Source organism: Alishewanella jeotgali KCTC 22429 (genome assembly GCF_000245735.1).
Classification (GTDB): Bacteria; Pseudomonadota; Gammaproteobacteria; order Enterobacterales; family Alteromonadaceae; genus Alishewanella; species Alishewanella jeotgali.
Map to the genome: position 1 here is coordinate 1 of NZ_AHTH01000004.1, position 57,671 is coordinate 57,671.

General features: G+C 51.0%; 46 protein-coding genes and 1 tRNA gene (1 of these 47 running past the window's edge). 11 read left to right on the top strand and 36 right to left on the bottom strand.

Going from position 1 to position 57,671, the window contains the following annotated elements:
* The 7 genes from AJE_RS01090 to AJE_RS01120 all read right to left on the bottom strand — a co-directional run.
* A partial coding sequence (locus tag AJE_RS01090) for a DUF349 domain-containing protein (protein WP_008949281.1) occupies nucleotides 1–2,714 on the bottom strand: 2,714 nt, incomplete at its 3' end.
* Complete coding sequence (locus AJE_RS01095) at nucleotides 2,704–2,985, bottom strand: YeaC family protein (protein WP_008608441.1); 282 nt, start codon at nucleotides 2,983–2,985, stop codon at nucleotides 2,704–2,706. The genes AJE_RS01095 and AJE_RS01090, both read right to left, overlap by 11 nt.
* Nucleotide 2,986: 1 nt before the next feature.
* Nucleotides 2,987–3,313 carry a hypothetical protein gene (locus AJE_RS01100; protein WP_008608440.1) on the bottom strand — a complete coding sequence of 109 codons (327 nt, stop codon included), beginning with the start codon at nucleotides 3,311–3,313 and terminating at the stop codon, nucleotides 2,987–2,989.
* 28 nt (nucleotides 3,314–3,341) lie between these two features.
* Nucleotides 3,342–4,472 carry a M14 family metallopeptidase gene (locus AJE_RS01105; protein WP_008949282.1) on the bottom strand — a complete coding sequence of 377 codons (1,131 nt, stop codon included), beginning with the start codon at nucleotides 4,470–4,472 and terminating at the stop codon, nucleotides 3,342–3,344.
* A 61-nt stretch (nucleotides 4,473–4,533) separates the two neighbouring features.
* On the bottom strand, nucleotides 4,534–4,791 hold the full coding sequence (locus tag AJE_RS01110) for a DUF2960 family protein (protein WP_008608438.1): 258 nt from the start codon (nucleotides 4,789–4,791) through the stop codon (nucleotides 4,534–4,536).
* Nucleotides 4,792–4,797: 6 nt separating this feature from the next.
* The gene (locus tag AJE_RS01115; RefSeq protein WP_008949283.1) at nucleotides 4,798–5,649 is read right to left on the bottom strand and encodes an EamA/DMT transporter family protein; all 852 of its coding nucleotides are present in this window, start codon (nucleotides 5,647–5,649) and stop codon (nucleotides 4,798–4,800) included.
* Nucleotides 5,649–6,788 (bottom strand): 1-acyl-sn-glycerol-3-phosphate acyltransferase, encoded by a 1,140-nt coding sequence (locus AJE_RS01120; protein WP_008949284.1) that lies wholly within the window; start codon nucleotides 6,786–6,788, stop codon nucleotides 5,649–5,651. The genes AJE_RS01115 and AJE_RS01120 overlap by 1 nt, the downstream gene beginning before the upstream one ends.
* Nucleotides 6,789–6,965: 177 nt before the next feature.
* Here AJE_RS01120 and AJE_RS01125 point away from each other — a divergent pair.
* Nucleotides 6,966–7,042, top strand: a tRNA-Pro gene (locus tag AJE_RS01125).
* A 379-nt stretch (nucleotides 7,043–7,421) separates the two neighbouring features.
* Nucleotides 7,422–8,114, top strand: coding sequence for a superoxide dismutase (locus AJE_RS01130; protein ID WP_008949285.1), 693 nt, complete (start codon nucleotides 7,422–7,424; stop codon nucleotides 8,112–8,114).
* Between the two features lie 275 nt (nucleotides 8,115–8,389).
* On the opposite strand, the gene AJE_RS01135 is transcribed toward AJE_RS01130, so the two are convergent.
* The 3 genes from AJE_RS01135 to AJE_RS01145 all read right to left on the bottom strand — a co-directional run bounded on the left by AJE_RS01135 (nucleotide 8,390) and on the right by AJE_RS01145 (nucleotide 10,273).
* Entirely contained in the window at nucleotides 8,390–9,289 is a 900-nt protein-coding gene (locus AJE_RS01135) for a hypothetical protein (protein ID WP_008949286.1), read from the bottom strand.
* Nucleotides 9,290–9,485: 196 nt separating this feature from the next.
* Complete coding sequence (locus AJE_RS01140) at nucleotides 9,486–9,980, bottom strand: hypothetical protein (RefSeq protein WP_008949287.1); 495 nt, start codon at nucleotides 9,978–9,980, stop codon at nucleotides 9,486–9,488.
* Nucleotides 9,977–10,273, bottom strand: coding sequence for a nucleotidyltransferase domain-containing protein (locus AJE_RS01145; RefSeq protein ID WP_008608429.1), 297 nt, complete (start codon nucleotides 10,271–10,273; stop codon nucleotides 9,977–9,979). Before AJE_RS01145 ends, AJE_RS01140 begins: the two co-directional genes overlap by 4 nt.
* A 186-nt stretch (nucleotides 10,274–10,459) precedes the next feature.
* Here AJE_RS01145 and AJE_RS01150 point away from each other — a divergent pair, with 186 nt between their 5' ends.
* The 3 genes from AJE_RS01150 to hepT all read left to right on the top strand — a co-directional run bounded on the left by AJE_RS01150 (nucleotide 10,460) and on the right by hepT (nucleotide 11,931).
* The gene (locus AJE_RS01150; RefSeq protein ID WP_008949288.1) at nucleotides 10,460–11,011 is read left to right on the top strand and encodes a YaeQ family protein; all 552 of its coding nucleotides are present in this window, start codon (nucleotides 10,460–10,462) and stop codon (nucleotides 11,009–11,011) included.
* Between the two features lie 100 nt (nucleotides 11,012–11,111).
* On the top strand, nucleotides 11,112–11,510 hold the full coding sequence (gene mntA, locus AJE_RS01155) for a type VII toxin-antitoxin system MntA family adenylyltransferase antitoxin (RefSeq protein ID WP_008949289.1): 399 nt from the start codon (nucleotides 11,112–11,114) through the stop codon (nucleotides 11,508–11,510).
* Nucleotides 11,500–11,931: a type VII toxin-antitoxin system HepT family RNase toxin gene (hepT, locus tag AJE_RS01160; RefSeq protein WP_008949290.1), complete on the top strand. Its 432-nt coding sequence runs from the start codon at nucleotides 11,500–11,502 to the stop codon at nucleotides 11,929–11,931. Before mntA ends, hepT begins: the two co-directional genes overlap by 11 nt.
* 42 nt (nucleotides 11,932–11,973) lie before the next feature.
* Here the strand turns inward: hepT and AJE_RS01165 are convergent, their stop codons facing one another.
* The 3 genes from AJE_RS01165 to apbC all read right to left on the bottom strand — a co-directional run bounded on the left by AJE_RS01165 (nucleotide 11,974) and on the right by apbC (nucleotide 14,249).
* Nucleotides 11,974–12,549, bottom strand: a complete 576-nt coding sequence (locus AJE_RS01165) for a glutathione S-transferase family protein (RefSeq protein WP_008949291.1) — start codon at nucleotides 12,547–12,549, stop codon at nucleotides 11,974–11,976.
* A 201-nt stretch (nucleotides 12,550–12,750) separates the two neighbouring features.
* Complete coding sequence (dcd, locus tag AJE_RS01170; RefSeq protein WP_008949292.1) at nucleotides 12,751–13,347, bottom strand: dCTP deaminase; 597 nt, start codon at nucleotides 13,345–13,347, stop codon at nucleotides 12,751–12,753.
* 2 nt (nucleotides 13,348–13,349) lie between these two features.
* Complete coding sequence (gene apbC / locus AJE_RS01175; RefSeq protein ID WP_008949293.1) at nucleotides 13,350–14,249, bottom strand: iron-sulfur cluster carrier protein ApbC; 900 nt, start codon at nucleotides 14,247–14,249, stop codon at nucleotides 13,350–13,352.
* A 149-nt stretch (nucleotides 14,250–14,398) separates the two neighbouring features.
* Between apbC and metG the strand changes: the two genes are divergently transcribed.
* Both metG and AJE_RS01185 read left to right on the top strand, forming a co-directional pair.
* Complete coding sequence (gene metG, locus AJE_RS01180) at nucleotides 14,399–16,459, top strand: methionine--tRNA ligase (RefSeq protein WP_008949294.1); 2,061 nt, start codon at nucleotides 14,399–14,401, stop codon at nucleotides 16,457–16,459.
* Nucleotides 16,460–16,480: 21 nt separating this feature from the next.
* Nucleotides 16,481–18,007, top strand: coding sequence for an MFS transporter (locus AJE_RS01185; protein ID WP_008949295.1), 1,527 nt, complete (start codon nucleotides 16,481–16,483; stop codon nucleotides 18,005–18,007).
* 8 nt (nucleotides 18,008–18,015) lie between these two features.
* On the opposite strand, the gene AJE_RS01190 is transcribed toward AJE_RS01185, so the two are convergent.
* Both AJE_RS01190 and AJE_RS01195 read right to left on the bottom strand, forming a co-directional pair.
* Nucleotides 18,016–19,485, bottom strand: coding sequence for a hypothetical protein (locus tag AJE_RS01190; RefSeq protein WP_008949296.1), 1,470 nt, complete (start codon nucleotides 19,483–19,485; stop codon nucleotides 18,016–18,018).
* A 32-nt stretch (nucleotides 19,486–19,517) separates the two neighbouring features.
* On the bottom strand, nucleotides 19,518–20,522 hold the full coding sequence (locus AJE_RS01195; RefSeq protein ID WP_008949297.1) for an NAD(P)H-quinone oxidoreductase: 1,005 nt from the start codon (nucleotides 20,520–20,522) through the stop codon (nucleotides 19,518–19,520).
* A 120-nt stretch (nucleotides 20,523–20,642) separates the two neighbouring features.
* Between AJE_RS01195 and AJE_RS01200 the strand changes: the two genes are divergently transcribed.
* Nucleotides 20,643–21,845 carry a class I SAM-dependent rRNA methyltransferase gene (locus AJE_RS01200; protein ID WP_008949298.1) on the top strand — a complete coding sequence of 401 codons (1,203 nt, stop codon included), beginning with the start codon at nucleotides 20,643–20,645 and terminating at the stop codon, nucleotides 21,843–21,845.
* 48 nt (nucleotides 21,846–21,893) lie between these two features.
* On the opposite strand, the gene AJE_RS01205 is transcribed toward AJE_RS01200, so the two are convergent.
* The 4 genes from AJE_RS01205 to AJE_RS01220 form a co-directional block, all read right to left on the bottom strand.
* Nucleotides 21,894–22,193 carry a PilZ domain-containing protein gene (locus tag AJE_RS01205; RefSeq protein ID WP_008949299.1) on the bottom strand — a complete coding sequence of 100 codons (300 nt, stop codon included), beginning with the start codon at nucleotides 22,191–22,193 and terminating at the stop codon, nucleotides 21,894–21,896.
* A 61-nt stretch (nucleotides 22,194–22,254) separates the two neighbouring features.
* Nucleotides 22,255–26,136, bottom strand: coding sequence for an ATP-dependent RNA helicase HrpA (hrpA, locus tag AJE_RS01210; protein ID WP_008949300.1), 3,882 nt, complete (start codon nucleotides 26,134–26,136; stop codon nucleotides 22,255–22,257).
* Between the two features lie 140 nt (nucleotides 26,137–26,276).
* Entirely contained in the window at nucleotides 26,277–26,696 is a 420-nt protein-coding gene (locus tag AJE_RS01215; RefSeq protein WP_008608405.1) for a CBS domain-containing protein, read from the bottom strand.
* Between the two features lie 119 nt (nucleotides 26,697–26,815).
* Entirely contained in the window at nucleotides 26,816–27,814 is a 999-nt protein-coding gene (locus AJE_RS01220; RefSeq protein ID WP_008608403.1) for an isoaspartyl peptidase/L-asparaginase family protein, read from the bottom strand.
* Nucleotides 27,815–28,075: 261 nt separating this feature from the next.
* Between AJE_RS01220 and ggt the strand changes: the two genes are divergently transcribed.
* From ggt to AJE_RS01235, 3 genes are all read left to right on the top strand, one after another.
* Nucleotides 28,076–29,764 carry a gamma-glutamyltransferase gene (gene ggt, locus AJE_RS01225; RefSeq protein WP_008949301.1) on the top strand — a complete coding sequence of 563 codons (1,689 nt, stop codon included), beginning with the start codon at nucleotides 28,076–28,078 and terminating at the stop codon, nucleotides 29,762–29,764.
* A 10-nt stretch (nucleotides 29,765–29,774) separates the two neighbouring features.
* Complete coding sequence (locus AJE_RS01230) at nucleotides 29,775–30,551, top strand: type 2 periplasmic-binding domain-containing protein (protein ID WP_008949302.1); 777 nt, start codon at nucleotides 29,775–29,777, stop codon at nucleotides 30,549–30,551.
* 73 nt (nucleotides 30,552–30,624) lie between these two features.
* Nucleotides 30,625–31,641 carry an extracellular catalytic domain type 2 short-chain-length polyhydroxyalkanoate depolymerase gene (locus AJE_RS01235; RefSeq protein ID WP_008949303.1) on the top strand — a complete coding sequence of 339 codons (1,017 nt, stop codon included), beginning with the start codon at nucleotides 30,625–30,627 and terminating at the stop codon, nucleotides 31,639–31,641.
* A gap of 26 nt (nucleotides 31,642–31,667) precedes the next feature.
* Here the strand turns inward: AJE_RS01235 and AJE_RS01240 are convergent, their stop codons facing one another.
* The 17 genes from AJE_RS01240 to AJE_RS01320 all read right to left on the bottom strand — a co-directional run.
* Nucleotides 31,668–32,882, bottom strand: a complete 1,215-nt coding sequence (locus AJE_RS01240) for a class I SAM-dependent methyltransferase (protein ID WP_008949304.1) — start codon at nucleotides 32,880–32,882, stop codon at nucleotides 31,668–31,670.
* Nucleotides 32,883–32,905: 23 nt separating this feature from the next.
* The gene (cls, locus tag AJE_RS01245; RefSeq protein WP_008608397.1) at nucleotides 32,906–34,411 is read right to left on the bottom strand and encodes a cardiolipin synthase; all 1,506 of its coding nucleotides are present in this window, start codon (nucleotides 34,409–34,411) and stop codon (nucleotides 32,906–32,908) included.
* Nucleotides 34,412–34,471: 60 nt separating this feature from the next.
* The gene (locus AJE_RS01250; RefSeq protein ID WP_008608396.1) at nucleotides 34,472–34,987 is read right to left on the bottom strand and encodes a cell division protein ZapC domain-containing protein; all 516 of its coding nucleotides are present in this window, start codon (nucleotides 34,985–34,987) and stop codon (nucleotides 34,472–34,474) included.
* Between the two features lie 109 nt (nucleotides 34,988–35,096).
* Complete coding sequence (gene pyrD, locus AJE_RS01255; RefSeq protein ID WP_008949305.1) at nucleotides 35,097–36,107, bottom strand: quinone-dependent dihydroorotate dehydrogenase; 1,011 nt, start codon at nucleotides 36,105–36,107, stop codon at nucleotides 35,097–35,099.
* A gap of 72 nt (nucleotides 36,108–36,179) precedes the next feature.
* Nucleotides 36,180–41,006, bottom strand: coding sequence for an NAD-glutamate dehydrogenase (locus tag AJE_RS01260; protein ID WP_008608394.1), 4,827 nt, complete (start codon nucleotides 41,004–41,006; stop codon nucleotides 36,180–36,182).
* 240 nt (nucleotides 41,007–41,246) lie between these two features.
* Nucleotides 41,247–43,565 (bottom strand): efflux RND transporter permease subunit, encoded by a 2,319-nt coding sequence (locus AJE_RS01265; RefSeq protein ID WP_008608391.1) that lies wholly within the window; start codon nucleotides 43,563–43,565, stop codon nucleotides 41,247–41,249.
* A gap of 1 nt (nucleotide 43,566) precedes the next feature.
* The gene (locus AJE_RS01270) at nucleotides 43,567–44,616 is read right to left on the bottom strand and encodes a WD40/YVTN/BNR-like repeat-containing protein (protein WP_008949306.1); all 1,050 of its coding nucleotides are present in this window, start codon (nucleotides 44,614–44,616) and stop codon (nucleotides 43,567–43,569) included.
* A 92-nt stretch (nucleotides 44,617–44,708) separates the two neighbouring features.
* The gene (locus tag AJE_RS01275; RefSeq protein WP_202799363.1) at nucleotides 44,709–46,073 is read right to left on the bottom strand and encodes a DUF1329 domain-containing protein; all 1,365 of its coding nucleotides are present in this window, start codon (nucleotides 46,071–46,073) and stop codon (nucleotides 44,709–44,711) included.
* A gap of 13 nt (nucleotides 46,074–46,086) precedes the next feature.
* The gene (locus AJE_RS01280) at nucleotides 46,087–48,162 is read right to left on the bottom strand and encodes a DUF1302 domain-containing protein (RefSeq protein ID WP_008608386.1); all 2,076 of its coding nucleotides are present in this window, start codon (nucleotides 48,160–48,162) and stop codon (nucleotides 46,087–46,089) included.
* A gap of 324 nt (nucleotides 48,163–48,486) precedes the next feature.
* Nucleotides 48,487–48,711: a DUF2835 family protein gene (locus tag AJE_RS01285; protein ID WP_008608384.1), complete on the bottom strand. Its 225-nt coding sequence runs from the start codon at nucleotides 48,709–48,711 to the stop codon at nucleotides 48,487–48,489.
* Entirely contained in the window at nucleotides 48,708–51,281 is a 2,574-nt protein-coding gene (gene pepN, locus AJE_RS01290; protein ID WP_008949308.1) for an aminopeptidase N, read from the bottom strand. The genes AJE_RS01285 and pepN overlap by 4 nt, the downstream gene beginning before the upstream one ends.
* Before the next feature lie 65 nt (nucleotides 51,282–51,346).
* Nucleotides 51,347–52,828 (bottom strand): Na+/H+ antiporter NhaC, encoded by a 1,482-nt coding sequence (gene nhaC, locus AJE_RS01295; protein ID WP_008949309.1) that lies wholly within the window; start codon nucleotides 52,826–52,828, stop codon nucleotides 51,347–51,349.
* Nucleotides 52,829–52,842: 14 nt separating this feature from the next.
* Nucleotides 52,843–54,249: a sodium-dependent transporter gene (locus AJE_RS01300; protein WP_039927859.1), complete on the bottom strand. Its 1,407-nt coding sequence runs from the start codon at nucleotides 54,247–54,249 to the stop codon at nucleotides 52,843–52,845.
* Nucleotides 54,250–54,332: 83 nt separating this feature from the next.
* Nucleotides 54,333–56,354, bottom strand: a complete 2,022-nt coding sequence (gene prc, locus AJE_RS01305; RefSeq protein ID WP_008949311.1) for a carboxy terminal-processing peptidase — start codon at nucleotides 56,352–56,354, stop codon at nucleotides 54,333–54,335.
* Between the two features lie 17 nt (nucleotides 56,355–56,371).
* Nucleotides 56,372–57,202, bottom strand: coding sequence for an RNA chaperone ProQ (gene proQ / locus AJE_RS01310; protein WP_237709275.1), 831 nt, complete (start codon nucleotides 57,200–57,202; stop codon nucleotides 56,372–56,374).
* A complete protein-coding gene (locus AJE_RS01315; RefSeq protein WP_008608374.1) occupies nucleotides 57,171–57,482 on the bottom strand; it encodes a hypothetical protein in 312 nt (103 codons plus the stop codon). The genes proQ and AJE_RS01315 overlap by 32 nt, the downstream gene beginning before the upstream one ends.
* Nucleotides 57,482–57,671, bottom strand: partial view of a GAF domain-containing protein gene (locus AJE_RS01320; protein WP_008949313.1) — the final stretch only. It continues 281 nt past the right edge of the window; the window shows 190 of its 471 coding nt (coding positions 282–471); the start codon falls outside the window, past its right edge; it ends in the stop codon at nucleotides 57,482–57,484. Before AJE_RS01320 ends, AJE_RS01315 begins: the two co-directional genes overlap by 1 nt.

A 57,671-nucleotide genomic window follows, 5' to 3' on the forward strand; every position in this document is an offset into this window, starting at 1 on the left:
GCGGCGACGCGTTGTAATAACGGCTGTTCGTTAGCGGCGACCGGGCCGTGTGCCAACCAGTGTTGCAGTAATTGCTCGGCATTAACCTGCTGACCGCTGTTGTGCTTCATTGATAACAGCGCTAACTGCACCTGCTGCTTTTCGCTGGGTTCAACCTGAGTTGCACCCTGCCCGGTTAACAGCTCGAGGGCTACTGTCAGTTCACGCCGGCTCAGTAGCGGCGTTGTGCCCTGTAAAGCATCACGATAACCGGCGGGTACCAACTCTGGACGCCACTGGCCTGCAGCCAGCGCTTCGAATAACTGATTTAACTCGGCTTTGTGTTTTTGCTGGCGCATACCGGCGGCTTTACTGGCTAATTCTGCCGCCAGTTGTTCACGCGCGGCCCGGGCTTCGGCAAGATCCGGTAAGCTCAGCTGCTGCAATTGCTGTTGCAGCTGTTGTACCGTGCTTAAGTCTGTGGCAGCAGTCAGCGCCTGAGCAATATCTTGCAGCTGCTGTTGCAGAGCCGACCACGCCTGTTGCTGCGCGGCTTGCTGCGCCTGATGCTCGGCCTGACGTTGATTAAAGAACCCATCGCACAGTGCGCGGAACTCTAACCATAAGCTCTGATCCTGTTGCTTGCCAGCAAAACCCAGTTGTTTCCAGCGTTGCTGCAATTCTTTTAACACCGACGCCGTTTGGCCAGCATCGGTTAGCAATAATGCGGCTTTGGCATCGTCAATCAATGCCTGTTTTGCTGCGGCCTGGGTTTGCTGTGCCTGGTTTAAGCGGGCTTTTAACTGCTGGGTAAGTTGCTGATACTGTTGCTGTAACGCCTGATAATCCTGCCGGTTTACCGCGCCGGCCTCACGCCAGCGTTGGGTTAACTGACGCAGCGATTGTTCCAGCGCTTTTTCCGGCAACTCTGTATGCAGCAATAACGCCAGTTCGGTCAGAATTTGCTGCCGCTGCGCCAAGTGTGCAGCACGTTCGGCATCCTGCTTGGCAAAAAACTCGCGACACGGGGCAAAGGCAGCTTCACAGGCCAGGTCAAACGCCTGATTCAGGCTATCGTCTTCCGCCGGATCGGCTTTACCCAGTGAGTTCCAGTTAGCGCGGCTGAGCTTCACCTGTTCAGCGCGCGCTTTGGCATCGGTTAGCGGCTCAGCAGAAAGTTGCTGCATCTGCTGCAACATCTCGCGTTTTCGTGGCGTGGCAATATATTGTTGCAGCTCGTTCAGCGCCTGATACAGTGCGCTAACTTCGCTAAAATCCCGCTCGGCTTGCTGCTGTAAGCTGGCATCCAGCTGCTGATAATCCTCGGTCAGACCTTTAAAGAGTCCAAACAACACCTTATAACGGCCGGCACTGTGCAAGCGTTTAAACTCTGCACATTTGCTGCGTAATTGCCGTAACTGGCGTTGTTGCTGTTGCTGCAAGCCGGTCAGTGCCTCTTTCCAGCGTTGCTGCAGTTGCTGGCGCTCGGCCAGTAATGGCTGTGGCACAGGTAAACCCAGCCCCTGCTCCAGCTGCCGCCAGCTGGCTTTAAACTGCGAATAATGGTGCTCCGCCACTGGCAAATCGGTTGCGGTTTGCGGCAGTGCTATAGCGCTAAACTCTGACACTAACAGCGTTAGTTGCTGCAACTTTGCCGCAGCTGCCGGCAAGGCGCTAAGCTGCTGCGCCAGATTTTGTAGTTGCGCCGCCAGCTGTTGTTGCTCTCTGGCGGCCAGCGGCGCGGCAGAGAGCTCCTGCACCAGTTCACGGTGCGCCGCTTCTAACAATGACAGCTGTTCTGGCGTCAGAGAGGATAGCGCAGTCAGTTGTACACTGATTTGCTGCTGTAACGCCGTTACCGCCTGATTTAACTGCTGAAAACTGGCTGCAGCCTGAGCCTGCTGCTCGGCCTCCCGCTGCTTTGCTGCAATTTCGGCTAATTTGGGTGCTAACCAGAGGGATAACTTGCTGTTTAACTGCTGAAACTTATCCTGATACTGTGCCGCTTCGGCCTCAGGTAACAACGGCAGATCGGCAGCCAGCTGCTGCCATTCGGTCGCCAGTTGCTGTTGCAGTGCCGGCACGTCGCTCAGGTTAGTGCGCTCGCGAAGCGCATTTAACTTGGCCAGTAACAAGGTAAGTTCTTTGCGCAGTTTTACCGGGCGCTGCTTATCTGCCTGTAGCTTGGCCAGTTGTTGTGCCGCCTGCTCGGCCAGTTCGCCCGGCAATTGCTTCGCCAGCTTATCGAGCTGCTTTTCATCCTGGATGTCGGTAAGTAAGCGCGCTTTTAACGCCACCGGGAAATCGGCATCCTGCAGGCTTTGCAGCACCAGATCCTGCCGCTCCAGCCGCTGTAGCAAACTAAAGCGCAAACTAACATCGCTATCCTGCAGTGCCAGTTGCTCCAGAATACTGCTACGCTGACATTGTTCGATAAATTTCTGTTTTAAACCTGCGGCCACCTTACCGGTTAGCAACTGCTGGATCAGCTGTTGCTCGGCATAAAGTTTTAAGCGCTCGGCGGCGTCCTGCTTACTGGCTTGCCACCACAGTGCAAAATCATTTAAGCGGTGCAACGCGGCCTTGCGCACCGCTTCGGCGCCATCATTAAAGGCCAGCTCATGCAGGGTGTTTTTATGTTCGGTATTTTGCGGATCCAGACTTTCCAGCGCCTGTAGGCGTACTGCGGCATCCTGATGTTGCCATTTGGGTTTAAACCAGCGTTTAAAGATCATCGTGTGAAAACCTTGCGATAGCGGCAGGATCAGAAAATTGCTTTTTCAATTCAGCTTTGGATTTATGGACAATTTGACCATCGGCGCCAACAGTAAAAATCTCGTCCGATTTCATTACCTTGGCCTGATAAGCCATCACCAGTTGCAGGGTGTGCGCTTTTTGCTCGTCAGACAGCGGTGTGCCGTCGGCCCAGCGGCCAGTTTCGGCCGCCTGCGCCAGTTTTTCGTAGGTGTCAGGCGCCATAGCGCTGACCAGTGCATTAAAATCCATACTACTTCTTACGCTTTAACCAGATAATCCGGGCGCGGCAAACCACATACCAGATAAAACCCAGCGCGATCGCCGCCGTTGAGACATATTCGTTATAGCTGCCGGTTTCCGGTTGCCACCAGTACAGAATACCGAAGCCACCCAGAAACAGCAGTAACGCCAACATCGACTGATTCATCAGTGATTGTGACTGTCTGAGCATCCGATCCCGGTGCTGCGCCGCCAGTTTCTCCGGCGTGGCCGCAGTCAGATCGGTTTTACACTTCGGGCACTCTGCTGCTTTGTTAGAAACCCGGTGTTGGCACACCGGGCAGGAAATAATTGCCATCTGCTGTTCCTGTGTGGTTAGGTTGTTATTACTGGCCTAAATCATCAACTACGGCCAAAATCGCCGTTAATGCATCCTGGCCCAGTTTCATTGAGCGTACGTCTGACCAGCCATAGGCTTCATCCGGCAGGTTGGCGTTATCTTTAAACGGCATTTCCAGCGTATAGGCCAGGGTTTTAAATTGCTCGGCAACCCAGTTTGAGCACACGGTTAAATTGGCTTTACCCGGCTCATCGCGATCATAGCCGTAAGTGGTTTGGAACTCTGGTGTTACCGCCAGCAGCGCTTGCTTAAAGCTGGCTTCTAACTGCGCCATTTTGGCGTTATAAGAAGGCACGCCCTCGGCACCGGCAACAAAGTTGTATGGCAGGTTTTCATCACCATGCACATCCAGCAGCATATCCAGTCCCAGCTCCAGCATCTTCTGGCGCACCAGGAACACTTCCGGGCTCTGTTCCATACTCGGGTTTTGCCATTCGCGGTTCAGGTTAACCCCAACGGCGTTGGTACGCAGATGACCACGCACGCTGCCATCCGGGTTCATATTAGGTACTATGTAGAACACGGCTTTGGCCAGCAGGCTACGCGCTACGCCGTCATCTTCATCCAGCAGGCGATCTAATAAGCCTTCGACAAACCACTCGGCCATGGTTTCACCCGGGTGTTGCCGGGCAATGATCCAGACTTTCTTTTTGCTGTCATCCGGCTCACCGACTACCAGCATGCTCATATCACGACCATCCAGGGTTTCGCCCAGTTCAACCAGCTGACAGTTGTAATCGTTTTGTGCCTGATGCAGCAGATCCATATGCCGCTCGTAGCTATATGGCGCGAAGTAAGCAAAATAAACTGACTCGGCTTCCGGATAATGGGTAATGGTCAGGGTATTGCCATCATATTCGGTTTCGACCCGGAACCAGTTCTGCCGATCATAAGAGGCCACTGCCTGATAGTCTTTCCAGCCATCCGGATAGGCCGAGGTGCCGGCATTGGTAATATGCAGCTTGTGCACCTGGGCATGCGGGCTGTTTAAGCGAAAATGGAACCACTGGTAAAAATCCGACATATTGTCTTTACGGATCGCCAGTTGAATATTATTCGGATCGGTGGCATTGATAACTTCGATATTGCCACTGTCAAAATTTGCGGTAATTTTCATAACAAAACTCATTGGTTGTAGGCTGATACGCTGCGGCAATCGAATAGGATCGCGCAGCCTGTTATTCTTCTGTTGGCGGATTCTCGCGCACAAAGGCGATCTCTGCAAACCCAAATTTACTAAATGTTTGTAATCGATAGTTTTTAATTGCCGACTTATCTTTAGCGGTTTGCATTAATTGCTTTTCCATCGCCAGAAACTGCGTTAAGTCAATGCCCTCTTCCGCCGCGGCGGCTTCATAAGGGTCGCGAAAGCGATCAAAACTAAAGGCAATGACTTTGCGTTGCCCCTTGTATAAGTAGGTGACCTGTCGTGCCATATCGGTTTACTCCTGTCTTGCCGGCCGGCATAACCAAAGCGACGCCAGCAAAATTACCGAGCCCAAAGCCAGAGACCAAAGATTGGCGCTGCGGTTCCAAATTAACAGATTTACCAGCAAACCCGCCGGGATCAGTGCATTATTCATTACGGCCAGGGTGCCACTGGAGACCAGACTGGCGCCTTTATTCCACCAGTAATAACCGCCGCCGGAGGCAACTAGCCCGAGCCATAATAATACGGCCCACTGCGTGGCATTAACCGGATATTGGGCTGTGCCGAGGATAAACCAAGCCGGCAGTGCCACCAGCAGTGCGCCAACATAAAACCAGCCAAACTGCTGGTATTGCAAGCTGGCAGGCGCTTCACCTTGCTGCATTAGCCGTTTATAACCAACCTGCCCGGCAGCAAAACATAGGTTAGCGCCCTGCACCACCAAAAAGCCAAGCCAGTAATCCGGTGCCGGCATGCCATCACGCATAATCGCCGCGGCCACTACCGCCATTGCCGCCGCCAGTAAAAAGCGCGGCTGAAAGCGCCCGGCCAGCACATCGTAAAGCAGCGTAATATAAACCGGGGTAAAGATGGTAAATACCAGTACCTGTGGTACCGACAACAACAGAAACGACTGATAATAAAACAGATACATCAGCCCCAGTTGCACCGCACCAAGGGCGGCCAGCTGCAGCGCCAAGCCGGCTTTTATCGGATAACGCAGCAACCAGGGTAAAAATACCAACAGTGCCAGCGCCACCCGGGTCAGAACGGCAAAGTAGGCATCGACCTGCCCGGCCAGATACACGCCAATCAGGCTAAATGAAAACGCCCATAACAGCGTAACACCAACGAGATAGCCCATCAGGCGTTAGCTACCGGCCTTTCAGCCGCTTGTGCATGCTGTTTCAGCACCGGGGCAGCATACATTTGTGTTAAAAACGGCTGCGACTCCGGCGGTAACGCATCCAGCCTTTGTTGCCAGCTTGCCTGCTGTGCGGCATCGGCTTTGGCGCTGTCACCTGCGGCCAGATAATTAACCGGAAACAGTTTATAGTTTTGCCAGATCTGCTGATCAATCATCGCGGCCAGCGCGTCAGCATCCGCCGGAATATCAGTTAACGGTTTAGCGAAAGCAACATGCACCCGGCCTTTAAAGCCGACAATGCCTTTGATAATGGCATCGATATCTTCAAACTCGCCTTTTTGGTAATTACCATGCTGCTGTTTGTGAGAAAGTTCTCTGGCTTTATCCTGATCGCAGGGATCTAACTCATACGATAAACACACCGGCACGATATTCAGGTGGCGCATATAGTCAGCAAAGCTGTCACCGCGCTTTTTGCCTTCCATATAAAACATTTTCAGAATTGCCGGATCGGTTTCATCATTGCCATCTTTGGCGCGGCCTTCTTTTTGCGCGATCCAGATAGATTGCTGTTCATCCAGCGAATGGCGGATATAGGCCGAGAGTTGCGACAGGTTTTTCAGCATTTCCCGCGGCCCTTTGGCGCCACGTTTGACGATAAAGCTTTTATTCAGCTTCATCAGCTCGGTCGCACAGGCTTTACGCAGCAGGTTATCGCCAATAGCGATCCGTACCGTATTAAAGCCATGCTTATGCAAACACCAGTTAACCAGCGCCGGATCCATCGCAATATCGCGATGATTGGAGATAAACAGATACGCCTGACCAGGCTTTAAATGTTCTATCCCGCTAAAGGTCATGGCGGTAGTCGAGGTTTTTAGCATCCGCTCCATAAAGGCGGCAACCTGCAGCTGCACCTGTTCAATGGAGCGCAGCTTGGCCCATTTGCGCTTTAGGAAAAACTTGACCGCCGGCGCTAGCAACCAGCCAAAACTGCCGGCCAGATGCGGAAAGCGGTAATGCAAAATGGCAGCAATAAATTCCTGATCGGCAATCAGCCGGCCAATAGCGGCTTGAACTTCATGGTCATGATAAGGCCGGATATCGGCAAAAGGATCGTTCTGGATGTCGCTCACAAGCTTACAACACTGCTAATTATTATAAAGAGGCGTATTCTACTCTTTCAGACAGAATTCGCCAGCATCGTTATAACTTTGTCTGAAACATCGGAGCAGCAGCCTTGGGTAAAAAAGCTGCAGTCACACAAAAGCGCATTGCATTTCATACCGAAATCATTATGATACGCCCTACGTCGGTACGTAGCGCAGCTTGGTAGCGCACTGTCATGGGGTGTCAGGGGTCGTGGGTTCAAATCCCGCCGTACCGACCATTTAACCCTCTGCTTTAAATAGTGTTTTTCTTTCCTATCGAAATTAATCGAGTTTTTGTGTAGCAAATCCGTACCAATACACAGTATTTCAGATTAAGCGCATTCTACCGGTAGCTTTCTGGCATATAACGGCTCTGCACTGCTTCTCAATCAAGCTAGTGTAAATCGCAGTAACCAAAACCTGTCACAGAGCCGCTTTGTAACTATTTCTGGTTACCGCCAGCAACCAAGCTTTGTACGTTAATTTCCTGTATGGATAAATCAAAACTAATCCCAATTCAGTTTATGGGCGTATTTTCATGTGAACTCAACGAGTTGAACACGGTCTGAACCGCTTTGATGGCTGCTTTGTTCGCCTTTTTTCTTTCAAGGAGTCTGTATGTTGAAATCTACCCTGCTGAAATCCGTCAGCACCGCTGCCTTATTATTGGCTTCGTTATCGGCTTTTGCGGCCCCTTTTACCCTGGCCCCCTTGCCTTACGCTGCCAATGCGCTGGAGCCGGTAATTGATGCTAAGACCATGGAAATTCACCATGGCCGCCATCATCTTGCGTATGTGAATAACCTGAATGCGCAAATCGAAAATTTTCCAAAGCTGGCAGAGCTGAGCCTAGAGCGGATGATGCAGCAGATGTCGTCTTTTAATGCAGCGGTGCGTAATAATGGTGGCGGGCATTATAACCATCAGCTGTTTTGGCAGTTAATGGCGCCGGTTGGTCAGGGCGGCACACCTTCAGTTGCCTTAACTGCAGCTATTGAACGTGACTTTGGTTCATTGGATGCGATGAAAACTGCCTTTAATCAGGCGGCGGCCAGCCGCTTTGGTTCGGGTTGGGCCTGGGTAATTGTAAATAAAGACGGTAAGTTACAGATAACGTCAACGGCTAATCAGGATAACCCGCTGATGGATGTCGTTGAGGAGCGCGGCACGCCGATTCTGGCGCTGGATGTTTGGGAACATGCCTATTACCTGGCCTATCAGAACCGCCGTGGCGATTACAGTCAGGCCTGGTGGCAGCTGGTTAACTGGAATAAAGTGAATAAGTTGTTCGAGCAAGCCAGTACTAAGTAACAGCCAAGCGAAGTTGCATTGCCAAAGGCCGCCGTGCTTTGTACACCGCGGCCTTTTCGTATCTGACTCAGAAGAGCATCTGATGGCACTTAAAGCCACTGTTTATAAAGTCCAACTGCAAATAGTTAGGCTCTGCACTGCCCTTGCAGCTTAGTAAAAACCTCTGCTACAGCAGCTGCTAAGTCGGGTATCTTAAGTGCAGGTTATTAGCCCTGAGATTGCGCCGTAAAAGAAAGTAACCAAGGGGCCGGCTTACTCGGCATCAGCTACGCTAATTATAATGCTATACGACCAAGGCTAGCCCCGCCCAGTAGGCTTGCTTCACTGGTTAGCAGCAGATCACCCTGATGCCACAGAATGGCCTCCCATTGCCGCGTGGGTCGAATACTATGATACTGTCCCAATTCCCATTGTGGCGTATTATTAACAATAGGAAGCTGCCAAATAAAAGCAGCCACATTCAAAAACCCTAATCGATAGCCGACTAACGCCAGGCGTTCGGTGTCAGGGTCAAAATCGGCGCCAGTGATTAAACCATTTGTAAAAAACCGCTCACTACTGACCACTTCCTGAACTGCTGTGGTTTTATCTAGCCGGTATAACCGGGTATGACGATCTTGCAAGTTTTTAGTAAACAGCCACAGTTCATCACCCACCACCGTCAGCGCTTCGCAATCATCGTTATGGGCATGCGGACGGGTTGAGGGCTCGGTATCTGCCAGCCGAAACATGATTCTTTTCGCAACCACTTCGGCGCCGTCCTCAGCCTGTTCCAAATCTTGCCAGGCTACTTTATAAATTTGCATCCAGCTGCGATCACCGATATTGTTACCGCAATCAGCGATATACAACCAGTCGCTATCCTGTGCCAATGCTTCCCAATCGTAATTTGCCGCATTTTTAATATGCACCCGTCGGCTAATCGCATCGCCAGCCTCGGATAACTGATACAAGGTAGCGGCATGGCCGCTGTCGTTATGTGTCCATAACCTACCATCACGCATTGCCAGGCCCGATGATTCATCAACCTCAGTTGGTAACGTAGCTAATAAGGTCACATTTAAAGCACTGGATTCGGCTAACGGATAATGAGGGCTGGCAGGCGATAACGAACAACTGGTGAGTAAAAACACAGCATAGATCAAAACAAAACTAATCCGTTTACAACCAGCCATAATCAGCGCTTGCCTCCTTAACCAATGCGGGAACTAACAAAGAAACCGAACAACGCCGAAGGTTACACCGCCAACGAAAATTACACCACCACCCAACACCACAACAAAAAATACCACCGCTTCCGACTCCGGCATGATTACGTACCAGAGTCAGGCCTTCGATGCTGAATTTAGCTGAAATTTTATGGCTTTGCGGTTAAAAGGAATTACTAGGAAGCAGATTGCGTTGTTCCAGCGCCGAAATCAATTGCATCGCAAAATTTTCTAACAACGGCGTAAAGTTAGCTGCGCTATTAAGTGCATCAGCCAATAGCTGCAAGTCTTCTATATATTCATGCACCATTTTGTTTCGCAGTTGCCGGGCCAATAACCAATTTTCAGCAGATTCTAACCAACCAAAACGCTCCGCCTTGTTTAGATTATCCAAGACCGGGCCCTTGTGCTCACCCAATGCAGCCAAGGTAGCCGGCAACAACTTATCGCCAAGGTTGTCTTGTAACCTGGCAAAACGGCTGGCAAAAGCATCAAGTTGTTCGGAAAACGCTGGATCAGTATCCAGTTGCTGCAAACGCTCGGGTGTGAGTGGCGCATTAAATAAGCGTTGCAAGGTTACTGTGAGTTGTTTCCGCTCCTTGTCGATAACACGAATTAGAAAAGCCAGCCGCAACTGTTCATCAGATAGTGTGGTCATAGCGGTATACCCTTTGCCGCAATCTGGTGAATTGCTGAGCGTTGCAAATTTGGCGCTTGTAATAACACATCAATTTTTTGTATGCCGATACGCTGTATTATTTTAGCTTCCAGGCGGGCAGCAACTAAAGCGGGCTGACTGATTTCATTAGTGCTGCTTACCAGTAAGTCAATATCCCCGCCCCGGACGTCATCGCGTTGCCGCGAACCAAATAACGTCACTGTCGCCTGACTGCCAAGCTCTGCAGATACCACGGCTTTAATTTGCATAATTTGTTGTTCAGTCAAACGCATAGTGCCCCACTCCCAGAGGTTTTAGTATATACCAAAGCGAAGGAGGAACAACCATTTGGGGCAGATTACATAACAACTCCCCAAAGCGCCTCAGGTTGAATGACTAAAGCACGACTGCACGCATTGCCAAAGGCCGCCGTGCTTTGTACACTGCGGCCTTTTCGTATCTGACTAAAAGAGCATCTGATGGCACTTAAAGCCACTGTTTACAAAGTCCAGCTGCAAATTGCTGATATGGATCGGCATTATTATGCAGACCACAGCCTGACGCTGGCACAGCACCCGTCGGAAAATAACGAGCGGATGATGGTGCGCTTACTGGCTTTTGCACTGAATGCCAGTAACACCCTGCAATTTACCAAGGGGCTAAGCAGTGAAAGCGACGAGGCAGAGCTATGGGATCTGGCGCTGGATGGTACCGTTAACCTATGGGTCGAATTTGGTCAGGCCGATGAAAAATGGCTGAAAAAGGCCTGTAGCCGGGCAAAACAGGTGCACTTATATTGCTATGGTGGCCGGGTGGTACCGATTTGGTGGCAGGCGAATCAAAGTGCGCTAAGCCGCTATCAGCAACTATCAATTTGGGACATTTCGGAGCAAAGTGTGCAGCAGATGGCCACGTTGGTACAGCGCAGTATGAACCTGCAATGTAATATCAGCGAAGGCCAAATCTGGCTATCAGATGACAGCCAGAGTGTGCTGATTGAGCCCGTGCTGTTAAAAGCCGCCAGCCGCTAAGCCCGGTATTTTTCCTGAATATGCAACTGTGAGCTAACTGGCGATAACCCTGTTATTCTGATACGCTCTTGTTATATCAAAACTTATTTTATTCAGACTGATGACTAACTCTGAGCCGACAATATCTCGAATTACGCAGCTCGCAAAACAAAACGCGGATATTGGGGCTATCTGGTTATATGGCTCAAGAGTACAAGGACGAGCCAGGCCAGACAGTGATTATGATCTCGCTGTTGCTTTTAATGATTTCGCACTCGATAACTTAGCGCGCTACAATCGTCCCCACTGTCTGGCACTTGATTGGGCCGCAGAGCTCGCCCTGTCTGAAGCCAAAATATCTATCGTCGATATCAACCAGGCGCCGATTTATCTGGCGTATCAGATTATTGATACCGGACAACTGATATATAGCGATGGTAGTGCAAGAGCATGGCAAGAAATAACGCGGATTAATAGCTTATTTGAGTATCAACAAAGAGAAGCAAGTCATGAGGTTTGAAGATGCCGGCTTAAAGCTTTATTTAACTGAAGCCGCCAAACATAAACAAGACTACTGCCAACAATTAGATGAATTGCGTGCAGACTTAGCCCTGGGGGAACTACGCCGGCGTGACTACCTGGCTATAGAACGTTTATTACAACTGCTAACAGAATTGAGTATTGGCCTGGCCAAGCATTGTTTAAAAAGATATCAGCAACACAGCTCTGTCGACGCCTATCAAACTTTCTCACAGCTACATCAGCACGGCATGATTACGGCTGACGAGTTGTCAGAATGGCGCCAGATTATTGGTATGCGAAACGGGTTAGTACACGATTACTTAAATATTGATGTCAACATTGTGCGTTTGATTGTGGCGCAAGGGCGTTATCACACCCTTGCAGACTTTTGTGACAAAGCAATCCTATTTTTACGATAATGCTATTGTTAACGTATACACCGAATATCGTTATCTTCTGACTCAGGCCAGCCGCGGATCAGAGACTGCGGCGCCGGCCTTTTGCTGATTGGCAGCATGAAACGCTAGTAAGGCCGGATAATCTTCCAGATCCAACAATTCGCGGAATATCACCCAGTCCAGTAAGCAATACAGTGCCATCGCCGGATACTGCCAGTTGGCAAATTCCTGATTAGCGGCCTGCTGCTCCAGCACAAACATTGAGGCGGCAATCCGCTCTTTTTGCGCATTAAAGAACAGCCGATCTTCATTGGTATTCAGGCCGCTGCGGGTACATAAAAATAGCGAGACCAGCGAATCATTGACTGCATTAATCAACGTGAGTTGATTTTCCTGATACCAACTTAATGCTGCCAGGCCCATTTTCGCCGCCAGATAGCGGTAGATCACATTAGAATCGAAGATAATCTCGTCGTTATCCTGCAACATCGGGATTTTTAACGTTGGGTTCAGCGCTAATAACTTCTGCCGATCCGCCTCGGCAAAAATATTCATATTGATAAACTGATGTGGTGTTTCAGCCAGCAGCAGCCGGATCCGTCTTACATAGGGTGAAGTCTGTGAACCGTATAGTTGCATTGCTATCGCTCCCGGTTGGTCAAATCATTGTCAGAAAATCGAATAATGCTACGCCAAACGGCGTTAAATATCGAAAATAGCTGCCAGCGGCATTGCCAAGCTATGCAGCTTTATTGCATAATCATACCGCTTCATTTTGCTTTATATAAGCTTGCTGCCCACGTTTTTGCGTGGGCTTTTTCTTTTTAGCGCGCTCTATTGTTACAACGCTGTCTTATCATCCTGACTAATACGGCTGGCGACTGCCCCGCTCTGCTCTTTATATTTGGCATCGCTGCGCTTGTTATAAGGCTTATCCGCCGGTCCCGTCATCAGTTCAAAATTCAGGGCGCCAATTTTCATATTGGGCCTTAGCGCCAGCGGCAACTTACCACTGTTAAAAAACTCCAGTACGATATTACCCGACCAGCCCGGATCAATGCGATGCGCGGTCACATGCACCATTAAGCCTAAACGGGCTAAAGAAGAGCGCCCGTCCAGCCAGCCGACGATATCTGCCGGCAGCGTTACCGACTCCAGCGTAATACCCAGCGCCAGCTCAGCCGGGTGCAAAATAAAGACACCATCGTCCTCCAGTACAATTTCATCACTCATTACGGCATTTAAGGCAGCATCGACTTCAGCACGGGGGCCACTTAAATCGATAAAGGGCGCGGTATGCGCCTGAAATACCCGAAATTTATGGCCAAGCCGAATATCAACACTAACGCCACTAATCATTTCGGCATCGGGTGCCGGACTGATGCGGATTTTTCCCTCGGCCAGGTAGGCGGCTATATCGCGGTCACATAATCTCATTACTAATCATCCGTTATAACAATTTCCACGCTCTGGCTGCTGGCACCGGTAAGTTGCCACAGCAAGGCACGACTAATTTGTTGATAATACTCCAGCAAGCTGGCATCTCCGGCCGTTAAGGCAGTACCACTATCGGCCTGTTCCCGCAGCGCAGCTTGCAGCGGTAACTGGCCTAGTACCGGCACCTGATAGCGCTCGGCCAGTTTTACCCCCCCTTCGCTGCCAAATACATCATCGCTGGCGCCGCAGCTGGGGCAGATATAAAAACTCATATTCTCAATCAGGCCCAGAAGAGGGATTTTCACCTGTTGAAACATGGTAATCGCCTTGCGGGCATCGGCCAGCGCCAGATCCTGAGGTGTAGTCACCACCACAGCGCCCGTTACCGGCAGCTTTTGCGAAATGGTGAGCTGAATATCACCGGTGCCGGGCGGCATATCCACCAGCAGGATATCCAGCTCAGGCCACAGGGTTTCATTCAGTAACTGCAATAACGCCTGGCTGGCCATCGGGCCGCGCCAGACTGACGCCTGCTCCGGATCAACCAAAAAGCCGATCGACTGTAAACAGACACCATGCGCCTGTAGCGGATGCATTAATTTATTATCCGGGGACGTGACTTTCTCACCGGTTAAACCAAATAGCGTGGGTACCGAAGGCCCATAAATATCGGCATCTAACAGGCCGGTGCGCACACCCATTGCTGCCAGTGCCATCGCCAGGTTAGCGGAGGTGGTAGATTTGCCGACCCCGCCCTTACCCGATGCCACCATTACTATGGTTTTAATCGACTTAAAAGCACCGGGTCTGGCTCTTAAGGCTTCAATAACGCCGCTTAGCTCATTCGCGCCCGGCTCGGGCTCGCCTGCTGCCTGAGTTTTCTTTTTTAGCCAGTTAAACATGGTCACTCCGTTAAAAGGCTTTTTTGTAGACTAATCGCTTTTGTTGACAAATCGTTGGGAAACGCCGCTTGTGCGGATGCGATTTAATGCCGGTTATAGTATCATTAGTTCATATCTTTTCAGTTATTTATTCTCAAGAGCAATCGTCAATGTCGAGCCGGAAAATTCTGATCACCAGTGCGTTACCCTATGCCAATGGCCCTATTCACCTCGGACACCTGCTGGAATATATCCAAACTGACATCTGGTCACGGTTTCAGAAAGCCCGCGGTCACCAGTGTTACTACGTCTGTGCTGATGATGCGCACGGCACCCCTATTATGCTAAAAGCGCAGCAACAAGGCATCACGCCGGAGCAGATGATTGCGCAAACCAAAATAGAGCATATGGCTGATTTTGCCGGCTTTGGTATCGCCTTTGACCATTATCACTCCACGCACAGTGACGAAAACCGGTACTTTGCCAACCTGATTTACCAGCGTTTAAATGATGGCGGCTATATCAAGCGCGATACCATCAGCCAGCTGTATGATCCGCAAAAAGAAATGTTCTTACCGGATCGCTTTGTTAAAGGCGATTGCCCGAAATGCGGCGCGTTAGACCAAAATGGTGATAGCTGCGATGTCTGCGGTGCCACCTACAGCCCCACCGAAGTAAAGAACCCGCGCTCGGTCGTATCCGGCGCCACGCCAATTCTAAAAGACAGTGAACACTACTTCTTTGATTTACCGGCTTTTGCCCAGATGCTGCAGGACTGGACCCGTAGCGGTGCCTTGCAGGATGAAATGGCTAACAAACTGCAGGAATGGTTTAAAGATGGCCTGCAGCGCTGGGACATCAGCCGCGATGCGCCTTATTTTGGCTTTGAAATTCCGGGCGCACCAGGTAAGTTCTTTTATGTGTGGCTGGATGCACCTATTGGCTATCTGGCCAGCTTTAAACACCTGTGTGAAACAGCCGGTATCGATTTTGACAGCTACTGGGCACCGGATTCTGACGCCGAGGTCTATCATTTTATCGGTAAAGATATTATCTACTTCCATAGTCTGTTCTGGCCGGCGATGCTGCACGGCGCGGGTTTCCGCAAACCTAATGCCATCTTTGCCCATGGTTTTGTCACGGTAAATGGCGCCAAGATGTCCAAGTCACGTGGTACCTTTATCAAGGCCCGTACCTATCTGGATAATCTGGATCCGGAATATCTGCGCTATTACTTCGCCTCTAAGCTAACCAGCGGCATTACCGATCTGGATTTAAATCTGGAAGACTTTACCCAGAAGGTTAACGCCGATCTGGTAGGTAAAGTGGTGAATATCGCCAGTCGCTGCGCCGGTTTTATCAGTAAGCGCTTTGACGGCACGCTTTCTGCCAATCTGAGTGAACCGGAGCTGTTCGCCGACTTTATTAACACTGGGGACAGCATTGCGCAAAGCTATGAGCAGCGGGAATTTGCCAGGGCCATCCGCGATATTATGGCGCTGGCCGATAAAGCCAATCAGTATATCGATGCTAAGGCGCCCTGGGTGCTGGTAAAAGATGACAGCAAGCAGCAGGAGGCGCATGAGGTGTGCTCAATGGGCCTGAACCTGTTCCGCGTGTTAATGCATTATTTAAAGCCGGTGCTGCCGAGAATGGCCAGCGACAGCGAAGCCTTTTTAAATACCGAACTGCTGTGGGCCAATTACCGCGAGCCGCTGTTAAACCATGCTATTAACCCCTTTAAAGCGCTGATGCAGCGCGTCGATCCGCTAAAAGTGCAAGCCATGGTTGATGCTTCAAAAGAGAACTTACAACCTACTGCTGAGCCGGTTGCAGTCGCTAAAGCTGAAACAGCTAAGGCTGAGGTTAAAGTTGTTAGCGGCGAACGGGAGCCGATTAGCGAGACCATCAGCATTGATGACTTTGCCAAGATTGACTTGCGGGTCGCGACCATTATCGATGCCAAGCCGGTGGAAGGCGCCGACAAACTGGTCCAACTGCAACTGGATATTGGCGGCGGCGAAACCCGACAGGTGTTTGCCGGTATTAAAGCCGCTTACACGCCAGAGAGTCTGGTTGGCCGGCAAACGGTGATGGTGGCTAACCTGGCTCCGCGCAAAATGCGTTTTGGTTTATCCGAAGGCATGGTACTGGCCGCAGGCCCGGGCGGTAGCGATATCTTCCTGCTGACACCGGATCAGGGTGCCAGCGCAGGTATGCGCGTTAAGTAAAGTCGTTTACAGGAGCTTAGGATGGCCTCACCGTTTCGCAGTTTTTCGTCCCTGTTCTCCAGCACCCTGATTATGGTGCTGGGGTCCGGTTTGCTTACCACCTACCTGGCATTGTCATTAAGCCAGGATGGTGTCGAACAACTGTGGATCGGTGGCATGATGTCAGCTTACTACTTCGGGCTGGTCGTCGGTTCGAAAGTCGGTCATAAGCTGATTGCCCGGGTTGGTCATATCCGTACCTTTGTGGCCAGTGCCGGCATTGTAACGGCGTCAGCGCTGTGCCATGCCTTAACCGATGTGCTCAGTATCTGGTTGTTACTCAGGTTAATCGTCGGCACCGGCATGATGTGTATGTATATGGTGCTGGAAAGCTGGTTAAACGAGCAGGCCGATAGCAGCCAGCGCGGCAGTGTCTTTGCCGGTTATATGATTGTCTCCTATATGGGGATGGTGGCCGGGCAAACCGTATTGTCGTTCTTCCCGGAACTGGGACTGCAACCGCTGCTGTTGATTGGCATTTGTTACGCGCTTTGCATCTTGCCAATAGCGCTTACCCGCCGCATCCACCCACAGCCTATGCACCCAGCGCCGCTGAAAATTTTGCCGTTCTGGCGCAAGGTACCGCAATCCCTGACCACGATTTTGATCGCTGGCGGGATTTCCGGCTCTTTTTATGGTCTGGCGCCCGCCTTTGCCGCCAGTAATGGCATGGGTACAGCCGAGGTTGCCAGCTTTATGTCGGTAACTATTCTGGCCGGGTTATTAGCCCAGTGGCCAATGGGTAAACTATCGGACCGTATTCCACGTAGCCGTTTGTTACGCTTTAACAGTGCCCTGCTCGGCATTTTAGTGTTAGTGATCGCACTGCTACCACTTAAAGGCCTGGCACTGCTGATCGCCACCTTTTGCTTTGGCATTCTGGCCTTTACGCTGTATCCACTGGCCACAGCACTGGCTAATCAGAATATCGAACAACCGGAACGGGTGGCCCTGTCGGCGACCATCCTGCTGACCTTTGGCATCGGTGCCACCTTGGGGCCGTTGGTGGCATCTTTTCTGATGCAAATGCTCGGTAATGCCATGCTGTATGGCTATATGTCGGTATGCTGTCTGATCCTATTCCTGCGCTTAGCCCGGGTTAACTATAACCAGAAAATGGCCAAGCGGCTGCTGGCCGAACAGCAACCTTCAGATTATCAGCTCGCCTCTGGCGATCTGGTGTCTTCCCCGCTGGCTGCAGCACTGGATCCGCGCGTTGATGAGCAACTGGTAAAAGAACAAATGCTGGATGAGCCTGCAGTGGAAAAGCCTGATACACAGGCCGCAGATCATACGGATACTGACGTAGAGCTAACTGTGGCGAACAACGAAGACATGCCTGAGACGACAAGCGACGGAGAGCTTAGCGAGCAACCCCAGCTGGCTGATGCCGCTCCAGAAACCATGGTTACTGATACTGCGCCATCAGCCGTGCCTAAAACGGGAGATGATGACACTAGCACGTTAGAGCGGGCGGCCCAAGCCCAGCACAAGCAGCCTGGGTCCTGAGCAAAGTACTAGTTTTGAATAATCACAGCTTTATTCCACAGATTCTGGTTTTTCTGATTAATAAAATAGTCATCCGGATGCCAGCAACGTGGTAATAGTGGCGAAGCCATCCGCTCTTCAAAGTTGTAGACCAGGCGGCGTAAAATCTCGAGCAAGCGTTCTTCAGGAACTACCTCGAGCTTTTTTCGCCCTTGCGGGAAATACAAATTGTTTTCCGCGCTGACAATACAGCCACGAGCGGAAGCCTGGTAAGTTAGGCTATAGGTTACCATTCGACAAATTGGCTTGCGAAAATCCGGTGGATACAAACCGGTGACAATCGCATATTCATATCGCTCCATATCGTTGCCATCTGAGTCTTTAGGAATATAGGTCACGCCATAACCTTGCGGGAACAAGCCAACGATCCTCAAAAAAGCGGCTACTGCATTTTTGCTTAACTTACCAAGTTCGGCTGTCTTTTCCAAAGCTAATGCAGCCTTGGGTAGATCTTCATAGTTATAGCTACTACGGGTTGATAACACCATACCGGTATAGATTTGGGGAATGCGCAGAATACTCCCCAATACCTCCTGAGGACGCACCGCCTGTTTTATTAATAGCTGGATTAACTCTCGCTTTTCAATTTCAAATTGAACAAACCTATCACGCTCTTGCTTGTTACGGCCAGTGTATCGTCCTACCGTAAGCGCATCTTGCAGAAAATTTAATGTTTCCGTGTAACTTGTCTGCAAGAACAGATTACGCTCTTCCGCTTCCAATTCGCGGAATTCATCGTAGGTGCCATCAGCCCCCCGCAGAATATTTTGACAAACAGGATGGCAGCGACCGATATCCTGTAACAGTGCCGCCATCAAAACCGGAACATGCACATCATCACGATAAGGGTGATAATCTGTTTCGTCGGTATATGGCAGCGACTTACCCTCTTCGTAACGCTCCAGAATAAACGGATGATCGATCAGCCCATCCATAACCATGCGATCTAATAACCTGATGCTCAACACGGCTTTATAAAGATGTCTCGCTTTCTGATTTTCTTTGGCAATATTTCTGCCTCTGGTTGGGCAAATCAGTTGAATAGTACCCAATAGCTTGGCGCTCAGGTTGTTCGTATCGGCAAAACTGTCCGCCTGACATAGCGAAAGAATATCCCGACACAGTGCGTGTAAATCACTATATCGTTGAAATTTTGCTTCTTCGATTTCGTTGCTGAAATTTTTATGCTGGTCTTCAGCTTGTTTCAGATTTTTGGCAATCGCGGCTTGATCGCCTTTCTTAGACTGCTGTTGCCGGTTTTCAAATAGAAATAACTGTTGCTCAAGCTCCGTTGCTTTCTGATCGCGTTGCTCTTTCTCGGCAAACCATTTAATGGCTTGTTCATAAAACGAGTCCTGCAACGGACTTTGATGATATACCCGCTCAATTAAACGCTGAACAATTTTGGCGTACGCCGCCTTTCCAAAACTCAATGACATCCGGATGCTGTTCCTGGGATCAATAATATTAACTAATCAAAGCTCACGATTAACTTGCCAATAGTCTGATTGCTGGCGAGTAATTGGTGCGCTTGCTCTATATCTACGGTGCTAAATACCCGATCGATTAGCGGCTTAATGTCGCCAGCGGCCAAATCGGCCGCAAAGTCTGCCCCAAATTGCTGTGTTAACTCTGCTTTGTATGCGCTATTGCGATTTCGTAACGTTGAGCACAAAAGTTGACCGCGCTTTCTAAACAACACACTCAGGTCAAACTCAGGAATTTTTCGCCCTGCCATCATCGCATAAATAATAATTTTACCATCTTGCGCCAACAAACTCGCTTCCGCATTGAGATAGGCTCCAGCAACGGGATCAAGGATCAAATCTATGCCGGACGGCCAGTGTTGGGACAACAGCTGTTTAAAATCCTGTTCTCGGTAATTTATCGCGATGTCAGCCCCCAATTGCTTACATACCGCGGCTTTGTTCGAGTTGCCCACCGTGACGGCTATGTGTAACCCCATTGCCTTCGCTAACTGAATCGCTGCCGTACCTACCCCACTCGCACCAGCGTGAATAAGCACTCGCTGGCCTTGCTGCGCCTGGCCTAAAAAAACCAAAAGCTGATACGCAGTTAAAAAGGTTTCTGCTGTGGCAGCGGCTTGTTGCCATGTCCAACCAGGTGGAACAATCATTGCCTGGCTTGCAGGCATTGCAGCGTATTCAGCGTAACCACCACCGTTTACCAAACCAAATACACTTCGACCTATCCAGGGGGACAAAGACTGGTCTGCCACTGCAACAACAGTACCGGCAACTTCTAATCCCAAAATTTCGCTGTCACCGGCGGGCGCCGGATATAACCCCTGTCGCTGCATCAAATCGGCACGATTAATACCAAAAGCGGCAACTTTTATCAGTAACTCACCAGATTGAAGCTCTGGCAGTGCCACATTTTGCCAGCTAAGCTGGCTTTCCGCTCCGGGTGATTGCACTACTACAGCCCGCATAACTCTGGGCAAGGTTTCAAGCATAGGTGTCCTTAAACTGGTGACGAACGTTAACAGATGGGCTCTATAAACCGATTTTCCTTTAGCTTTACCAGTCACTTCTCTAAAATGCAGCCTTTAGTCTAGCATAGCGACCTACCAGATATGAATAATAGCAGCGTACCGGCGGTGATCCTGGCCGAGGGCCGTGAAAAAGCCCTGAATCGGAAACACCCGTGGATTTTCTCTAACGCCATTGCCAAAGTCCATAATACGCCAAATCGTGGCGACACCGTTGCTGTCGTCAGTAGCAAAGGCGAATGGCTGGCCTGGGCAGCCTACTCACCTGCATCGCAAATTCGTGCCCGGATCTGGAGCTTTCAACAACACGAACAGATTGATCAGGCGTTTTTTAAGCAACGTCTTCAGCGCGCCTGGCAACTGCGGCTTAGCTTGTTCAACACAGAGCAGACTAATGGGCTACGGGTAGTGGCTGCGGAGTCAGATGGTCTGCCAGGTATTACTATTGATAAATATCAGGACGTATTGGTAGTGCAGCTACTCTCTGCCGGTGCCGATGCCAAACGCAAACAATTGGTCGCTGCGCTGCTTGAGGTATTCCCGGAGCACAGTATTTACGAGCGCTCCGATGTGGATGTGCGCAAAAAAGAAGGCCTGCCGCTGGTAACCGGCTGGCTGCATTTACCGCGTGGCAGTGGTGAGGTGCTGATTAAAGAGCACGGTATGACGCTGGTCGTCGATGTGGTTAACGGCCATAAAACCGGCTTTTATCTGGATCAGCGGGTAAACCGCGCCGCATTGCGCCGTTTTGCAAAAGACGCAGAAATATTAAATTGCTTTAGCTATACCGGCACCTTTGGCGTTGCAGCCTTAATGGGCGGTGCCAAACAGGTGACTAATGTCGATCTGTCTGAGCTGGCACTACAAACCGCGGCGCGTAATGCCGAACTTAATCAGTTAGATCTAAGTAAACTGAGCAATCAAAAAGCCGATGTGTTTAAACTGCTACGACAGTATCAGGAGCAAGGCAAAACCTTTGATATCGTGGTACTGGACCCGCCGAAGTTCGCGGACAACAAAGCCCAGCTTAACAGTGCCTGTCGAGGCTACAAGGATATTAACCGGGTGGCGATGCAACTGGTAAAGCCAGGTGGTCTGCTGTTTACCTTTTCCTGCTCAGGCTTAATGGAAGAGAGCTTGTTCCAGAAGGTGGTCGCCGATGCGGCACTGGATGCGAAACGAGATTGCGTGTTTATCGAACGCTTACAACAAGACAGTGATCATCCGGTCGCCAGTTTCTACCCTGAAGGCTATTATCTGAAAGGGTTGATCTGCAAAATCTATTAAGCTAGCGCGGGATGACTGCCATTGTGGTCGTCATCCCGCTGCCGAAGCCTAATTCAATTCCAGAAAAGCTAGCCCAAGCTGATAGCAGTCTTCATTTTCCTGACTGCAGCGCATCACCTTAGCAGTGGCATCTAACGGGGCCACACTGGCGTCGGGCGACTCTAAACGAACCCGGATTAAGGTGCCCATCTCCAACGGTTCATCGACTTCTACCGCCATACCGGAAGCGCTAAGATCGCGGCACACCCCGTCTATTACCCGGGCGGCCTCAGGGTCGTTGATCATCACCTTTACCTCGGCATTGACCATCATGCGGTAAAAGTGGCGGTTATCATTCCTGTGTGGCATACACAACTCCTTCGCTACGCTTTGCATCATCTTAGCAAGCTGTGGCGACGACGCAAGTTTATTATTTAAGCTCCTGCACCGCATGCAAAATTCGCTTTACCGAAATCGGATAAGGGGTACCCAACTGCTGCGCATGCTGTGACACCTTGAGCTCTTCCAGCATCCAGCGGATCTGACTGACCGGCTCTGGAATGGCCTGACCGGCATATTTACCGAGTAAATTCTGATAGGCCTGTTCAGCCTTTTGATACTCGTGCATCAATAAACGGTCGCGGTTCGGATCGACCGGGAGCTTTTCCAGCCGCTTTAACATCGCCTGCAGATAGCGCTTCAGATCATCCAGCCTTGCTGCACCATGTTGACTAACAAAGCCTTTAAAAATCAGCTGCTCTAATTGCTGTTTAATATCGGCCTGCGCCTGAAAGTGTGCCAGATCCACCTTACCTTTTAAGCGCTTTTGAATGTCGTGATAGACCGTTAAAATTTGCTCCACCTGCAATGCGATCTGCCGTACCCGCTCATTCAGCTCAGCACGTAGCGTTTCGCGTAACCGCTCAAAGGCGGCTTTGTCCTGCACCGGTAACTGCTGGCGGATCAAGGCATCTGTTGCGGCGGCGATACAATCATCGATCAGTTCCAGCACCTTACCAAAGGGGTTAAAGTACAGGCCCAACTTGGCTTTGTTCGGTAACGACTCCTGCAGGTATTTTACCGGTGAGGGCACATTCAGCAGCACTAAGCGGCGCAACCCCTTAATATGCTCCTGCTCTGCCCGCAGCGGATTATCCAGCAGCTTAATGGCAACGCTCTGCCCGGCGTCGACCAGCGCCGGAAAGGCTTTAATTTCAAAACCGGCCTGCAGCTTAATATATTCTTTAGGCAGCTCGCCAAAGCTCCATTCGGTCAGTTGCTCCTGCTCAATGCCCTGCTCAGCCACTTCACTGAGGCTTTGCTGCACTGCGCCCTGTAATTGCTGTTTCAGTAGCGCCAGAGAGCGCCCCTGCGCCACCAGCTTACGCTCATCGACAATTTTGAAATTTATTTTCAGATGCGCCGGCAGCTCTGTTAACTGCCAGGCATCGTCAGGGATAGTTATGCCTGACATCCGCTTTAACTTGCTGCTAATCGCAGTCAGCAGTGGCTCGCTAAAGGGCGTCAGGCTTTGCATTAATGCATCAGCATAATTCGGCGCCGGGACAAAGTTGCGTCGGTATTGCTTAGGCAGCGATTTAATCAGCGCCACTAATAGCTCATGGCGCAGCGCCGGGATCTGCCAGTCAAAGCCCTGCTCTTCGACCTGGTTTAATAATGCCAGTGGGATCAACACGCTGACGCCATCATCCGGCTCACCGGGGGCAAAATGATACTCCAGCGGCAGCGTTAAATTGCCCTGGCGCCAGCTTTCCGGGAAGCGCTCGGCACTGATATCAGAGGCATCGCGCTGATACAGCAGCTCTGGGTCGAAATTCAGTAACGCTGGCTGCGTCTGGCGGGCTTTTTTCCACCATTTGCTAAAGTCGATACGGTTATTGGCCCACTGCGGAATACGTTCGGCGTAAAACGCGGCCAGCGCATCTTCGTCTACCAGGATATCGCGGCGGCGGGATTTTTCTTCCAGCTCCTGTACCTTGCTGATTTGTTGCTGGTTGTAACTTAAAAAGGCTTCATTTAAGCCCAGTTCGCCATTGACCAGGGCTTCCCGGATAAACAGCTGATGTGATACCGCCTCGTCAATCCGGCTATACAGTACCGGTCTTTTACCCACGATAATCACGCCGTACAGCGCGACCTGCTCGTAAGCAACGACGGCGCCTTTTTTCTTTTCCCAATGCGGTTCACTGTAGCTGCGATTGACCAGATGCGCAGCTAACGGCTCAATCCATTCCGGTTCAATTTTCGCTACTGTACGCGCATACAAGCGGCTGGTTTCAACCCATTCGGCCGCCATAATCCATTTCGGTTTACGCTTAAACAGATGGCTGCCGGGAAACACATAAAAGCGGGTTTGTCGTGGTCCCAGATAGTCGGCATCGCTGTCTTTACTGCCGATTTGCCCCAGCAAGCCGGTTAAAATGGCGCTGTGAATAGCCTGATAGCCCGGCGGATTGGCGTTAAAGCTAAGCTGTTGCTCCTGCGCGACCTGAGTTAGCTGCGCCACCAGGTCCTGCCACTCCCGTACCCGTAAATAATTTAGCAGCTCTTGCTTACACAGCCGGCGGAACTGGTTATTACTCAGCGCATCCTGTTGTTGTTGCAGGTAATCCCAAAGCTTTAACCAGCTGCTAAAATCAGAATCCGGATCCGCAAAGCGGCCATGCAGCTCATCGGCTTTTTGTTGCTTATCCAGCGGCCGCTCGCGCGGATCCTGAATGGATAAGGCAGCAACAATCACCAATACTTGCTGTAAGGCGCCCTGCTCGCTGGCTGCCAGCACCATCCTTGCAAGCCTGGGGTCTATTGGTAAACGCGCCAGCGTTTTGCCCAATGGCGTTAAACTGAGCTGTTGCTTACTACGTTGCTGTGGGATCGCGCCCAGCTCTTCCAGTAACTTGATGCCGTCGTTAACAAAGCGGCTGTCTGGTTTTTGCAAAAATGGAAAGGCTTCGATATCACCCAGTCCCAGTGCCAGCATCTGCATAATGACTGACGCTAGGTTAGTGCGCAGAATTTCCGGATCGGTAAACTCCGGCCGGCCTAAAAAATCCTCTTCGCTGTAAAGCCGGATACAGATCCCCGCCGCGACCCGGCCGCAGCGACCTTTACGCTGATTGGCACTGGCCTGACTAATGGCTTCAATCGGTAGTTGTTGTACCTTGGAACGGTAGCTGTATCGCGAAATACGCGCCGTGCCCGGATCGATCACATAGCGAATACCCGGCACAGTAAGCGAGGTTTCGGCGACGTTGGTCGATAAAATAATCCGCCGCCCGGCATGCGTTTGAAAAATGCGGTTTTGCTCTGCTGCACTTAAGCGTGCATACAAAGGTAACACTTCGGTATGCGGCAGCTTCAGTTTTTCCAGCGCATCGGCGGTATCACGAATTTCCCGCTCACCGTTTAAGAAAATCAGAATATCGCCCGGCGGCTCACGATACAGCTCTTCTACCGCATCAAAAATACCCTGCAGCTGGTCGCCATCTTTATCATCCTGCTCGGTAAAAGGCCGGTAACGGACTTCTACCGGATAGGTGCGGCCTGAGACTTCAATAATGGGGGCATCGAAAAAATGCCGGGAAAAACGCTCAGGATCGATGGTGGCTGAAGTAATAATCAGCTTCAGATCCGGCCGCCGTGGTAATAACTGCTTTAAGTAGCCCAGCAGAAAGTCGATATTCAGGCTGCGCTCGTGCGCTTCATCGATAATGATGGTGTCGTATTGGTTTAAAAAGCGGTCTTGCTGCATTTCGGTTAGCAAGATGCCGTCGGTCATCAATTTGACCAGCGTTTGCTGATTAGTATGATCACCAAAGCGAATTTTATAGCCAATTTGCTGACCAACCTGGCATTGCAGCTCTTCAGCTAAGCGGGCACAGACACTGCGCGCTGCCAAACGTCTGGGCTGGGTATGACCAATAGTGCCGGCGACACCCCGCCCCAGCTCCAGACAGATTTTCGGAATTTGCGTGGTTTTACCAGAGCCGGTTTCGCCGGCGATAATCACCACCTGATGGGCGGCAATAGCGGCTTTAATTTCGTCTTTTTTCGCCACCACCGGCAGCTCAGCCGGATAGCTTAACTTCGGCATGGCAGAGAGCCTGGCCGCTCGTAGCGCAGAGGACTGAGCGATTTGCGCTTCAAGTTTGCTCAGTTGCGCCGCAGCTTGCTCTGGTGGCAGCTGTTTTAGCTGGGCCAGTTTACGGCGTAGCCGGAATTGATCTTGCAGCAGACACTGACCGATTTGGGCCGACAAGGTGGAGACAGTGGATGGTGTTTCGACAGACAAGTTAGCGCCCTCAGCTTTCAGAGGGCGCAATGCTATCAAGTTAGGGGTTAGGAGTGCAACGCTACTGCAGCCTTAGCGCCAGCTTTCTTGCGTCCTGCTCCGCTTTACCGCTAGCCAGCTTTACTCTAACCAGCTTAACTCTAACCCGCTTTGCTATAGTGCGAGTGAAGTTCTTTATCTATGGCGCCTAACACATCAGAGCGGGTAATAATTCCCAGCAGATGACCGTTATCATCAACCACCGGGTAGAGCTTGGGTTTGGCCTTTAACATGGTTTGCGCCAGATCGATAATGCCGTCGTACTCTTTTACCGTCAGCACCTCGGTCCGCATCACATCACTGACCCGCGCGGCCTGCTGGTCATGATAAGTCGACATCAGCATCCGTGCCAGGCAATCCTGCTCGGAGATAAAACCTATAATTTTGCGCTGCGCATCAATCACCGGGCCACCGGTTTGCCGGCCTTTAATCAGCCGATCCACCGCCATTTCCACTGGCATTTCAGCATCAAAGGTCACCGGATGACGATTCATATAGTCGGCAACTTTTAGTAAGTCCATGCGTCCCCCTTATCTTCTTAATACAAGGTGCGGTTGCCGCAATCCTGTTACACCGGACTTCCAGCTACCGCTTAGTTAAGGTTAGACGATGAAACGCCGTTTTGCCTGCTATTCACGCGTTATTCGGCTTGAAAAATCTCAACTTTAAGTGGTGTCGTATCGCCCAACATCGCCCGGTACATACCCTCGGTATTAAAGGCCCAGCTTAAGCGCCCTTGCGGATCCACTACAATTACGCCACCCGTGCCACCGACTTGTGCCAGCTCAGCCATCACTTCCGTTGCCGCTGCACTGGCCGTTTTGCCTTGATACTTCACTCTGGCGCAGATATCTGAAGCAACCTGATAACGGATAAAATACTCACCATGGCCGGTAGCGGAGACCGCACAACTTTGGTTGTCGGCAAAATTACCGGCACCAATTACCGGGGCATCGCCAATCCGGCCATAGCGCTTGGCGGTCATGCCACCTGTTGAGGTCGCGGCGGCCAGATTACCGGTCTTATCAATCGCCACAGCGCCAACGGTGCCCATACGCCAGGCAGGGTCAAAAGGAATGGCTGCCTGATGTGGCTGTGGTTGCAGTGCTTGTTTGGCGCGTTTTAATGCCTCATAGCGAAATTCAGTGTTGTAATAGCTGTTGGGAACCCGCTCCAGCTGAAGGGTATCGGCAAAGGCCTCAGCGCCGGCACCGGCGAGCATCACATGCTCGGATTGCTCCATCACTGCCCGTGCCAGCAAGATTGGGTTTTTGATGGTACTAACACCGGCAACGGCGCCGGCTTGCCGGTCTTGCCCCTGCATAATAGAAGCATCCAATTCATGGCTTTCATCATAGGTATAAACCGCGCCCTTGCCGGCATTAAACAGCGGCGAGTCCTCCAGAATCATTACGGCGCGAGTTACCGCATCCAGGCTGCTACCACCTTGTTGCAACACGGCATAACCCTGTTCCGCAGCATGCTTAAGGGTTGCTTCATACGCCTGACGTTGGGTATCTGTCAGCTGAGCTTTGTTAATGGTACCGGCACCACCGTGGATCACAATACCGGATGGTGCAGCCGCAAAAGACAGAGCTGGGACGAGACAAAGCGCTGCTAACAAAGATTGAGGTTTCATAATTCGACTCCGGATATAAAAAGGTTACTGATTGTTGTAAGACATTATCAGACGCAGAGCAACTTATTCCGGCTGATGGTGCTTTTATTGCGTTGGATCAAGGCGTCGCAGCAGCAGCACGTTAGACTGGGGCCTGTTGTTATACGTACTGCGTAAACCTGACGCTTGGCGCCCCTCTCTGTGGCGCCTTTTTTTCATTGTTTCTTTTCCATGCGGCTGATGCTAAGGTTTAGTTTATCGTTAACTCGCCGGTCTCAGCCTATGCTATTGCGTCAAATCAGTCTGATTAGTTGCCTTATTCTGGCAAGTCTTAACCTTAACGCGACAGCCAAAACACAGCAGCTCACCGCTGCCGTGGCCAGCCCGGATCAGTATGGTGCGCAAGTGGCGGCTGAAATCTTGCGCCAGGGTGGTAATGCGGTCGATGCAGCTGTTGCCACAGCCTTTACCCTGGCAGTCACCTATCCGGAGGCAGGTAACCTGGGCGGCGGTGGCTTTCTGACTTTATGGTTTAATGGCAAGGCCTATTTCCTGGATTACCGGGAAACGGCTCCGGCCCGGGCGCACCGCGATATGTACCTGAACGCTGAAGGTGAGGTGATTGAAAACCTCAGTTTAATTGGCCATCAGGCGTCCGGCGTGCCGGGCACGGTAATGGGCATGTGGCAATTACATCAGTTATTTGGTAGCAAGAGCTGGCCGGAATTGCTGGCGCCAGCGATCCAATTGGCTGAGCAGGGTTTTATTGTGCCAGATAAAGCCTATCTGTATGAAGGCGATATGCTGCAACGCTTTGCTGGTAAAACCAATTTTGTTGCTTACTTTGGCAAGATGCAGCCGGGTGAACGCTTTGTGCAAGCTGAGCTGGCCGCGACGTTAAAACGCCTGGCTGCCGAGGGCCCGAGCGACTTTTATCAGGGCAAAACCGCTGAGTTGATTGTTGCCGAAATGCAGCGTGGTGGTGGCTTGATCTCAATGGCCGATCTGGCTGCCTATCAAGCAGTCTGGCGTACCCCTCTGGTAACGCGCTGGCGTGACCGGCAGCTTATCACCGCACCGCCCCCCAGTTCAGGCGGAATTGCCTTACAGCAGTTACTGACGCTCAAAGAGCTAAATCAACAACATTTTCAGGATGTTGCACACAATTCCGCCCAGTATGTACACCTGATGGCTGAGATTGCGAAACGGGTGTTTGCCGATCGGGCCGACTATCTGGGCGATCCGGCCTTTACCGAGGTGCCGAGCCAAAAATTGCTGGCGCCTGACTACCTGGCCCGGCGGGCCCAGGAGATCAATCCCAAAGCTATATCGGCCACTGAGACCATTAAACCAGGTCTGGAATCAGAGCAAACTACGCACTTTTCGATTGTTGATCATGCCGGCAATGCCGTCTCCAATACCTACACCCTGAATCTGGATTATGGCAGTGGTGTGGTAGTCAGCGGTGCTGGTTTTTTATTGAATAACGAAATGGATGACTTTTCTGCCAAGCCAGGTGTGCCTAATGCTTTTGGCGTGGTCGGCAGCGATGCTAACGCCATAGCACCGGGTAAACGTATGCTGTCTTCGATGACACCGACTATAGTGTTAAAAGATAATCAACCGGAGCTGGTGATCGGTACGCCGGGTGGCTCGACGATTTTTACCAGTATTTTTCAAGTGATAAATAATTTGTATGACTTTAACATGACAGCAGAACAAGCTGTCGCCGCACCCCGCTTTCACCACCAGCTGCTGCCAAAAGATCAGATCCGGATGGAAAGTGTGCAAGCTCTGGCTGAACCGGTACAAGCTGAATTAACCGCCCGCGGTTATTCGTTGCATACGCCAAACTGGGACTTAGGCGATATCCAACTGATCCTGCTTAATCAGGATGGCACACAAGCGGTGTCCGATCCGCGTGGCCGCGGCGCGACCAGGCTTATCGCCGCGTCGCCTAGCCAGCCATAACGGTCGCCCTATGCAGTATCTTTATTCCGGTCTGTTGTTGGTTATTACGCTGCTTTGGCAAAACAAGGCCACGGCTGATAGCGCCAGTCTGCGTTTTTGTTATGAAGATAAACCGCTGTTACCCTTTTATAATGGCCACGGTGACTTGCCTGCGCCACAGCCTGGCGCCGCTATCGAGCATCTGCAAGCAGTAGCAAAGGCCACTAACATCGAGCTCGTTCTGATCCGCCAACCTTGGTTACGTTGTCTGGCGCAACTAGAAGCCAATCAGGTCGATGCGCTGGTAGCGGAATATGCCAGCGAGCGCGACTACTATATGCAGGCGCCACGCCGCCCTGACGGTCAACCCGATGAGAGTCTGGCCATGAGTAGCTTTAGCCTGTGTCTGACTTATCATCAACAGGGTTTGCTACCGGAGAAACTGAGTCAACAGCGCGAGTTTGCCCTGGCCCGCCCACTTGGCTACCGCCCCTTGCCGATGCCTGGCCCTCATATTGAGGTATCAGCCGATTCAATTAGCCATGCGCTGGAATTAGTCAGCTCAGGACGGGTGGACGCGACCACAGTACTCTGTGAGTTGAACGGCATTACTGTCGAGCCCGCCGAACTACTGCTGCGACCGCTGCAGATCTACCCGACACCGGTGTACCACTCGGTTGGTTATTTAATGTTTAGTAAGGCCTTTTATCAGCAAAATCCGGATCTTGCTGTCAGGATCTGGCAACAGGTGGCGCAACAGCGGGATACCAACCGTTATCTGGACTATTTACAGCAGCCACAGCAATAGCAGCTGTACTAAAGCATTATTGCCAGACGTGACGCAGCAACTAAGCTGGTAGCGTATTTTCTTTGGAGTGACTATGCGCCCTTTTATTCCCAGTGTTTTCAGTACTGCCATGCTGTGCAGTGTCGCCGTACAGGCTGCTGCTCTACCCGAATTACAGGCGATCCCGGAGCTTAAGCTGTCGCCGTCGCTGACGGTGTCGGGGTTATCATCCGGCGGCTATATGGCAGCACAGTTCCATTTGGCGTTTGCCCCTGAGGTTTCCGGTGCGGCCATTCTGGCGGCAGGCCCGGTGTACTGTGCACGTAACGATTTACGTCAGGCCTTGGCGCACTGTATGAATCAGGCAACCGCCGCACCTGATCTGAAGGCGATCAACGCTTACCTTCAGCAACAGCAACAAGCCGGTAAGCTGGCAGCACCGGCAGCGCTGGCAAATAGCAGAGTCTGGATCTTTAGCGGGAGCGCCGACAGCACCGTGTTGCCGCAAGTCAGCGCCGCCCTGTACCAGCAATATCAGCAATGGTTGCCGGCGGAGCAGTTGGTATGGATTAACGACCAGCCCTTTGCCCATCATTTCCCGACGGCAAAAAGCGGTTTAACCGACTGCAATAAATCCGAGGCACCCTTTGTTGCCAGCTGTGAGTATGACGCTGCCGGCAAATTGCTATCCCATCTGCTTGGCGAGCTACAGAACGCCGCCAGCAACAGCAGTGGCACCTTGCTGAAATTTGATCAGCACCAGCTGGCCAGTGCTGCCCGCGGCCAATTAGCACAGTACGGTTATCTGTATGTGCCAACGGCCTGTGCCTCCGGTAACAACTGTCGCTTACACGTCAGTTTTCATGGCTGCCGTCAGGACGCCAGCCAGGTGGGCGATGCCTTTATCCGGCATACCGGCTTGAACGAATATGCCGATACCAATCAGCTGGTGATCCTGTATCCACAGGTTGAGAAAAGTGCAATGTCGCCCTTTAACCCGAATGGCTGCTGGGATTGGTGGGGCTATAGTGGCGAGGATTACGCAACTAATGCCGGCGCGCAAATAAAAGCAGTAAAACAGTTAGTGGATGCCCTGCAACAGCGCCGCTAGTGCTGTTGCAGTTAACTGATGTCACTTTAGGTTGCCGGTGTTAACTCACTGGCTGCATTTTCATCAGCACTGTGCTGCAGCAGTTGCTCCAGACAGTGCTGACGGACCCCATAAAACTGCTTTAAGGCGGCAATCTGTGCCAGGATCGGCGCTCGGGGTTTTGGTTTTTGTCGCCGGGTCGCCAGGATCATTTTATTTTTACTGGTATGCTCCAGTGAAATAAATTCAAACACCTTGGTATCGTAACCATGGGCTTCCAGCAGCAGTGCGCGCAGACTGTCGGTCAGCATCTCAGCCTCCTGACCCAAATGAATACCATGCTGTAACATGGGTGACAGTACTGCAGGTAGCTGCACCTGTGGCCGGATCTCCTTGTGGCAACACGGTGAGCACATAATGATTTCGGCGCCGGTGCGAATACCCATATGGATAGCATAATCGGTGGCGGTATCGCAGGCGTGCAGCGCCACCATCACGTTAATGCCCTGAGCTTTAAAATGCTTTACATCGCCTTGGGCAAACCGGATGCCATCGAGCTGCAACTGAGTCGCAGTGTTATTACACAGGTCAACCAGCGACTGTCTGAGCTCCACCCCTGTTACCTCCGCCGCGATGCCGGCGCTATGCCGGAAATAGTCATGCATCGCAAAGGTCAGATACGCCTTCCCTGAACCAAAATCCGCCACATGCAGCTCAGCGCGTTCTAACAAGCCGGTGTCTTTTACTGCGCCGGAGAGAATTTCAATAAACTTATTGATCTGCTTCCACTTATTCGACATCGACGGAATGATCTCACCACGGCTATCGGTGACGCCTAACGCCGTTAAAAATGGCCGGCTTTGTTCAACGTAGCGTTGCTTGGCTCTATTATGACTCTCGATTTTGGCCGTTTGTGCCTGTTGCTTAGTGGCCAACAGATACTTACCTTTTTTACTTTTCGACAGTTGCGCGCTATGTCGGGTACTTTGCAGATTAGCTTGCGCAAACGCTGTCAGCAGGCCATCCAGCACAGTCGCTGCCTGCGCAGCCGGGTAGTTCTTAGTCACATGGTTGGTTTGATACTGATACAGAAATTTCAGCTGCCAGCTGTCCTTTAACTGTACCGGTGTAACCTCCAGCCGTTGTAATGCTGGCTCCGTGCCCTGGTATTTACTTAAAACCAGCTTGACCAGCTGCTGCTGGTGCAGACTGTCGTTTAACAGCGCGGTAAAACTTAGCCAAGCGGCCTGATGTTCAGCCAACAGTGTTCTCCTAAAAATCGCGGCTATAAAACCGGGGCCATCAAATGCGCGGCGCGCGATACTGCGCGCCGCCACCAGGGCCGTTCAATAATCTCCGTCAGGCTCATTTGCCGGGAACGCTGAAAATCAGCAACAAACATGGTCGCAACCTCAGCATTAAAGGCCTCATCTAACAGCAGCGCGGTAATTTCAAAGTTTAGCCGGAACGAGCGGTTATCCAGGTTGACGGTGCCAATGGCGCTGAGCTGCTGATCGACCAAAAAACTCTTCGCATGTAAAAAGCCCTGCTGATAGCGATAGATTTTAACACCAGCATCCAGCAAAGGGCCAATAAAGGCGTAGGCCGCCTGAGTGACCAGCAGATTATCAGTGCGCTCCGGGATCAGGATCCGGACATCCACCCCGCGCAGCGCTGCCAGCTTCAGTGCCGCCAGGGTCCCCTCGTCAGGTACAAAATACGGACTGGCGATCCAAATCCGCTCGCGCGCACTATGCAGCGCATGTTGAATCAGTAAGCTGGCAGTTTCAAAGCGATCAGCTGGTCCGGATGGCAAAATCAGCACCGGGATATCACCATCAGCAGCTGCTTCTGCCTGCCAGTAAAGCGCCGGGATGGTTTCGGCGGTCCAATACCAATCTTCGACAAAAGACAATTGCAGTGCCAGCACGCCGGGACCAGTGAGTTTTAAATGGGTATCCCGCCACTGGCCGTAACGCGGGACCTGCCCTAAGTATTCATCACCGACATTAAAACCGCCCAGCCAGCCTTGTTTACCATCTGCAATCACGATTTTACGGTGATTACGAAAATTCAGCTGAAACCGATTGCCCGCGCCCTTGGTGGAATGAAAAGGCCGTACTGCGACACCGGCATCGGTCATTGCCCGTAAATAGCTTTGCGGTAAGCGATAACTGCCGATTTCATCATATAAAAAGTATACCTGCACGCCCTGACGGGCTTTTTCAATCAGCAGTTGCTGTAACTGCCGACCGAGCTGATCATCACGCACAATATAGAACTGCACCAGCACATACTGCTGTGCCTGGCGAATACCGTCAAAGATACTGGCAAAGGTTTGCTCGCCATCGATTAGCAGTTGCGCGCTGTTACCGCGTAAAAACGGCATCTTGGCCAGGCGTTCCACTGCTTGCAAACTGCCGCGATCGCGAATGCTGTGTAATACAAAATCCTCAACCCCGGATGCTTTTAACTGATGCTTGTTAAACAGCTCATGCTCGGTTTCCTGACGCGAGATAACATAGCCCTGAAAACGACTGCGGCCAAAGATCCAATAAGCAGGCACTGCCGCATAGGGAAAGGTATTGAGGGAAATAATCCAGGCGATGCTGCCCTGAGCTGTGCGCGACGACATCAGGGCATCCAGCGACGATAAGGCACCTGAAAGGTGGAATAAGGCTAACAGCAACAGCAAAAAGCGGCGCCTTTTACTAAGGCCGCCGACCCGCCTGCCATCAACCAATGGCTGCCGGGCAAAGGCTTGCTGTAACAGAGATTTGATTTTTAACATGCGGTAACAACCAGCTCAGAGCGGCCTGACACTGTGTCTGCAGTTGAGTATGTGACCGCATCAGGCGGTACGGGCATAACCGACATCAACCTCAGTCGGCAAGGCGCGGTTGCGCAGCACGCGGATCACGGTATGGCGGCTAAGCTGTTTGCCGGCTAAAGACTCGCCGTCTTCAAGCAACAAGCATTCGACACATTCCAGATCCGAGGCCACAACCAAAGCCAGTAAGGTATCTTTACCTTGCAACTGCACCAATTGATACAAACCGCTATCCTGCGCCCGCTGGGTCGCGAAATACCAGCTTTTATGGGCACTTAGTTGCCGGTAACGATTAGCAAGGGCATGTAAACAGAGTTCAAAGCGCAGAGCGTCATCAGCAATGACTGGCTGCAGCGCTTCATGAAAACGCCAGAAAGCTTCCGCTTCCGCCAGTGAAAATGGCTGGCGGACGGGTTTGTCATTCAGGTTGGCAGCAGACAGCTCAGAGCTAAACTGCAACTGGTCATCAATATCCAGTAGCAGCCGATCTTGCTGTGGGCAATAATACCAGGTCCATTGCTCTGACGGCGTTAACATCGCTCTCCTAAATCTGGTCAGACTACGCAGTAATTAGCACTAATATAGCACGCTGATCAAAAAGTTAAAGATTATTTATGTCTAAAAAATGTTGATCAGCGACGGATCTTTATAACGCATCAACGATTGATTTTACCAGCGCCGGCCCGCCGTAGATAAAACCGGTATACAGCTGCAACAAGTCGGCGCCCGCCGCCAGTTTTTGTTGGGCAGAGCTGACATCATGGATCCCGCCCACACCAATAATCGGAAAATCATTGCCGACAGCCTGGCGCAGCTGGGTTAATACCGCTGTGCTACGCTGTTGCACTGGCTTACCACTTAAGCCACCTGCTTCGTCCGCATATTTTAATCCTGCTACCAGGCTACGATCCAGGGTGGTATTGGTGGCAATGGCGCCGTCCATTTTACTGCGCAGTAAGGTCTCTGCCACCTGCTCTACCGCGACGCTGTCCATGTCCGGCGCGATTTTTACAAAGACCGGCACATAGTTATCATAGTGTGCCTGCAAATCTAACTGTTCATTCTTAACGCTTTGTAATAAATCAAATAACGCTTCACCGAATTGCAGGTCGCGCAGACCGGGGGTATTGGGCGATGAAATATTGACCGTAATATAGCTGGCATAGGGATAAACCTTACGCATACATTGCACATAGTCGTCTTTGCCCTGTTCGTTTGGCGTGTCCTTATTCTTGCCGATATTAATGCCTAGCACGCCTTTAAACTGGCTGTGTTTGACATTGTTAACCAGATAATCGACGCCTTTATTATTAAAACCCATGCGGTTAATAATGGCTTCAGCCTGCGGCAAGCGGAACATCCGTGGTTTCGGGTTGCCCTCCTGCGGCCTTGGCGTCACGGTACCCACTTCCAGAAAACCAAAACCCATCTGGGCAAAGGCAGTAATACAGTCGGCATTTTTATCCAGCCCTGCAGCCAGACCAACCGGATTTTCAAAGCGGATACCGGCTACCGTTTTCGGTTTGGCGACCAACTGTTGCCGCCACAAGGCTGACAGTGGCGTATTTACCAGCCGCTTTAAACTGCCAAGGGCAAAATCATGTGAGCGCTCGGCATCACAACTAAACAACACTTTTCTGGCAACTGGATAAAACATAACAAATCCTGCAATAAAAAATACCCCGGCTAAGCGGGGTATTGTAATGACTTCAGACTAAAGTTAACAGCATCAGACCGACTGACTTAACAACATCAGTTCACGCATTGCTACTGAAAACTTCGCAAACTCATGGCTTTGCGTAGTCTTAAACTCTGACAACATTAACCGCCAGCGTTCAACCAGATGCTGATGCTGATCCAGCCAGTTCTGGATAATGTCATCGGCATTACAGACACTGCCACAGCTCTTCACTACCACTGAGGTTAAACCACGTTGTTGCCAATCCAGCTCCTCGCGGTACGAAGCCCGTGCCAGCGCCTGCCAGTGGTTTGCCACCGGTTGGCGGGTAATTTGCTCCAGGAACCAATGCAGATCCAGTTTATCACCCAGTTTGAAGTAAATTTCCGCTACCATCGGTAGTGGCGTCTGCTGGGCATCGGCAACCTGTGCAATATCCATTACCGAGAATACGGTGCTTAACTGCGTCAGATAACGTGCCACAGTTGCCGGGATCCCCTGCTCTGTCAGCTCATTACATTTCTCAGTCAGCTCCTGCATCTCACGCTCGGCCATATAGTTAGCCAGATCGTTACTGATGCTCTCGTAAGCCGGTTTAAAGAACTTGATGGTCTGGTTAATATCCAGCGCCTTGTCGCGGTGACGCACAAACCAGCGGGTAGCCCGGCGCATGGTACGACGTAACTGGAACAAGACCCGGCTTTGCAGTGCCGCCGACACTTTATTATCCAGTTGTTCCAGCTGCTGCCAGTACTTGGCCACATCGAACAGTTCACGCACTATGGCATAACAAATAGCCACTTCCGCCACGCTGGCACCGGTTTCTTCGAACATACGCTGCACAAAGTTCGGGCCCATTTCGTTAACTAGCATATTTGCAAGCTTGGTGGCCACGATCTCGGCTTTCAACGGATGCTGACTGATTTCCTTGCCAAACTTCTGTTGTAATACTGCCGGGAAGGCACCGGTTAACAACTGCTGGAAGTAAGGATTATCCGAAATCTCCGGCGTCACTAAACGCTCTTTTAACACCATCTTACCGTAGGCAGTCAGGATCGCCAGTTCAGGACGGGTTAACCCCATGCCTTTGGCCATCCGATCGGCCAGGTCGTCATCTGATGGCAGGAATTCCAGCTCACGGTTTAATTTGCCGTCTTTCTCCAGGGCATGGATAAAGCGGGTATATTCCTTGATCTGTTCAGAACCTAACAACGACGACAGACTGATACTCTGGGTTTGCCGGTAACAATCGCCGATCACGATCGCAGCCACATCATCCGTCATATCATTTAGTAATTTATTACGCTGTTTCAGCGTTAAATCACCGGCTGCCGTCAGGGAGTTTAACAGGATCTTGATATTAACTTCGTTATCCGAACAGGTTACACCGCCCACGTTATCGACGAAATCGGTATTGATACGACCACCGTTGGCCGCATATTCAATCCGGCCACGTTGGGTACAACCCAGGTTGCCCCCTTCACCGAAGATCCGTGCGCGCAGCTCGCGACCATTGACCCGCAGTGCTTCCGAACCACGGTCACCGACTTCAGCATGGGTTTCGTTGCTGGCTTTGACGTAGGTACCGATACCGCCGTTCCAAATCAGGTCGACCGGCATCATCAAACATTCCCGGATCAGCTCATTTGGCGTCATGCTCGTTTTGGTCGTGCCCAGCATCTCTTTCATTTGCGGGCTTAACTTAATTGACTTGGCGCTACGGGCGAACACGCCACCGCCTTCAGAAATCAGTGCTTTATCATAATCATCCCAGGTAGATGTCGGCAGATTAAATAAACGCTCACGCTCTTTAAAGGAGCTGGCCGCATCCGGATTCGGGTCAATAAAGATATGCATATGGTTAAAGGCAGCCTGTAAGCGAATATGCTTAGACAGCAACATGCCGTTACCGAACACGTCACCGGCCATATCACCAATAGCAACACAGGTGAAATCGGTGGTCTGGCAATCGATACCAATTTCGCGGAAGTGCCGTTTTACTGCTTCCCAGCCGCCACGGGCCGTGATGCCCATTTTCTTATGGTCATAGCCGTTCGAACCGCCGGAGGCAAAGGCATCGCCCAACCAGAAACCGTAATCTTCCGAGATACCATTAGAAATATCCGAGAAGGTCGCAGTACCTTTGTCGGCCGCAACAACCAGGTAAGGATCATCTTCATCTAAACGCACCACATCTTTTGGCGGCACGATCTGACCCTGTTTAATATTGTCAGTAATATCCAGCAAGCCACGGATAAAGGTGCGGTAACACTCTTTACCTTCATTGATAAAGGCTTCGCGACCGCCGGTTTCCGGCAACTTCTTACAAACAAAACCGCCCTTGGCACCAGATGGTACTATTACGGTGTTCTTCACCTGCTGTGCTTTTACCAGGCCCAGCACTTCGGTACGGAAATCTTCGCGTCGATCAGACCAGCGTAAACCGCCACGGGCGACCTTACCGAAACGCAGATGCACACCTTCAACCCGTGGTGAGTAGACGAAGATTTCAAACATCGGCATTGGTAACGGCATTTCCGGGATCAGATCAGGTTTGATCTTAAAGGAAATATAAGGTTTTTCAGCACCATCGTCATAACGCTGGAAGAAGTTAGTACGCAGGGTAGCGTTAATCATATCTACAAAACGCCGGATAATGCGGTCGTCATCGAGGTTAGCCACATTTTCCAGCTGAGCAGCGATTTGCTCTTCCAGTTTCTCCAGCTGTTTGGCGCTGGTTTTTTCGCTGGGTGAGAACTTGGCATTAAACAACTGTACCAGTAAACCGGCCAGGGTCGCATAACGGGCAAAGGTGCTCTCGACATAGCTCTGACTAAAGGTGCTGCCAATCTGGCGCTTATATTTGGCGTACGCACGCAGAATAGAGGCTTCACGCCCGCTCAGACCGGCACCGAGGATCAGGCGGTTAAAACCGTCATCTTCCAGCTGGCCCGCCCAGACTTTCGTCAGTGAGTCCTGGAAGCTTTGCGACGCAGCGGCGAAATCGGCAGGCACTTCACCGTTTAACTCCATTGCGAAGTTCAGGATCCAGCTCACCGAGCCGTCCGGGCACTTAACAGCATAAGGTGTTTCACCGATAACCCGTAAACCGAAGTTTTCCAGCATCGGCAACACATCAGACAAATGAATTGGGTGATCTTTATGGAACAGATTCAGCCGCACAGCTTTACTGTCCTTGCCCTCTTCCTGTGGCCGGTAGAACAACATTTCCAGTTTATGTTCGGCAGATAAAGACTCCAGTTTACCGATGTCGACCAGCGCATCATTCGGTAACATGTCTTCTTTATAGGCGCGCGGGAAGGCATTAACATACTTGCGGCTTAACTCGCGACCGCGGGCTTCGCCGTACACACCGATCAAAGCTGTTTCCAGTTTATCTTCCCAGGTGCGGGCGGCTTCAACCAGATTACGTTCGATTTCTTTCACATTATACTCGACTTGGCTATCGTTGATCCGCACCAGATAATGGGTGCGAGCCAACACAGATTCTGAAAAATAGGTCGTAAATTCAACCGGCTCGGTTGAACCAAAGGCCTGGGCCAGGATGGCCTGGGTGTCTTTACGCAACTGGGTGTTGTAGCGCTCACGCGGTACATACACCATCGCCGTGACAAAGCGGCCAAAGGTATCTTCACGCACAAACAGCCGTGTCATATCCCTTTCCTGCATTTGTAACACACCACGGCTTACGTCTAACAATTCGTCAGCATTGGCCTGGATCAGCTCATCGCGGGGATAGGTTTCCAGAATATTCAGTAAGGCTTTATAAGCATGGGTTCCCACCGCAAATTCAGACTGCTCCATCACCTGTTGCAGTTTGTTTTTCAGCAGTGGAATATCGGCGGCGCTGTTGTTATACAGACTGGATGAATATAAGCCGATAAAGCGATCTTCACCGACCACCTTGCCGTTTTTGTCAAAGCGCTTCACACCGATATAGTCAATATAGGCCGGACGATGGACCCGCGATTTGGCATTGGTTTTCGTCAGGATCAGCAAACCGCTGGACAGGGCTTGCTGACGGCCGCGCTCCGGCAATTCTGACAGCATCAGATCTCGCGGCTCAGAGCGGCGCATCAGACCCAGCGCCGAATCACGGTCACCGACAATCTGGTAATCACCTTTTACCGGCTTGATTTCATAAGAGCGGTAACCCAGCAGCGTAAAATTATCTTTTACCAGCCAGTTTAAAAACTCGGTGGTTTCGGCCAGCTCGGCTGCCGATGCCTTACCGGCATGTTTAGGTAAGGCTTTGATCACATCTAACAGCTTTTGCCGCGCCGGCTGCCAATCCTGCACCGCCAGCGACACATCTTCCATGACCGACAGCAGTTCGGCTTTTAACGCCGCTATTGCATCGGCATCGGTCATACGATCAATTTCAATATGGAATACGGTTTGCTGAGTACTGGCGTCGGCTAAGCGACCCAGCTTAGCGAACTCAGTGATGGCGTTTTTGCTATCACGTTTGGTTTGCAGCGGATAATGCAACAGTAAATGCGCAGTAATATTGTGCCGGTTTAGTGCCATCCGCACCGAATCGACCAGAAATGGCATATCCTGCACCACGATTTCAACAATGGTGTGTTTGGATTCCCAGCCATGACGGGCAATTTCCGGATTGAACACCCGGATCCGCGCTTGAGGTTCGGCATGTTGGTTAAAGGTTTGCCACAAACTTAATGCCGCACCGTACAGATCACTGTCGTTACGACCTACCAAATCTTCACTGGAAATATTGCCATACAAAGTATGGGCAAATTTATCGACCAGCTCGACCTGCTCTTTTACTTTTTGTTTGATGAGTTTGCTGACATTTTGTAGTAGTACTGAGGGTAGACCGTCTATCTTTGCCATTATTGCATCCTTTTATCAATCACTGCGACATTGCAGGATCCACAAAATTAACGGGGATGTTTTAAGCTGCGCAGTGTAGTAGCTATTGTAGCGCTTTTGAAGCGATATTTGTGGCTTTTAAGCTGGTTATACCACTGAATTGCAGGCAGTTCTGGCTGATTATTCAATGGCTCTAAATAGAAAATGGCCTTTCGGCCATTTTCTTGGTTTTCATTGCATAATTATTTGCAAAAATATTTTTTAATTATTTTTGCGCCAGAAAAATGCAGCCAGTGCCGGTAGTACTACTATCGCCCCTAACATGTTTACAATAAACATAAAGGTCAACAGGATCCCCATATCTACCTGGAACTTCAGCGCTGAGAATACCCAGGTGCTGACACCTATCGCCAGTGTAATACCGGTAAAGAGTACGGCGCTGCCGCGCTCTTTCAGCGCTTCAAAATAGGCCTGCCGCAGCGGCATACCATCGCGCAGCTGTTGGCTCATCGTCGACAGGATATAGATACCATAGTCAACACCGATACCGACACCCAATGCAATAACCGGTAAGGTCGAAACGGTTAAACCGATTTGTAGCTTGGTCATCAGTGCCGTTGCCAATACCGACACCACATACAGTGGGATGATCACGGCAGCGGTCGCTTTCACAGAGCGGAAGCTCAACAAACAAAGCACGATCACTGCAAGATAAACGTACCACATCATCGGTTGCTGGGCGGCGCTCACCGCCTCGTTGGTTGCGGCCATAACACCGGCAGGCCCGGTGGCTAACATAAAGCGGGTCTCGGCATCACCCAGTTCAGTACCGTGTAGCTTGGCAGCGCGCACAACCCGCTCAATGGTTTCAGCTTTGTGATCTTCCAGGAAAATCATTACCGGCATCACCGAGCAATCGGCGTTTAACAAACCGGTACTGGTTTCAACCCGTGACGAGGCTTGTACCAGGCTTTGGGTATTGCGCGGTAATACCCGCCATTTCGGATTGCCTTCGTTATAGGCGGCGTTAATCACTTTCGATACCGAGGACAAAGACACCGCTGACTGTACGCCGGGCACATTCTCCATTAACCACTGGAACTGATCGATCCGGTCCATAATGTCATGGCTGGTACAGGCACTTGGGATACTTTCAACCATCACATTGATATAGTCTACCGAGATCGCAAAACGGTCGGTGATCAAAAACGTATCTTGGTTATAGCGCGAATCTTCATGTAGCGCCGGTGCGCCGGCATGCAGATCGCCAATTTTCAGTTGCTGGCTCTGCCAATAACCGTAAGCGAACAGCGCGGCTGTACATACCAGGATCACCGCGGCGTAACGACGGGTCGCAAAGGCCGATAACGCATACCAGACTTTCTCGGTAGCCGGGCTTGGCTCTGACACCCGCTGCTGATAGCTCTTGCTAAAGCGCACAAAAGACATTAACACCGGCAACAGGATCAGGTTAGTCAGGATAATCACCGCCACACCCAGACTGGCAGTAATCGCCAGTTCGCGGATCACGCCGATTTCGATAATCAGCAGCGTCAGGAAACCGACCGTATCTGATAACAAGGCCACGCCGCCCGGTACCAGTAACTTACGGAAACTGGCTTGTGCGGCGGCCTTGGCATTCATGCCGGCGGCAACCCTTTTCCCGGTGGAGTTGATCATCTGCACGCCATGGCTGACGCCGATGGCAAATACCAGGAATGGCACCAGAATCGACATCGGGTCGATCCCAAAGCCTAGCACGGTTAACAGCCCCATCTGCCAGACCACCGCAATCAAGGAACAGGCTATCGGTAGTACCGTTAACATCACCGAGCGCGAGAACAGGAACACCATAATAGTCGTAATCACTATGGCGATACCAAAGAACGCCACTACGCCCTTGGCGCCTTCAGCGACATCGCCCACCATCTTGGCAAAACCGATAATATGGACGCTGATCTGCTCACTCTGATATTTACCGCGGATGTCATTTTCCAGCTTGCCGGCAAAGGCGATGGTATTAAGTGGTAGGTTGGTTTCCGGATCGATCTCCAGCAAGGAGGCGGTGATCATCGCACAGCTATAATCATCTGCGACCATGCGACCGACAATGCCCGCTTTCTCGGCGTTTTCTTTAACCCGGGCCAAACCTTCCGCATCGGCGGTAAAATCAGCCGGGATCACCGGGCCACCGGCAAAGCCGTCTTCTACCACTTCAATAAAGCGTGTACTGGGGCTAAACAGCGATTTAACCAGTACCCGTTCCACCCCCGGCGTATACACCACATCATCGTGAGCACGGCGGAAGTTATCAAAGAAGTTAGCATTGAAAATATCGCCACTGGCATCACACATGGCGATCAAGATGTTATTGGCGCCACCAAAATCCTGCTCATGCTTGAGGTAGGTTTGCATATATTCATGCTTGAGCGGAATATTCTTACTAAAGGCCGCGTCGAGCTTGATGTCGGTGGCCCGCCATAATAAAAACAGCGTGGCCAGCGCAAACAGCACCAGCACCGCCAGGCGATGTCGAAACAGGCTATATTCGAACTTATTAACCAGCCAATTTATACTCATATTATTCAGACTTACTTATCGAGGTTAATCTCACACCAGTTTCCGTCACCAGCACCAACTGTCCTGCCAGTGGCAGACCATTTAAAATTGCCCGACCGTCAGTTTGCGACAGATCGCGAAATGTTTGCCCATCATCGCTACTGAGTAACAGGGTGCCGGCATTCCCGGTCAGGAAAAGTTGTCCCTGTTCATCTTCAAAGATGCTATTAAGCGTCGCCGATTGCGGTAAGCTGATATCTTGCCAGCTTTCGCCGTCATCTGTGCTGCGAAACACATTACCGCGTAGCCCCGCTACCAGTAACGAACCCTGCTTGGTGCGATGCACATCAAACAAAGAGCCGTTATAAAAGTTTTCCAGCCGTTGCCAATTTTCTCCGCCATCCTGACTGACAGCAACAAAGCCCGCCTCGCCCACCATCAGGATTTCATCGCCTTGCACCATTAAGCGGTTAAAGTGCGGCAGTACCGACTCGCGCTCCAACAAATAGCTTTCAGGATCAGTCTCTGCTAACTCAGCCAGAAACTCCTGATCTTCTTCCGAAGCCAGTGCCAGATAAAAGGCCTTGTGCCAGCTGTCACCGCCATCCTGAGTGGTATAGTACATGCCGTAAGCACCAATGGCCATGCCACGCTGGCGGTCAAAGAAATAGACATCCATTAACGGCTTGTCGAGTTGTGGCAGAAATTGCTGGATCTGCCAGCTCTTGCCGCCATCCTGAGTGTGCAGAATAGTGGCATCGTGCCCAACGGCCCAACCATAATCCGCATCGACAAAATAAACGGAGGTCAGCAGTGCCTGCACCGGTACCTGCGCCTGCTGCCACTGCCGACCATCAGCACTTAACAATATATGACCGCGTTCTCCGACCGCAGCAAAACCAGCCGTTGGGATCGCGACCACATCCGTCAATAAACTGCGTTCGGCCAGTGGTACCATAAAGGCCGCCTTGGGTGCGGCATCGGCAATTTCATCGTCAGTTTCGGCAACGGCAATGGCCAGATGGGTCAGGGACAACACCGACATACAGCCGGCCAGAAAATACTTATGCATAGCTTAGTTACACGCTCTGATTATCAAGCGCAGGCTGATGCCTGCAGTTAAAAAAAAGGCTGGCTCGAGCCAGCCTTTTTCCGGCACCCGGTTTAGCGGGTACCCTCACGACGCAGCGATGCTGGTGTGAAGTCGTTATCAGATAAGGTGACAGAGAAGTCATACATCTTATCTTCGTTATCCAGACCAATCGCGATATAACGGCGCGAGTTCAGGTCATGATAAACTTCCAGCGTACTCCAGTGCGTTGGTACTTCGTAGTAGTTTAAACCGTGCGCCACGGCAACGCGGTACAGATCACCACGGTTGTCGTACAGATCGGCAACATGGATCTGCCAGCTATCCTCATCGATAAAGAACACCCGTTTGCCATAAACGTGTCGGGTACCCTCTTTCAAGGTCGCTTCCACTACCCAGACCCGGTGTTTCTCATAACGAACATGTTCAGGATTAATATGACCAGGCATCAGAATATCTGAGTACTTCAGATTATTGCTGTGCAACTTGTAGTCATTGTAAGCGATATACATTTCGCGCTTACCTTTTAACTCCCAGTTGTAACGGTCAGGCGAGCCGTTAAACATATCAAAATCATCGGTAGTACGCAGACCATCCGATGCCGTACCTGGCGCATCGTAGGCCACGTTTGGCGCGCGACGCACCCGACGCTGACCGGTGTTATAGGTCCAGGCCTGACGCGGCGTTGCCACCTGGTCCATGGTTTCGTGTACTAATAAAGCAGTACCGGCCAGACGGGCTGGCGTGGTGACGCTTTGCTTAAAGCGGAACAGAATATTTTCAGACTGCAGTACTTCCGGGGTCGCATCCGGGTGGGAATACTTAAACATAATCTGCTCGTCAAAGCCGATAATGGTATAAGCGCCCTGCGCAGTTGGTGCAGCCTGGCCACCATTACGGCTGGCCGCAACACCACGGTAACGGACGACATGGTTCCATATTGCTTCCAGACCGTTGCTTGGGATTGGGAACGGGATACCAATGGCAGCATTACGCAGACCATTACCACCCTCAACTAATTCGGCGTTAGCGGCAATCTTCTTAGTAGCATCATAAAAATATTGTGGAAATGAAGCACTACGACGAGTTGGGTAGATATTCATTTTGAACGTATCAGGATACAGATCAAACAACGCAATCTGCCCCGGGCTCAGGAATTGCCGGTATTGCTCCAGGTTGGCTTTGGTAATAGTAAACAGGATTTTATCATCCGCAAACGGATTAGGATGATGATCACCTGGCTTATAACCCGCTGGTGCTGCCAGAATACCGCCAGTCCACTCTGGAATGGTACCGGCAGCATTACCTGCTTTCTCAGCGCCAACCGGCGTTAAGTCCTGCCCCAGACGCGCCACCTGATCTGCCGGTAACTTTGCCAGAGCATTACAACTGAACACCAGCGCAACAGCTGATGCTAATAGGGTGAGTTTTTTCATAATTCGCGCTCGTCCCTTAAATAGAGTACTTGATATTGAAAGAAATAAAGTCACGGTCAGCGGTGTTATTGGTAGTGCCCACGCCGCCCCAGAACCAGTTATAACTTAATTCGCCAGACCATTTGTTCAGGTAATCGAAAGACACAGCGTAAGACGCAGACTTACGATCTTTAACAAACATAAACAGTGGATCAGGTGTAATACCGTTCACATCATGTGAGAACACCAGACGCTGTGATAAGTTCACCCCAGCAAACACGTTGTTGTAATCCGCCTTGGCTAACACCCGGTAACCCCAGGCCGATGCCGTTGGAAACGGGTTAGTTTCAGGGCCATTCGATAAACCAGTGTGTAAACCTTGTGACGGACCATTAGCACCAATTAATGGCGCGCCGCTACGGTCAGTATTAGGACCATTTAGCCGCAGCACGTCCTGCGCTGGCATATTGTTAATCCGCACGCCACCCACTTCCGCTAACATTGTGAAGTTATCTGCACCCAGCGTCGGGCCAAACAGATGAGTAATGGTTGTTTGTGCTTGCACGGTATCACGTAAGATATAGCCTTGGGCATAATCTCCCGGTGTCGCTTTGGTACCAATAAAACGACCAAGTTGCGAGATACCGACCAGATCCGGACGAATACCGGCATTACCTAGCTGCTCTGGCATACCGGCATACAGAATTTCCACGTCGTCGATCTGTAGCGGTTCATCTTTACGGTAAGCGATTTCACCGGCGACCGAGGTCGTACCCCAGTTGGTGTTAAAGCTAAAGCCGTAAAGTTTGATATCTTCCGGATATTCCAGTAAGCCTTTAGAGAAGGCCCGCAGGTTCTGTACATTGTCTTTGTTCAGATTACCGGCGTTTTGTACCAGATAACCCAGGTCGGCCTGAATCGCCTGCTGGCGGAAATCTGAGGCAATACCTGAGATCACCGGCACCCGGCTGTGATAATTCATGTAATACAGCGCAAACTCGGTATCGCCTAAGTTAGGCGCGAAATATTCCAGTTTAATACCGTACTGACCGCCATCATCGGGCTTAATTTCACCGGCATCACCAAAAGGCCGCAGTGCAACCTTGGTAGGATACGCCAGATAAATTTGTGATGCCTGGGCAGCAGAAATCTGACCGGCCGCTACCGCAGCACCTAAACCATTCAGATTTTGCAGTATGAACGCCAGGTCAATATCCGGGTTACCGGAGAAACCTAACTGAATATTCTGGGCATAACCACCGCGGCCAGCAAAGTCGTTAGTTGAGAAGTAAGTGCCCGGAGGTGGCAGATAGCTTTCCTGCCAGCTGTACTGATAGAACAGCTCTGCTGACAGTTGATCGGTCAGACCGACAGCCAGCGTTACCATACCGGTAGGAATAAAGGCTTCTTTTAAATCCGCACCCGGTGCGCGCAGGATCCCGACGTCGACCGGCGTAATATTGATACCGTGCGGGATAAAGGTGCTTTCACCCCAGCTCAATACCTGATTACCCACCCGGATAGTGACCGGATTCATACCATCGTTAAAGGAGAAATTGCCGTACACAAAGGCATCAAGTAAACGTATATCTTTACAGGCGAGTTCGCGCGAGCGTTTATCGTCACAAGGATCAACCTTGTTACCACTCAGCGGATTAGTATAGGCAAAGCTGCCTCTGTTCATTGCTGTGTCATAGAAGTACATAAAACGGCTAAAGAAACCGATGTTATCTTTCTTAATCGACAACTCGTGCAAGCCTTTAAACATACTACTGAACATATCACCACGGTCGAAATTCAGGTTGCCGGCGTCGCCGTTGCTGGAATAGGCGCCCGGTCTGAGCCAAATTTCGGAGGGAGTATAGATAACGTTAGTCGCAGCGTTGTAACCGGTCCAGTTAAAGCGTGGATGATTGACTTTGGCAATAGTGTCCCAATTACGCTCCTCAGTGCGCCAACTGGCACCGTATGAGAAGGTCGAGTCAAACACCACTTCTACATCACCGAAATTAAAAGTGGCTGCCTGAGCCGGTGCATAAGACAGCGCGAACAGCGCGGTGGCAATACCGGCTGCCAACGGACTTTTTGCAAAGCGGATTGGCCTTTTCTTCATGTTGTTGTCTCCCCCCCTGTCCCGACAGGTAGTGTTATGTGCTTTTTTATTTATTGTGCTGGTAGCTGAGCAGAGCTCAAACCAGTTCCTTTCATTAAAATAATTACATCATTTACCGGCGTTAGCAAGGCTTGCCTAAATGTAAATCTGTTGATTTTTATTCAATTTTTAACCGTATTGCGGTATTAGGCGCTGGCATCGACGGTTTACAGTTTAACCTTGCAGGCCGGACCAGCTACACCTAAAGCTAAGCTAATGAAATTAAAGGTCAAACCAGCTAATAATGCAAGTTAATGTTTTAATCTCTTGTTTAAAGTATAAACTCTAATTAATTTTTTCCAGTTGCAAAAATTCTCCATTGTCCGTTACCGTTAACCGGAAACGGCCACGGATGCCAATGGCGCTGATAAAGGGTTGGAAATGCCGGAAAGCGAGCTGGATCCGCTCGCCACTGTCCGCGGTAACCAGCACGTAGCGCGATTGCCCTTGGTAATAACGCTGACATTTTTCAACTGACAAAAATGCCCCAAACAAATAGCTGCGACTCATACCAGGCTTCTACTAACCTTCTCATACAGGTCATCGGATAGATCACTACGCTTAGCCAATTGCTGTAGTAAGGCGATTAAAATCTGCTGCCGCTGCTGATCATAGCGCTGCCAGGATAACAGCGGCGTAATTAAGCGTGCCGCCAGCTGCGGATTAACCTGATCCAGCCGGCCTACGACATCGGCCAGCAGACGGTAACCCTCACCATCAGCCCGATGAAATTGCGCCGGATTACGCTGTGAAAATGCGCCATACACCGCCCTGACCCGGTTTGGATTCTTCCAGCTAAAGGCCGGATGCTCGGTTAACTGCACCATGGCAGCAAAAACTTGCGCTTTGGGCGAGCTGACGACCAGATTAAAGTACTTGTCCAATACCTGCACATCATCAGCAAAGCGCGCCGCGAAATCCTTTAGCAAGGCGGCTGTTTCAGCTACTCCTGCTAACTGGCCACAACGCAAAGCCGCCAGACGATCGGTCATATTGTCAGCACTGTGGTATTGTTGCTGCATTAAAGCAGCGCCTGCTGCGCCGTGCACCAGATAGCTTAAGCACAGATTCCGTAGCGCCCGGCAGCCGACTTGCGTTTGTTCATAAACATAGGGTGTTACAGTTAAACGCTGGTAACAGGCCAACCAATCTTCATACAAGGCCGTGGCCAGTTGCTGCTGCAGGCTGTCCAGCGCCTGCACCAGCGCCTCGACCGGGATCTGCTGATATTGCTCGGCCAGACTATCAAAATCCGGCAGCTGTAACAGTTCCGCCGTTAACGCCAGATCAGCCAGCGGCTGTTGCAACCAACGGCGATACAGCGCAAGCAAAGCCGGACTTAACGTGGGTAGTTCAGCCGCAGCGATGGTCTGCTGCAACAACTGACTCCAGTATTGCTGCATCGCATCCCAGCGTGCAAAATCATTACTGGCCAGCTCGGCAATGCTCAGCCACTGCGCGGCAGTATACTGGCAATGTAACTTAACCGGCGCGGAGAAATCCTCCAGCCAGACCACTAACGGGTTATCAGCAATGTTATCAAATAAAAATTCGGCCGACTCGGCGCTTAGCACCAATAGTTGTTGCTGGCGGCGGCCCGTTGCGGGTTGCAGGATCTCAATTTTTACCGGGATCACCAAGGGTAACTTTGACAGCTGATCAGCTGTTGCCGCAGTGTGTTGACGCAGCTGTAGTCTAAGCTGTTGCCTATCCGGATCGTACTGACTGGAAACGGTTAATTCCGGTGTGCCGGACTGACTATACCAGCGGCGGAACTGCGTTAGATCCTGACCAGTAGCATCCTGCATGGCCTGCACAAAATCATCACAGGTTACCGCCTGCCCATCATGGCGCTGTAAATACAGACTATGGCCTGCAGTAAAGCCGTCACGTCCGAGTAAGGTTTGCAACATCCGGATCACCTCTGCGCCTTTATCATACACTGTGACCGTGTAGAAATTATTCATTTCCAGCACTTGCGGCGGGCGGATCGGATGCGCCATCGGGCTGGCATCTTCGGCAAATTGGGCAGTACGGATCAGCTTTACCGCATCAATCCGGGTCAGGGTGGCAGAGGCCATATCGGCGCTAAACTCCTGATCGCGAAATACTGTTAAGCCCTCTTTTAAACTCAGCTGAAACCAATCGCGGCAGGTGACACGGTTCCCCGTCCAGTTATGGAAATATTCATGACCGATAATAGATTCGATATTAAAGTAATCGCGATCGGTGGCAGTAACATCATCTGCCAGTACGTACTTGCTATTGAAAATATTCAGCCCTTTATTTTCCATCGCCCCCATATTAAAAAAATCAACGGCGACGACCATATAGCGATCCAGATCATACTCCAGACCAAAGCGCTGCTCATCCCAACGCATCGCCCGCATCAATGACGACAGCGCAAAACCGGCACGACTGCCCTTACCTTTCTCGACAAAAAACTCCAGCTCTACCTCACGGCCACCGGCAGTGGTAAAACGATCAGCCAACCGGTCAAAATCGCCGGCAACCAGCGCAAACAAATAACTGGGTTTGGCAAAGGGATCATGCCAGGTAACCGCTGTACGGCCATCGGCCAGTAGCTCGGTTGCAACCTTGTTACCGTTCGACAGTAAAAACGGCAACTGCACCGTATCAGCGACCAGCGTAGTGGTAAATACTGACAGTACATCGGGTCGGTCCGGGTAATAGGTGATCCGCCGAAAGCCCTCTGCCTCGCATTGTGTGCAATATACCCCTTCTGCCAGATATAAGCCTTCCAGCGCAGTATTCTGCTCAGGATTTATTTCAGTAACCAGTTGCAGGCTACCGCTTGCCCCCGGATCGGTGATCATCAGTCCTTTGTCATTCAGCTGATACTCTGTCTGCTGCAGTGGCTGCCCATTCAGCTCGATACTGATTAAGGTTAAGGCCTGACCATCTAACCACAAAGGTCCTGCACTCTGGCGTCGGAATACTAACTCAGACTGCACGCGGGTTGCGGTCGGATGCAGCTCAACCCGCAACCTGGTTTGCTCAATCACAAAGGCCGGGATCTGATAGTCCGCTAAACGTTTTGGCTGACGAAGATCGCTCATACGATATATTCCTACTTCTACTGCTGTCTGATGTTAAAAAGCCTGAATCACTTCAGGCTTTTTTGCTAGCTATTTTTACCGGCTAAGATGGGGGCAACCGACTCCGGCGGCGTTAGGCGTAAGATCTTAATACCCAGATAGGCATAGATCACCGCCAGCACCGGATTAATCAGGTTAAAGAAGGCATAGAACAGGTAATCCAGTGGATTAACGTTCAGTACGCCGTGCATATAGGCACCACAGGTATTCCACGGGATTAAAGGGCTGGTAATGGTGCCGCCATCCTCCAGTGCCCGCGACAGATTAACCGGCGCCAGGCCCCGGCGCTCATACTCTTCTTTATACATCCGACCCGGCATCACAATCGACATATACTGATCAGCGGTTAAGATATTGGTCGCCAGCGAAGTTGCCATAGTGCTGGTAATTAACGAACCTGTACTGCGCGCAAAGGCCAAAATCGACTCGACAAACTTACGCAGTAAACCAATATGCTCAACCACAGCGCCAAACATCATGGCCGAGAAAATTAACCAAATCGTATTCAGCATGCTGGCCATACCGCCACCACTTAGCAAACTGTCCATATCGTCATTGCCGGTACTGATACTAAAACCGGCAAACAGTGTCTGCCACACCAGTTTAAATACCGCCACCAGTGCCGGTAATTGCTCATCCGCTAAGCGGCTAATCAGCTCTTGCTGGAAAAATAGCGCCCAGACACCACCGAGTAAAGCACCGATAAAGACCGTCGGAAAAGCCGGGATCTTACGCATCGCCATCAGCAGTAGTACTGCCAGCGGGACCAATGTCCACAGACTAATATTAAACTGACTCTGCAACACGGCACTGATTTGCTCAATGTGCGCCAGGTCGGCACTGACGGTACTGTTAAAGCCGATCAGCACAAAGCCAAGCAACGCCAGTACTATGCTGGGAATAGTGGTCCACAGCATATGCCGGATATGCTGGAACAGATCGGCACCCGCGACAGCCGGCGCCAGGTTAGTGGTTTCACTCAGTGGCGAAATCTTATCGCCAAAATAAGCGCCTGAGACAATGGCACCGGCGGTAATAGCCGGCGATAAACCCAGGCCGGTCGCGACACCAATCAACGCCACACCTATAGTCGCGGCAGTGGTCCAGCTACTGCCGATACTCATGGCCACAATACCACACAGAATACAGCTGGCGGCATAGAACCAGCTCGGGCTAAGCAGCTGTAAACCGAAATAAATCAGCGTAGGAACAGTACCAGACAACAGCCAGGTGCCAATCAACGCGCCCACCGCCAGCAGAATTAATACCGCTGCCAGCGATAGCGAAATCCCCTTTACCATGGCCTGTTCAATCGACTGCCAGCTATGGCCATTTTTCAGGCCAATCACCACGGCAACCGCAGCCGCAATAAAGAGCGCAATTTGGTTCGGGCCATAGGACGAGTCATCTTTAAACAGGATCACTGACGCTGCCAATAAGGCAATCAGCACCACCATCGGCAGCAATGCATCAAGCAAACTCGGCGCTTTTTGTGTTGTGTTATCCATTTGCTGCTTCTCCGTTAGTTGCCGCTAAAGGCACGGAAGATATCCAGCACCCCAATCAGATTGAAAAACACAATAATCACTGCTACCGGCGTGATCCAACGGATAGCAAAGCGCCAGCACTGATACGCCAGCTTGCTGGTCGCCAACTCTTCACGGCTGGCCCGCTCCGACATCACCCAACCGGTAAAGATCGCGATAAAGAGCCCACCAATTGGCAACATAATTGCCGAAGTCAGATAATCTTTCAGTTCAAATAAACTGGCAATAGGTTTGCCGAGCAGAGTCCAGTCCAGCGTCGCCCAGGCAGCACCAGAGAATGAGAACACCGTTGCCAACCCGAGCAACCATAAAGAGATACCAGTACCTAATGTTGCCTGGTAACGCTTTAAGCCTTTCGTTTCAACCAGCCAGGCAACGGTCGACTCGATCATTGCTATGGCGGAAGTGAAGGCCGCAAAGACTAACATGACAAAAAACAGCGTACCAAATAAGGTACCAAAGGGCATAGCACCGAAGGCAATCGGTAAGGTAACAAAAATCAGGCCCGGGCCCTCGGCCGGGGTTAAACCATAACCGAATACCAGCGGAAAAATCGCTAAGCCGGCCAGTAAAGCCACAGCGGTATCACAGAGCGCGATTAATAGCGTGGTTTTGCCGATAGACACATTAGACGGTAGGTAAGCACCATAAATAATCATTGCACCTGAGGCCAGGCTTAAACTAAAAAAGGCATGCCCAAGCGCCAGCAGTACCCCATTCATAGTCAGCTTGGAGAAGTCAGGCTTAAACATAAACTCCAGCGCTTCGGCAAAGGCGCCGTTTAAAGCAGAGTAGATTGCCATCAATAACAACAACACAAACAACGCTGGCATCAGATAATTAACGGCTTTTTCCAGCCCCTTATGCACACCGCGGCCAACCACATAGATCGTCAGTGCCAGTACGACGGCGGAGAATCCCATTAATAAATAAGGATTACTGATAAACTGGCCAAATTCAGCGCCGACTTCGGCGGCTGGCATATCAACAAAGGTGCCGACGGCCGTTTTGTACACATAGTACAGCGCCCAACCGGCGATCACGGCATAGAACGACAGGATCAGGTAGCTGGCCGCCAGGCCACTCCAACCGGCGAGTTGCCAGCGGGTACTAGCATTGGCTTCCAGTGCCAGGGTTTTCACCGATAAACCGGGGCTTTGCCGGCCACGCCGGCCAATCAGCACTTCCGACATCATCACCGGAATACCGATTAGAAAAATACATAACAGGTAGACCAATACGAAGGCACCGCCGCCGTTTTGTCCCATAATGTAGGGGAATTTCCAGATATTACCTAAACCGACTGCAGCTCCGGTGGCTGCAAGAATGAAAGCCAGACGGCTCGACCAGAGGCCGTGCACGGATTGACGAGTTCCCGACATAGTTAACCTTTATAATTATTATGTTGTTGTAATACGTATTATTATTGAGAAAAGGCGGTAAAAACCGCCTTTTCTTGCTTTGGCTATTTCTTCGCCAGCCGGTTTAACTGCAACCAGTCAGACGTAATATAAGCGGCCTCTTCCAGTAGTGGATCCAGCTTGGTCAGTACTTCCGGCGCATCATCTACCGACTTCACGGTAGGCAGGGCCAACCGCTTCAGACGCTCATTAGTGCGCTGTAGTGCTCGCGCTTCGTCGGCTTCGCGTTTGGCAATCCGCTCCGCTTTGTTCAGTGAAATGCGTTTATCATCTTTCTGTTGTTGATATTCAGCAATATCCGCCAGCAGATAACTAAACTCTACTTCATTGGCAATGCGTTGCTGATGTTTCTTCACCAGGGCCGGTACCAGCTGCTGAATGTCCTGCTGCGCACTATACTGTGCCGGGGCTATGGCATCCCAGGGTAAAGCATAATCTTCTTTGCTCTCACCCCATTCCGCCGGATCAATCGCCGATGGGAAGCTGATATCGGGGATCACACCCTTGTGCTGAGTACTGCCGCCGTTAATGCGGTAGAATTTGGCCATCGTATACTGCACGCTACCCAATGGCTGCTCAAACATATCGTAGATGCGGCCAATACCACGGTGCTGCTGCACTGTACCCTTACCGAAGGTTTGCTCACCAATCACCAGGGCCCGACCATAGTCCTGCATCGCTGCGGCAAAGATCTCAGACGCTGAAGCACTGTACCGGTCAACCAATACCGTTAGCGGACCATCATAGTAAGAAATGCCATCGCGATCGCCATTTAAGTCAATTTTGCCATCACCGTAACGGATTTGTACCACCGGACCGCGTTCAATAAAGAGGCCGGTCAGTAGCGTCGCTTCCTGCAGTGAGCCGCCACCGTTACCACGCAAATCAACAATCAGTGCCTCGACTTTCTGTTCATTGGCTTCGGTCAGCAACTTTTTCACATCTTCAGACAGGTTATTGTAAAAGCCCGGAATGGTAATAACACCTACCTTGCTTTGTAACTCGCCCAGCTTCGGCTGTAACACTTCAAATTTTGCAGCCCGATCTTCCAGTCGGATCTTGTCGCGCACAATCTCAACGATCTGTGTTTGATTATTCAGATCACTGCCACCTAACACCTGTAACCGCACCCGGCTGCCTTTGGGACCTTTAATTAAATCCACCACGTCATCCAGGCGCCAGCCCACCACGTCTACGAAGTCTTTGTTATCCTGCGCCACACCAATAATCCGATCCTTCGGCTTTAGACGCTGGGTTAAGTCTGCCGGACCACCGGGTACCAGACTCTGGATCACGGTATAGTCTTCTTCAGCACGCAGCACGGCACCAATACCTTCCAATTGCAGATTCATATCCTGCTGGAAGCGCTCTGCATTGCGCGGCGACAGATAAGAGGTGTGCGCTTCCACTGCCCGGCCGAACGAATTCATCACCAGCTGGAAAACGTCTTCGCTATTGGTTTGCATTAAGCGTTTTTGGGTATTGCGGTAACGCTTTTCCAGGATCTCTTTCGCTTCATCCAGCTTTTTGCCAGTCAGCTTCAGATTCAACAGGTCAAACTTGACTCTCTGCCGCCATAACTCATCCAGCTCGGCATTATCGACCGGCCAGGCCGCATCTTCACGATCGTAGACATAATAGTCATCGGCTTCAAAGTCATGCTCCTGCGCCAACTGGGCAATGGCAAAGTCAAAGCGTTCAAAACGGCGACGCTGCGCCAGATTAAACATATCAAAAGCGAAACTCAGATTGCCGCGGTTAATCGCATCGTCAAACTGATTACGATATTGCTCAAACTGCGCCACATCACTGGCCAGCAGATGATTGCGGAAAAAATCGAGGTTTTTTAGGTAGAGGTCGAAAATTCGCCCTGACAGCTCATCATTTAACTGTACCGGAATATAGTGAGCCCGGGTAAAGGTGGCTGCGACACGCTTACTTGCCGTGGCATGCTGCGGTGACTGATTGATCACCGGCAAGGCATTGATATCCGGCGGACTCACCGACTCCGCTGCTACACCTAAAGCTAAAAATAATCCAACCGCTATCAGGGAAAATTTCTTCATAACTCTCTCGTTTTACGTCAGGCTTGATACAGGCTATCCTGACGGGTTTTGATGACCATGCCTGAACTCAACTGCACTGTCACATCAGGCAAATTGACTTCGGTTACCGTCGCCGGCATTGGGCTTGAACCAAGTTTAACCAGCACCGCTGCCCCTACTTTCAGCTGTTCAGCAACCAAGGCTGTTAGTTGTACTACTGGCTGTACCACTGCAGGCTTTTCTGCTGCACGGGCTGGTTTTGCCGACCGCTGTGCAGCATTAGAGGCTGCTTTTGGATTTTTGTTCGCGTTTTTTTGTACCGGTCTTGCCACTTTGTCTTTCGCAGCTGCTCTGTCAGCCTGAGGCTTAGCAGTTTGCTGTGCCCGTTGCTCCTGCTGTTTTACCTTACGTTTCTCAGCGGCTTTTTGTTTACTTTCCGCCAATAATTTTGCCGCATGCTCTGCCTGTTGGGCGTCAATCAGCTCGGCCGGTTGGCCTTCCAAATCAATCCGGTTTACGCCTTCTTTAGTCGCCTCCAGGTAACGCCAACTGGACGTGTAAACGCGCAGCGCCTGGCGCAGCTGGGTTTTACTCACCGTCGCGTTTTCACCTAAGCGGGCGGCCAAGTCCTGAAAGATACCGACTTTTAATGGCTGTAAAGGTCCGCTGCTAATAAAGCATTTCGGAAAGCTCTGACATAGAAATGCCAGTACATCTTTAACATTAGCAGGTTTTTCTGATGTCGGAACAGCTTGTTGCTCGGTTGTTACTTGTTCCAGGGTTGTTGCTTGTTCCGGGGTTTCAGCCGTTACGGGGGTTGCAATGGTCATGCAGCATTCACTCTTCTTCGTCAGCAGCAGGCTCGTCATCAGCCATGCCTTCTTCTATTTGTTGTTGGATATAGGACAGCGCCCAATCAATCAGTTCGTCTTCGTCAGCGTCCAGTAATACCGTATCGCCGCGCAGCTGTTCCCACAATTGTGGCATCAATTGCTGGATTTGGGTAATACTCAGGCTGTCAGGCAAGGCATCCCATACACTATGCACTATGGCATTAAACTTATCGGCAACCAGCTCTTCTTCGCCGTCCCAGTCACCGACTTCTTCCACCTGCAGCAGGTAATCCTGTACCGAGAGCAAGTCTTTCATCAGGCGGCAACCAAGGCTTGTTCAAACGCAGCAACCAAGGCAGCCAGGCCTTGCTGATCGACGTCGTCAAAGCGGTTAAGTGACGGACTGTCGATATCCAGTACCGCAATAATGTCACCACCTTGCCTTACCGGTAACACAATCTCTGAATTACTGGCGGCATCACAGGCGATATGACCCGGGAATTCA

What these genes read in the sequence shown, in the direction of transcription:
- proQ (WP_237709275.1), bottom strand. Translation starts at nt 57,202, where the DNA reads ATGACGAGCCTGCTGCTGACGAAGAAGAGTGAATGCTGCATGACCATT.
- AJE_RS01315 (WP_008608374.1), bottom strand. Translation starts at nt 57,482, where the DNA reads ATGAAAGACTTGCTCTCGGTACAGGATTACCTGCTGCAGGTGGAAGAA.
- AJE_RS01285 (WP_008608384.1), bottom strand. Translation starts at nt 48,711, where the DNA reads ATGAGTCGCAGCTATTTGTTTGGGGCATTTTTGTCAGTTGAAAAATGT.
- AJE_RS01130 (WP_008949285.1), top strand. Translation starts at nt 7,422, where the DNA reads ATGTTGAAATCTACCCTGCTGAAATCCGTCAGCACCGCTGCCTTATTA.
- AJE_RS01200 (WP_008949298.1), top strand. Translation starts at nt 20,643, where the DNA reads ATGAATAATAGCAGCGTACCGGCGGTGATCCTGGCCGAGGGCCGTGAA.
- AJE_RS01100 (WP_008608440.1), bottom strand. Translation starts at nt 3,313, where the DNA reads ATGGCAATTATTTCCTGCCCGGTGTGCCAACACCGGGTTTCTAACAAA.
- AJE_RS01190 (WP_008949296.1), bottom strand. Translation starts at nt 19,485, where the DNA reads ATGTCATTGAGTTTTGGAAAGGCGGCGTACGCCAAAATTGTTCAGCGT.
- AJE_RS01270 (WP_008949306.1), bottom strand. Translation starts at nt 44,616, where the DNA reads ATGCATAAGTATTTTCTGGCCGGCTGTATGTCGGTGTTGTCCCTGACC.
- AJE_RS01260 (WP_008608394.1), bottom strand. Translation starts at nt 41,006, where the DNA reads ATGGCAAAGATAGACGGTCTACCCTCAGTACTACTACAAAATGTCAGC.
- apbC (WP_008949293.1), bottom strand. Translation starts at nt 14,249, where the DNA reads ATGTTTAACTGGCTAAAAAAGAAAACTCAGGCAGCAGGCGAGCCCGAG.
- AJE_RS01195 (WP_008949297.1), bottom strand. Translation starts at nt 20,522, where the DNA reads ATGCTTGAAACCTTGCCCAGAGTTATGCGGGCTGTAGTAGTGCAATCA.
- AJE_RS01165 (WP_008949291.1), bottom strand. Translation starts at nt 12,549, where the DNA reads ATGCAACTATACGGTTCACAGACTTCACCCTATGTAAGACGGATCCGG.
- AJE_RS01140 (WP_008949287.1), bottom strand. Translation starts at nt 9,980, where the DNA reads ATGACCACACTATCTGATGAACAGTTGCGGCTGGCTTTTCTAATTCGT.
- AJE_RS01150 (WP_008949288.1), top strand. Translation starts at nt 10,460, where the DNA reads ATGGCACTTAAAGCCACTGTTTACAAAGTCCAGCTGCAAATTGCTGAT.
- hepT (WP_008949290.1), top strand. Translation starts at nt 11,500, where the DNA reads ATGAGGTTTGAAGATGCCGGCTTAAAGCTTTATTTAACTGAAGCCGCC.
- pepN (WP_008949308.1), bottom strand. Translation starts at nt 51,281, where the DNA reads ATGAGCGATCTTCGTCAGCCAAAACGTTTAGCGGACTATCAGATCCCG.
- AJE_RS01115 (WP_008949283.1), bottom strand. Translation starts at nt 5,649, where the DNA reads ATGGGCTATCTCGTTGGTGTTACGCTGTTATGGGCGTTTTCATTTAGC.
- AJE_RS01230 (WP_008949302.1), top strand. Translation starts at nt 29,775, where the DNA reads ATGCAGTATCTTTATTCCGGTCTGTTGTTGGTTATTACGCTGCTTTGG.
- AJE_RS01185 (WP_008949295.1), top strand. Translation starts at nt 16,481, where the DNA reads ATGGCCTCACCGTTTCGCAGTTTTTCGTCCCTGTTCTCCAGCACCCTG.
- AJE_RS01300 (WP_039927859.1), bottom strand. Translation starts at nt 54,249, where the DNA reads ATGTCGGGAACTCGTCAATCCGTGCACGGCCTCTGGTCGAGCCGTCTG.
- AJE_RS01135 (WP_008949286.1), bottom strand. Translation starts at nt 9,289, where the DNA reads ATGGCTGGTTGTAAACGGATTAGTTTTGTTTTGATCTATGCTGTGTTT.
- cls (WP_008608397.1), bottom strand. Translation starts at nt 34,411, where the DNA reads ATGTTAAAAATCAAATCTCTGTTACAGCAAGCCTTTGCCCGGCAGCCA.
- AJE_RS01220 (WP_008608403.1), bottom strand. Translation starts at nt 27,814, where the DNA reads ATGAAACCTCAATCTTTGTTAGCAGCGCTTTGTCTCGTCCCAGCTCTG.
- AJE_RS01235 (WP_008949303.1), top strand. Translation starts at nt 30,625, where the DNA reads ATGCGCCCTTTTATTCCCAGTGTTTTCAGTACTGCCATGCTGTGCAGT.
- metG (WP_008949294.1), top strand. Translation starts at nt 14,399, where the DNA reads ATGTCGAGCCGGAAAATTCTGATCACCAGTGCGTTACCCTATGCCAAT.
- mntA (WP_008949289.1), top strand. Translation starts at nt 11,112, where the DNA reads ATGACTAACTCTGAGCCGACAATATCTCGAATTACGCAGCTCGCAAAA.
- AJE_RS01250 (WP_008608396.1), bottom strand. Translation starts at nt 34,987, where the DNA reads ATGTTAACGCCGTCAGAGCAATGGACCTGGTATTATTGCCCACAGCAA.
- nhaC (WP_008949309.1), bottom strand. Translation starts at nt 52,828, where the DNA reads ATGGATAACACAACACAAAAAGCGCCGAGTTTGCTTGATGCATTGCTG.
- AJE_RS01110 (WP_008608438.1), bottom strand. Translation starts at nt 4,791, where the DNA reads ATGGCACGACAGGTCACCTACTTATACAAGGGGCAACGCAAAGTCATT.
- AJE_RS01095 (WP_008608441.1), bottom strand. Translation starts at nt 2,985, where the DNA reads ATGGATTTTAATGCACTGGTCAGCGCTATGGCGCCTGACACCTACGAA.
- AJE_RS01205 (WP_008949299.1), bottom strand. Translation starts at nt 22,193, where the DNA reads ATGCCACACAGGAATGATAACCGCCACTTTTACCGCATGATGGTCAAT.
- pyrD (WP_008949305.1), bottom strand. Translation starts at nt 36,107, where the DNA reads ATGTTTTATCCAGTTGCCAGAAAAGTGTTGTTTAGTTGTGATGCCGAG.
- AJE_RS01145 (WP_008608429.1), bottom strand. Translation starts at nt 10,273, where the DNA reads ATGCGTTTGACTGAACAACAAATTATGCAAATTAAAGCCGTGGTATCT.
- dcd (WP_008949292.1), bottom strand. Translation starts at nt 13,347, where the DNA reads ATGAGATTATGTGACCGCGATATAGCCGCCTACCTGGCCGAGGGAAAA.
- AJE_RS01215 (WP_008608405.1), bottom strand. Translation starts at nt 26,696, where the DNA reads ATGGACTTACTAAAAGTTGCCGACTATATGAATCGTCATCCGGTGACC.
- prc (WP_008949311.1), bottom strand. Translation starts at nt 56,354, where the DNA reads ATGAAGAAATTTTCCCTGATAGCGGTTGGATTATTTTTAGCTTTAGGT.
- AJE_RS01280 (WP_008608386.1), bottom strand. Translation starts at nt 48,162, where the DNA reads ATGAAGAAAAGGCCAATCCGCTTTGCAAAAAGTCCGTTGGCAGCCGGT.
- AJE_RS01105 (WP_008949282.1), bottom strand. Translation starts at nt 4,472, where the DNA reads ATGAAAATTACCGCAAATTTTGACAGTGGCAATATCGAAGTTATCAAT.
- ggt (WP_008949301.1), top strand. Translation starts at nt 28,076, where the DNA reads ATGCTATTGCGTCAAATCAGTCTGATTAGTTGCCTTATTCTGGCAAGT.
- AJE_RS01265 (WP_008608391.1), bottom strand. Translation starts at nt 43,565, where the DNA reads ATGAGTATAAATTGGCTGGTTAATAAGTTCGAATATAGCCTGTTTCGA.